Origin of the sequence: Polyangium jinanense, from assembly GCF_028435265.1 — a bacterium.
GTDB lineage: Bacteria > Myxococcota_A > Polyangia > Polyangiales > Polyangiaceae > Polyangium > Polyangium jinanense.
In genome coordinates this window covers 57,672-115,342 of sequence record NZ_JAGTJK010000033.1, presented here as the reverse complement: position 1 = coordinate 115,342, position 57,671 = coordinate 57,672, and the positions used below count along the sequence as shown (strand labels likewise).

Below are 57,671 nucleotides of genomic sequence, written 5' to 3'. Positions count from 1 at the left end.
ATGTTGCCATCGTCGCAGGCCTCGACGCCCGATTGCACGAAGCCGTCCCCGCAGCTCGCCGCCTTGCAGCCGACGAGGCACGCGTCCGTATCGTTCGCATTGCCATCGTCGCAAGGCTCGACGCCCATCTGGACGAACCCGTCGCCGCAGGTCGCCTGCACGCACTGATTCAGGCACGCGTCCGTGTTGCTCGCGTTGCCGTCGTCGCATTGCTCCACGCCGGCCTGCAAGAAGCCGTCGCCGCAGCTCGCCTGCACGCAGGTGCTCAGGCATGCGTCCGTGTTCGAAACGTTGCCGTCGTCGCATTGCTCGACGCCGGTCTGCGTTTGCCCGTCGCCGCACTTCGCGGTGACGCACGTGTTCAAGCACGCGTCGTTGCTGCTCTGGTTGCCGTCGTCGCACTGCTCGAAGCCCGCGCGGACGACGCCGTCGCCGCACTTCGCTTGCACGCAGGAGTTCAGACAGGCATCCGTGTTCACCATGTTGCCGTCGTCGCACTGCTCGACGCCCGTCTGCACGTACCCGTCGCCGCATTTCGCGGTCGTGCACGAGTTCAGGCAGCCGTCGTCGTTGTTCATGTTGCCGTCGTCGCACTGCTCGACGCCCATTTGCACGACGCCGTCGCCGCACTTCGAGGCCTGGCACGTGCTCAGGCAGGCATCATTGTCGTTCTGGTTGCCGTCGTCGCACGTCTCGACGCCGGCCTGCACGTAGCCGTCACCGCAACCGGCGTTCTTGCAGCCCATGACGCAGGCGTCGGTGTTCATCATGTTCCCGTCGTCGCACTGCTCGACGCCGGTCTGCACGTAGCCGTCGCCGCAGCTCGGATTCGTGCAGGCGTTCAGGCAAGCGTCGTTGTTCGACGTGTTCCCGTCGTCGCATTGCTCGCCTGCCTGCACGTAACCGTCGCCGCAGGCCGCGGGCTTGCAGGTGTTCGTGCACACGTCGATGTTCGACATGTTCCCGTCGTCGCATTGCTCGACGCCGGCCTGCACGTAGCCGTCGCCGCAGGCCGCGGTCTTGCAGCCCATGACGCAGCCGTCGGTGTTCGACGCGTTCCCGTCGTCGCATTGCTCGACGCCCGTTCGGACGAACCCATCGCCGCAGGCCGCCGCCATGCACGTCGCGAGACAGGCGTCGTTGTTCGACGCGTTTCCGTCGTCGCATTGCTCCGGCCCGTTCGTCAGGCCGTCGCCGCAATACGGTCCGGGGCCCGAGCAGTCGGCCTTGCACTTGCCGTATTGCCCGTTCGCCACCCCGTCGTCGCACATCTCGCCCGCGCCGAGCGCCCCGTCGCCGCAGACCGAGGCGGGCGCGTATTCGTAGGCGCCCATGTCGAACTCGGCGCCATTCAGGCCGTCACCGTTGAGCGGCCGGATCGTGCCCTCGATGTCCTTGTTCGGCGCGCCCATCGCCGTGCCCACGTCGATGCAGAAGCTCGACGGCTGGAGCTTCAGGTTCGTCGGCGCCCCGACATAGAGCGGGTTCGTGCTGATGCAGCCCGTCCCCGCCGTCACGCTCGAGTAATTCGTCGAGTTCCCCCACACGTTGGAATACGTGACGCCGGCGGTCGTCGTGCCCTGCCCCGTCTGCCGGTACACGCCCGTCGAATTGTTCGTCACGATCGAGTTCTTGACGTTCAACGTCGCGCTCGACCCCGTCGCCGCGTACACGCTGGCTGCGGTGCCGTTCCCGTTCATCGTCGCGTTTGTCACGTTCACCGTGACGGACGAGGAGTTCGACGTGTCCACCCGTACGCCGTCGTACGAGTTGTTCCGGACAATCGCATTCGTGAGCGAACCGCTGCCCTTCTGGACGAAGTAGGCGCCGTAATAGTTCGTGTGCAGCGTGATACCGTCGATCGCTTGCGTCCCATCCGGGATCCACAGGCCGTAAAACGCCTCCGTGATCACCGCGTTCGACAGCACGTTCCCCGTCGACGACGCGAACAGATGCACGCCCCACCATTGCGCCGTGCCCGTCGACGACGACTCCAGCAGCACCGGCTGCGCGGTCGTCCCGCCGGCCTTCAGCGTGCCCTTCACGAGCAGCTCGACCTCCGTCGTGTCGGTCCCCGCCCCCATCGCGTCCGTCGTCGCGAACCGCACCACGACGCCGGGCTCGATCGTCAACGTCACCCCGGGCGCCACCGTCAGATCGCCCGTCGCCGAATACGGCGAGCCCGCCAGGTTCAGCGTCGTATTCGTCCACAAGGTTCCGAGCAGCCCGCTCGTCGGGTCACTCGTGTACGGCAGCGCGCCGATGTCACCGCCCATCTCACCGGCGAAGCGGCACGGCGAGTTCGACGTGATCCGCAGGTTCGACGGCGCCGACGTATACAGCGGGTTGCTGCTGAACGCCCCCGTCCCCGCCGTCACGCTCGAATAATTCGTCGAGTTCCCCCACACGTTGGAATACGTGACCACGGCGTTCGTCGCGCCCTGCCCCGTCTGCCGGTACACGCCCGTCGAATTGTTCGTCACGATCGAGTTCTTGACGTTCAACGTCGCGCTCGACCCCGTCGCCGCGTACACGCTGGCTGCGGTGCCGTTCCCGTTCATCGTCGTGTTCGTCACGTTCACCGTGACGGTCGAGGAGTTCGACGTGTCCACTCGCACGCCGTCGTACGAGTTGTTCCGGACAATCGAATTCGTGAGCGAACCGCTGCCCTTCTGGACGAAGTAGGCGCCGTAATAGTTCGTGTGCAGCGTGATACCGTCGATCGCTTGCGTCCCGTCCGGGATCCACAGGCCGTAAAACGCCTCCGTGATCACCGCGTTCGACAGCACGTTCCCCGTCGACGACGCGAACAGATGCACGCCCCACCATTGCGCCGTGCCCGTCGACGACGACTCCAGCAGCACCGGCTGCGCGACCGTCCCGCCGGCCTTCAGCGTGCCCTTCACGAGCAGTTCCACTTCCGTCGTGTCGGCCCCCGCCCCCATCGCGTCCGTCGTCGCGAACCGCACCACGACGCCGGGCTCGATCGTCAACGTCACCCCGGGCGCCACCGTCAGATCGCCCGTCGCCGAATACGGCGACCCCGCCAGGTTCAGCGTCGTATTCGTCCACAAGGTTCCGAGCAGCCCGCTCGTCGGGTCACTCGTGTACGGCAGCGCGCCGATGTCACCGCCCATCTCACCGGCGAAGCGGCACGGCGAGTTCGACGTGATTCGCAGGTTCGACGGCGCCGACGTATACAGCGGGTTGCTGCTGAACGCCCCCGTCCCCGCCGTCACGCTCGAATAATTCGTCGAGTTCCCCCACACGTTGGAATACGTGACCACGGCGTTCGTCGTGCCCTGCCCCGTCTGCCGGTACACGCCCGTCGAATTGTTCGTCACGATCGAGTTCTTGACGTTCAACGTCGCGCTCGACCCCGTCGCCGCGTACACGCTGGCTGCGGTGCCGTTCCCGTTCATCGTCGTGTTCGTCACGTCCACCGTGACGGTCGAGGAGTTCGACGTGTCCACCCGCACGCCGTCGTACGAGTTGTTGCGGATGATGGCGTCGACCAGGCTCCCGCTGCCCTTGTTGAGGAAATAGACGCCGTAATAGTTCGTGTGCGCCGTGAGGCCGTTCAACGTGAGCGCGCCGTCGCTCACGCGGATGCCGTACGACGCGTTCTGCACGACGAGCCCCGTCGTCGTCAAGACGGCCCCGGCCGTGTCGACGACAACGCCGTACCACTGCGCCGTACCCGTCGTCGTGGACCGAAAGTTCACCGGGTTCGCCGCGGTCCCCTGCACCTCCAGCGTGCCGCGGATCGTCATCTCGACTTCGGTGGAGTCGATGCCCGTCATCAGGCCGTCGGTCGTGGCGAACTGCACTTCGACGCCGGCCTGGATCGTGAGCTTCGAGCTCGCAGGGACGATGATGTCTCCCTGCACGAGGTAGGGGCTTCCGGCCACGGTCCACGTCTGGTTGACGATGTTGCCGCCCGGGATCGTCGTCGCGGCCTGGGCGGCGCGTGGACACGCGAGCAAAATCACGGCCCATAAAAGGGCGATCAAGGGAAATACGAGCGCTATCGGGCGCTTCATGACTGGCTCCTCGCAGGAACGTTCGCGCGGGCGCGGGGCACTTTCCCCCTCCAGCCCGACGGTCCCGCGACGCTACCCCAAGCAGTTCTCCGACTCAACGACCTCCATCGATCCCCGACTTGCCTCCGGGCCGCTTCCGTGCCCCAATGATCTTGAAGCGATGCGCGCAGAAGACGACGAGGAGCCCGGGGAAGAGACGGGCACATTTGGTCCCCTTTTCGACAACCGCGGCACGATGGCCGTTCTCGCCGCGTCCGACGAAAACCTCCCCGCGCCGCCGCCCCGCGCCGCGTTCCTCGTCGCCTACGACCGGCTCGCCGAGCTCGCCTCCGCGGCGCGAAAGCCCTCGTTCGCCGTCGCGCTCGTCGACCCTCGCGCGCGCCTCGTCGGCGCCGTCCTCTGCGAGGCGGGCTCGCCGCTCACCATCGGCCGGCACACGAAATGCCGCTTGCAAGTGCCCTCGTCCGCGATCTCGCTGCGCCACATGGCCGGGCTCGTGCTCGCCGACGGCGGCGCGCCGAAGCTGCAGGTCTGGGACCTCAACACGAAGCTCCCGTTCCGCGCCGAAGACGGGCAGGAAAGCGGCGCGCTCTCCTCCGACGGCCCCACGTATCTCTCGATCGGCGCATACGCGCTCTGGTTCTTGCCATGCTCGCCGGCCGTCCCGTGGCCCGCGCGCGCGGGCGACGCGTGGACCTCGATGCCGCCGCGTACGTTCGTCGATCGACGCGCCCCGACCGCGGCCGACAAACGCGCCGGCGTCGACGCATTGCCCCCGCCGCGCCTCCGCGGCGGCCCGTATCGAGGCCTCGAGGAGCCCTCGCGTGTCACCACGCAGGCCTCGCCGCTCCTGCTCGGCGACGACGAGGAGCCCGAGATCGCCTGGGGCACGATCCGCCTGCAGGCCGGCATGGCGAAGGCGAAGCGGCGCGTCTCGGCGGAGCGGCTCGAACAAGGCCTGCTCATCGGCCGCTACGAGCGCTGTGGCCTCTCGCTCGGCGAGATCGACAGAAACGTCTCCCGCGTGCATTTTCTCCTCGTCCGCATCGGCGCCGACGTCTGGGCGATCGACACGGGCAGCACGAACGGCGTGCGCCGGAACGGCCGCGCGATCGAGGCCGAGGTGCTGGCCGACGTGGATCGCCTGGAGTTCGGCTCGCGCATGATCCTCGACTGGCAGCGGCTCGAGCATCCGGAGGCGTGATGACCGAAGGCATCTCCGCCGTCCCGATCGTGGACCTCGATCCGCTCGTGCGAGGTGGCCCAGACAAACTCATCGCGGCGCGGGCGATCGACCAGGCTTGCCGCGGCTCGGGGTTCTTTTACGTCGTGGGCCACGGCGTGGACGAGGCCCTCGCAGCGCGCCTCGACGCGCTCTGCCGGTCGTTTTTCGCGCAGGATCTCGATCGCAAGATGGAGATCCGCATGGAGAAGGCGGGCCGCGCGTGGCGGGGGTATTTCCCTGTCGGCGGCGAGCTCACCTCGGGCAAACCCGACCTCAAAGAGGGCATTTATTTCGGCGCCGAGCACGGAGGCGACCACCCGCGCGTCCGCGCCCGCGTCCCCCTGCACGGGACAAACCTCTTCCCCGACCTCCCCGGGTTCCGCGAGGCTGTGCTCGCGTGGATGGCCGAAATGACCCGCCTCGGGCACGTCATCCTCGAAGGAATGGCCCTCGGCCTCGGCCTGCCCGCTTCGTATTTCGCGGATCGTGTCGCGGCGGATCCCACGATCCTCTTCCGGGCCTTCCATTACCCGCCTCCGGAGGGCGACGCCGAGAGCTGGGGCGTCGGGGAGCATACCGATTACGGGCTCCTCACGATCCTGCGGCAGGACGACGCCGGGGGATTGCAGGTGAAATCGGGCGGCCGCTGGATCGAGGCGCCGCCCGTGCCCGGATCCTTCGTATGCAACATCGGCGACATGCTCGATCGAATGACGGGCGGGCTTTATCGATCCACGCCGCACCGGGTCCACAATCGCTCGGGGAGAAACCGGCTCAGCTTGCCGTTTTTCTTCGATCCAGGCTGGGACGCGGAGATCCAGGCGATCGATACGAGCCGTGCGGACGGCCGAGCGGACGAGCGGTGGGACCGGCAAAACGTGCACGAATTTCGAGGAACCTACGGGCAATGGCTCCTCGGCAAGGTCGCGAAGGTTTTCCCGGATCTCGGGCACGCGGCGGGTGTGACATGAAATTCTTCTCGCCTCGCCCCGATTTCCAGAGCTTCCCGGCCCCCCTCGCGGCGAACGCAGAATGCAAGCAAGAGGCCAGGACCGTAAAATTCCGCGTCCTCTCGCGATGTCCCAGCGTTCGTGCTATCCGGTAGGGCCTTCGAGAACCACGACCGCATGCGCGCCCGACGCCCTCACATCGCGGAACTCACGACCCAGACCCTGCAATCCCTGCTCACGGGTCCCACGCCGCCCGTCGTGCTCGTCCCGGTCGGCTCCGTCGAGCCGCACGGCCCGCACCTGCCTCTCGGGACGGACACGATGATCGGCGACGCAGTGGCCGATCGCGCCGTTTCTTTGCTCGAAGCGCGAGGGACGGTCGCCCTGATCGGGCCGAGTGTGCCTTATGGAGTCACGCGTTTCGCCGAGGGTTTCGCCGGCGCCGTCACGGTCACGGAGGAGGCGCTCCGTGCGTTTCTGCGCGCCGTGATCGAGGGATATCTGAAAGCCGGGTTTTGCCATGTTTGCCTGGTTTCCAATCACCTCGAGCCCGCGCACGACGCCGCGGTGAGGGCATCGATCGAAGGGCTGCCCGCGGGAAGCGCCTCCGTGGCCTCGCCGCTCTCGCGCCGCTGGGCGCGCACGCTGTCGGCGGAGTTCAAGAGCGGCGCCTGTCATGCGGGGCGGTACGAGACGTCCATCCTGCTCGCGGCTGCCCCGGACACGGTCGACGAGGCCCGCATGGCGGAGCTCCCTGCGCTCGGAATCAGCCTCTCGGACGGTATCCGTCAGGGCAAGACGAGCTTTCTCGCCATGGGGATCACGGACGCGTATACGGGCGCGCCTGCCGAGGCCACGGCCGAGGAGGGGCGCGATTCGATCGAGCGCCTGGCGACGATGGTCGTCGGCGAAGTGGAAGACGGTCTCGCCGCGAAGGCCCTCGGGGGCGAAGCTTCGCGGAGTCCATGAAGTACCAATAGGGGGGGAAATGACGAAAGCACAGGAGTCCGGCGGCGACGACCGCTGGCAGCGGACGCTCGTCCAGATGATGCAGGGGCAGGCTTACCGCGAGCTCGCCGCGGCGCACCTTTTCGGCCACGGCCTGCAATTCGTCCCGGAGATGCGCTGGCGCAAGCTCTTCACCTGGCACATCCGCGAGGAGCTCGAGCACTACGAGGCCGTGGCGCGCATGTACCAGGATTTCACGGGCGAGAGCGTCGAGCCCGTCGTGAATGCGCGCCTCGCCGAGCGCCCCGTGCCCCTCGCCGCGAGCTTCTACGAGCTCGCGATGGCGCAGTTCCTTTACGACCGCGGCGGCTTCTGGCAGCTCCGCGAGTACGAGGAATGCAGCTTCGAGCCATACCGCAAGGTGGTCCGCAAGATCGTCGAGGAGGAGCGTGGACACCAGGCGCTCGGCGAGCGGCTCGTCGTGGAATTGACGCGCACGGGGCGATACGACGCGGACAAACAGATGATTTTCGAGCGATGGCTCAGGCAGGGGCTCCTCTCGTTTGGCCGGCCGGGCAGCGAGGGGGCGCGATACGCCATCACGATGGGGCTGAAAAAGCGTGATCCCGCGGAGGTGATGCAGGACTTCCTCGACGACATCACCTCGGCGATGCGCCTGTGCGGCCTCGTGCTCCCGCCGCTCGCCACGCTCGGGATCGAGGGTCCGGAGAAGGTGCACGCGCCTCCGCCGTCGGGGCCCGTGAGCGCCATGCCGCGGACCGAACGCAGCGCGGGCCAGCCCCCGGTCTAGCCTCTCCGGCGACGACGGCGGCGCGAATCCGCTGCCATTCCCGATTTGCGCGATTCCGCGCACCGAATACCACAATACCATTCGCCCGCGGCATGCGAATGCCTCCACCGAGGACGGCGTGCGGCCGCGCAAAACCCGATTCTCTCGGCGTACCCGCGCGGGGCCGGGTTCCAGCGCAACGTCGGGCTCCTCCACCGCATCATCCTTTGCGTGCTCGGACCCGTCCTCTTGCCGTTCGAGATCGTCTCCGCTCTGGCGGCGATGGTGTTCGTCGGCCGTCCGGCATCGCGTGTCGTCGCATTCGTGGGTACGTCCACGCGCGTGGCCCCGAATGCGACGTCGAATGGAGAGGTGGTAACAAAAATCTCCAGTGCGGCTTGCTTGTCCGAGGTCGCTTGGTAACACTTAATGCATAGGAGCTGCTGACGAGAAGGCGCTCCTGAATGACGCAGTTCGCTTCGGATCGGAGCGCCCCGCGGAGATGCATTGCGCAGCTCCTCGAAGGCGAGCCAAGTAGCAATAGCTAACGACACACCTGCTTCGATACGGGGGAAAGAAACACACCATGAAGAAGCTGCTTTCGTTTGCGTTCGCCGCCGCGATGATCGCGCCCTCCAGCGCCGCCATGGCCCTCTCGGAGGGAGCCGCGTTCGAGGTCTACGTCAACGACGACTTCGCGGGGACGATTTATCCCTACCTTTACAAGGACGCGGGGAAGGCGTGCCTCTACGTGTCCGAGTGGTACAACCAGGGCTACCTCATCAGCGAAGAGTGCGACCTGCTCGAGCGCAAGACGAAGGGCTACCTGAGCTGCCTCGGCAACAGCTACATCAACTTCCCGACCACGGTCGCGAGCGACGTGTATTGCCGCGGCTTCAATGACTGGGGCCTCTCGCTCCAGATCGAGTACATGCACGTCGGCGAGCACTACGACGGGTTCGCGGGCGTCGTGAAGTACGCGGGTTACCCGTACGTCAACACGATCGAGGCCTGGGAGTACTGATATCGCGGTAGGGCCGGCATTCCGGCCTGACGTGGCGAACCACGGGCGCCGCCGCTCACCCCGGCGGCGCCCGTTTCTCTCGGCCATGACCTGAAATCATCCTTTTGCCCGACAGGCGATGTCGAGGAGCACGATGCACCTGCCCACGAACCAGAAAAAGCCTTTCTTTCGCTCCCCTGCCGGATGGGCCACGCTCGGGACCGTGCCGGTCCTCGCCCTCGGCGCTTTCCTTCTCTGGCCTTCCGCTTCGCAAAGCCACGCCGCCGACGCGCTCGACGCGTCGCCCGACGTTCGCGCGAAATACGTCAATCGTGGCCTCTTCCGCTCCGGGGACGAGGAGCCGGGTGATGTAGAGGCGAGGGCGATCACCGGCCGCGTCTATTCAATCGACGGACAGCCCCTCGCAGGCGTGCAGGTCTCGGCCACGAGCTTCGCCATCGCCGGCAACCTCCCGACGACCGCCGCCTCGCTCGAGACCGACGCCGAGGGCCGCTTCGAGATGCGCCTGCCCGACGGCAGCTACCAGCTCGTCGCGAACAAGAGCGGATACGGGCCCTCGTTCGTGCCCGCGCAGACCGGCGAGAGCGTGAGCCTCGTGATGACGAAGAGCGGTATCGTCCGGGGCCGCGTGCTCGACGCCGATCGGGCGCCGATGCAACGTTTCGTGGTCGACGTGCTCACCGCCGCACCCGATAGCTTCGCCGCACCCATGCCGCTCTGGTCCAAGCGATTCGAGGTGACCGACGGCACGTTCGAGGTCGACCAGCTCCCGGCCTGGCCCGTCGTCATTCGCGCGACCGCGGTCGACCACGCCCCGGCCTTCTCGAACGCCATCTACATCGAAAAGCCGGGCGACACGCGCGAGGTCGAGCTCGTCCTCGGCGAGGGCTGCGTCCTCGAAGGGACGGTGAAAGACGGCGCCGGGCGCCCGCTCGTGGACGTCTTCATCGACGCCGAGGCGCGCTTCGCCGGCGGCGTGAGCGAGGTCTCGATGGAGGCTGCGAGCCGCGCCGAGAGCGACGAGAATGGCCATTTCCGCATCGAGCACGCCCCCTCGGGCAAGGTCGTCATCCGCGGCTACGACGGCGAGCACGCGCCGAGCACGGTCGTCGTCGAAATGACCGATTGCAAGCTCGCCAAACCGCTCGAGCTCGTCATGTCGGACGGCGGCAGCATCACCGGCGTGGCGCGCAAGGGCGACGGCACCCCGCTCCCCGGCGCGCGCCTCACGCTCATGCAGCGCGCGATCGGCTTCGTCAACGTGATCGCCGACGAGGAGGGGCAATTCCGGTTCGATTCGATCCCGCCGGGCAATACGCGCCTCGAGCTCCTCCATGGCAATCAGCGCACGTCGACCTCGGTGCGCGTCGAGGAAGGGGGCGTCACGGAGCGCGACATCACGATTCACCCGACGGGCCAGGGCGAGATTCGCGGCCGGATCACGGCGGGCGGCACGCCCCTCGTGGGCGTCCAGGTCCTCGTCGCGGCGAACCGCGGTCGCGAGCAGGGGCTCGACATCCGGTATCCCGTGACGGACAAGGACGGCGTTTACAAGCTCGCGGGGCTCCCCGAAGGCCATTACGCCGTGAACGTGGTCACGTCCGCGAAGACCGAGGGTGTCCAGGTCGAGACGGGCCAGGTCGCCGTCCTGGACCTCGATATCGCCGAGCCGCAGAAGAGAAGCGCGCGCGAAGAAGTGGAATGAACGGAAAGGCGCAGCGCGGGCGAAGGCGGCTCGTCGTCGCTCTCGCCCGCTGCGCGTGTGCGATCCAGCCGGTCCGTGATAGGCTGCGTGCCTCGCCATGCCGGAACCCTTGAAAAACAGGTTTACCTTCGAGCTCGGCACGCCCGAGGGCACGCTGCGCGCAAACCTCGCCATCCCCGCCGAACCGATGCGACTGTCGGACCTCTCGCGGCTGGTGATGCCGCTCGACGAGCAGATCGTCGCCCTCGGCGTCAAGAAACACCTGCCGACCCTCGGGGCGGTCTCGTGCAAGAAGGGCTGTGATTCCTGCTGTTACCAGCTCGTGCCCATCTCGCCGCCCGAGGCGTTCATGATCCACGACCTCGTCGCGGCGATGCCCGAGGCGCGGCAGGAGGAGGTGCTCACGCGGGTCGTCGACGCCGAGGCGACGCTCGAATCATTCGGCCTCGACGAGGCTGCGTTCGCGGAGATGTCGAACGACAACGAGCTGCGCAAGCTCCTCATCGCGTGGCATCAGCAGGGCGTCGCTTGTCCGTTCCTCGAAAACGGGGCGTGCACGGCGTACGCCTCGCGCCCCTCGGGGTGCCGCGAGTATCTCGTGACGTCGCCGGCGGAGAACTGCTCGAAGCTCGGCGAGGCCACGGTGCGAAGGCTGCCGGTCTCGATTCGCATGTCGCTCGCGCTCTCGCGCGTGGCCGCCCGCCTGCTCGGCGGCGATCCCACGATCTTCCCGCTCACGCTGGCCATTGCCTGGGCCGAGGCGCACGAGGAAGAAAGTCAGCGCCGATTCGACGGCTTCATGCTGGTGAACATGCTGCTGGAGGAGCTATCCGGGGGCAAACCGGCGGACAAACCGTCCTGAACGAGGTTCGTCCGACGGCGGGGTGCAGGGAGATCAGGGCGTCACGAGCCCCGTGAACATCGTGGCGCCCGTGTTTCGCTGGGCGTTCTTGAACGGGGCCGCGAAATCGTCGTTGTCCCGCACGGTGGCCATGACCTGGATGAAATAGAATTTCCCGGCCTGCAGGATACCCTCCGGGAGGGTAACGTTCGGGCTCTTGACGTACACGTGCGCGACGTTGCGGCGGGTTGAAAGGACGCCGTCCGCGTCCGTGAGATCCGTCGTATCGACGACGGTGACGCGATATCGCGTGGGGGTGCCGAGCGACGGCGCGGTCCACGTGATTTCCGGCGTCGTCCCCACGCCCGTCGTCACCTGATCGTAGGGCGTATCCTTGCCGGCGACCTTGATGTTCTGCGGGAGGCCGAGGGTCGGCGTGAGCGGCTTGCCCGTGATCTCCTCCACCGGCGCGGAAACGGTAAAATTGCCGCGGAGTGACTCCGACGTGTTCTCGGGCAGGAGCGTTCGGACGCTCTTCGAGAACGTGATGGTCACACCGCCGAACGTTTGCCCGTCCGTGAACGGGTCCCCATACGAATAGGTATGCGCGTGGTCGCCGGCGAGAACCATGGTCCCCGCGTCGCAGCCGCTCGGGCATGCGGCTGGATCGCAGAGGTTGCCGTGGCAGGCCGGGTCCGGGTTCGAATAGACCGTCCCATGGATCACGCTGAGACCGAGCAGCGTGGCGAATGTGCCGATTGCGGGCTCGGGCACGCTGGGCTCGTGGTCGACGCTGAAGCCGACGGCATGGAGGGTGAGCGGGGTGTTCGGAAGCAGGGCGTTCCAGGCCGAGCCCTTGTAGTCCAGATCGAAGCTCTTCTGCGGGGCCGGCGAGAAGGTGCCTTTTGCAACGCTCGTGCCCCCGTTCGTCATGGTGAACGGCATGGCCTCCATGCTCTCCGCCGTGGCACCGTACGTGTAGCCGTTCCACGGATTGCCGTCCTCCGTCGGCGTACCGACCTGCTTCGTCACGTTGTGCAGGACCGTGACCTCGTCCCCTTTGCTCCCGTCGATGAGCGTTGGGTCGGTGAAGAACTGGACGAACGTGTCCTGCGCATTGATTTTCCAGGTGGAGAGCTGGGTGGCTCCATTCGCGGGGGGATTGTCCTCCGGGGGGCTCGCCGGGGCGGCAACATAGGCGAGGGCCGTGCCGTTTTGCGAATAGATCAGGATCTCGTCGTCGAGCCCCTGGATGTTGCCCATGTCGTCGACCGTGGACACCTGCAAGGGCACGCCGAGGGTCGCGTCGATCGAGATGTACGTCGGCTGCGACATCGGCGCGGGATCGGGCCGTCCGCTGTAGAGATAGCCGATATCGAGCGTCCGCGCGTCGGTCGCGACAAACCACCGAACCGGCGGCGCGTTCGGGAACTGGGACGAAGGCTTGCCCTCGAGGGCGAGGAGATACGTCCCCATGGGGACGCCGGGGATGCTGATGTTGCCCTGGGCGTCGATCGTGCCCGGGTAGGATTGCAGCGTCCCGCCTTGATCGACGAGGGCCTCGATTTTCGTCCAGGACTTGCTGGGCAGGGTGACGTCGCCGGTGGTCGGCCGGTAAAGGTCCACCGCGGTACCCGTCACGCCATCGCCGCCGGTGCCGCCATTGCCACCGCTTCCGCCATTGCCACCGCTTCCGCCATTACCGCCGTTTCCGCCACCGCCACCGCCGCAAGCCGCCGTCGCCGTGAGGGCCAAGAGGGTGCCGAGAGAGAATAAGCTGTAGGTTCGCATAAGTGCTCCTTGCGGTCGGTGATGGTAGCGACGCACCGGAGAATGTGGTAGGGATTTCGTGTCCGGGGCATGAATCGGACGGTCCGTCGACCGCGGACTCAGCGGCCGAGCACGAGCGCCTCATAAGGACGCAGCACGGCCTCGCCCTCACGAATTGGGAGCGGCTCGGGGTACGTGGAGGCCAGGGCGACGCCGCAATCCCCCGGGATCCGCACGCGACGCGTGGCATCGTCGAAATGCAGGAGGACGTCGACGACGTCGTCGCCGAACGACCGGCGATAGGCGAGGACCTCCGGCGGGAGCGCATGCGCGGGGTAGAGACCGAGCGCGCCGGCCTGGAGCGCCGGGCGGGTTTTCCGAAGCCGGAGCAGGCGCCTGTAGCAATGCAGGATCGAGGCGGGATCACGCTCCTCCGCCTCGACGTTGGTGGTCTCCGAAGCGGCGTGGATCGGCAGCCACGGCACGACGCCGGGTGCGGTAAAACCCGCGTTTGGAGAGGCGGACCATTGCATCGGCGTGCGACAGGCGTCGCGGTTCAAGAGGACACCGGCAGCGTGGAGCTTGCGCGCGACGACGTCCGGGAGGAACCGGTACATCCGCGCGAGCGGATCCTTCGCAGTGGCAAGCGGCAGATCGAGGTCCCGCATGCCGATCTCCTCGCCGTAATAGACGAAAGGAATGCCGCGGGCCGTGAGCTGCACGGCGGCGCTGAGCTTTTCGCGCTCGGGGTGGTATCCGAGCCGCTCGCCGCGCCGGGAGCGATCGTGGTTGCCGAAGACCCACGTAGGCACGAGCGGCGCCGGCATCTCGCGCTCGAATTCGAGGACGAGCTCACGGAATCCGGCGGCCGTGAACGGCGCGCGCATGGCCTTGAACAGAAAGACGCTGTGCAGGCCGTCGCCGCTGTCGACGGTCGGGGAGTCCGCTCCGGCGCAATAGCTGCGCAGCGTGCTCGGCTGCCCGAAGACCTCGCCGACCAGGAATCGCGGCGGATCCTGGAATTCATCGGCCACGCGCCGGAGCGTGCGCGCGAAGGCGATGGTCTCCGGATGGTGGAGCGTGCGCCGATAGGATTGCAAGAACCCGTCCGGATCGTCCTCGGTCGGGAGGAGGCGCGTCGAGAAGGGGTTGTCCTCGAAACTTTCGTCCTTGAAGAGCGCGTGGAAGATATCGAGCCGCAGGCCATCGAAGCCGAACGCGAGCCACCGCCGCACGACGCCCAGCATGGCCTCCTGGACTTCGGGGTTGCGATAATCGAGGTCGGGCTGGAACGGCAAGAAGCTCGCCCAGTACCATTCCTGCGTTCGTTCGTCCCAGTGCCAGCCGCGCGGCCCGACGAGGGAGCGCCAGTTGTTCGGGGGCGCCTTGCCGCCGGGCTTTTTGCCGGGCCGCCAGAGATACCAGTTTCGTTTCGGGTTCGTTCGGCTGGAACGGGATTCGCGGAACCAGGGGTGCTCGATCGAGGTATGGTTCAGGACCATGTCCGCAATGATACGCATCCCGCGCGCGTGCGCCTCGTCGAGCAAACGCCGCACGTCGTCTCGTGTGCCGTACTCGGGGGCGACGGCGTCGTAATCGGAGACGTCGTAGCCGAGGTCCTGCTGGGGGCTTCCATAAAACGGACAGATCCAGAGCGTCTCGACGCCGAGATCGCGGAGATAGTCGAGCTTCCGCACGATCCCCGGCAGATCCCCGATTCCGTCGCCATTCGTGTCGAGGAACGAGCGGGGATAAATCTGATAGACGGTGGTCCGCGCCCACCAGGGCGGAAGCTCGGCTCTTTGCATGTCGTTTTACATCCCGCAGGCGGGGAACTGCCCCTGTCCGGGCGAATCGCCGGCCTCGACGAAGGGGATCCCGCTGTCTTCGAGCACGCTGCCGTAGACGTCGGTCACGCGGACCGTGTACGGCCCCGGGCCCATGCCCTTGTCCTCGACGAAATAGTTGTAGTCGAGCCGCTGGACCTCGTGCCAGGCGCCGTCGTCGCCCTTCCACTCGAACTTGGCAATCGCGTTCCGGTGGTTGCGGATCTGCACCGCGGTCCACCACTGGTTCGAGCCTTCCTTGAAATGGTAGACGATCGGCCCGGGAGCGTCGCAGGGGACGAATTGCCAGGAGATCGCGATCCGGCCGTCTTCGAGCGGCGCGAGCATCGCAAACGCGTCGGGCGAGAGGTCGATGTCGCCGTGCACGCACTCGGGGCAAAGATCGACGATACGCACCGTGACCTCGCCGTTCGGCCCCTTCACCTGCGCGCACGCGCCGCAGACGCCCGAATTGGCGTAATCCTCGGCGTTCATGGCCCCGACGAGCAGCGGAGAATCCGAGGAGGCGTCGAAGCTGCACGCGCCGGAGCCGTTCGCGGCGTAATAGGTGCCTTCGCCCTCGAAGGTCGGCGCATTGTCACAGGCGCCGAACCCGGAGCCGGTGCTGCCCGCGCCCGAGCCGCCATTGCCGTTGCCGCTGCCGCTGCCGCCGCTCCCGCTGCCGCCGTTGCCGCTGCCGCCGCTGCCTCCGTCGCCGTCTCCGCCGCTGCTGCCGCCGCCGCATCCGACGACGAGCGCGAGGGCCGCCGCGAGGCCTACACCATAGGAAATGCCGAGCGATCGGATCGTTCGATAAGCCATGCCACGACGGTACCACTCCGGCGGCGCGCCTGTCCATCCGGCAGGAACTTGGCCCGCGCATCCGAGGCCTGTTAGCGGGCCGTTCATGCGGGCCTCATCGTTCCTCGCCACCGTGGCCATCGCGAGCCTCGCGACGGGTTGTCCGTTGCTGGAGCCGAGCGTGGGCCAGGAATTGGCCTCTCCCGCGCCGGATTCTCTCCCGAAACCCGCGCCGCTGCCCGCCCTCGCCGCACAGGCGCCCGCGCCCGCGCCGCCCCCTGCCCCGCCGCCGGCCGCGCCCGCGCCGGTACCCGCAGCGCCGACCGAGGCGACCGTGGATACGCCGGATCTGCCGCCGGATCCGGCCGCGCCCGCGGATCTCGCGCTCACCGAACCCGAAGCGCCCGCCGTGCCCGAGGAGCCGGAAGAGCCGATCGAACCGGTGAAAGAGCCGCCGAAGAAGCCCGCGGCTGAAGTCTTCGAGCTCGCGAGCATCGCGAAAGAAACCTGGATCTACGCCGAGCCCCGCTGGCGGAGCCGCCGCATCGGGTATCTGCGGGCCGGCGCGATCGTAGAACGCGACGAAAAACCCAAGAGCCGCGCGAATTGCGAAGGCGGCTGGTACCACATCAAACCGCGTGGCTACGTGTGTGTCGGGACGAACGCGACGCTCGACATTCATCACCCCGTGGTGGAAGCCGCCGCGGTGCGGCCGTCGCGCGACGGTTTGCCCTACACGTACGTGATGTCGCGAAACCCGGCACCGCATCTTTACGCGCGCCTGCCGACCGACGCCGAGCTGCGCGTCGTCGAGCCGGATCTCGCGGGCCATCTGCGCAAGGTCGCGCAGACGGCGCTCGATGCGCAATTCGTCCCGCCCCCGCCGCCCGATCCCACGCCGGGCGCCCTGCTCTACGGCCTCGCGGCGCCGCCGCTCGCCGGCGTGTCCCGCGGCGCCGATACACTCGTCGTGGGGCGCGCCAAGGCCCGGTCGGGGTTTGCCTTGCTGTCGACGTTCGATCACGAGGACCGTCGTTATGGCCTGACGACGGAGCTCGCCGTCCTTCCGCTCGATCGCACGCGGGTTGTCCGGACGTCCCCGTTCCAGGGTTTGCCCCTCGACGAGGTGACCCTGCCGGTGGCCTTCGTGAAGAGCCGGCACGCCATGCGATACACCTCGGCGATCGGCGGTCTCGGAGGCGCCACGAAGCTCGGCCATCGCGAAGCCGTGCCGCTCACGGGAAAATCGATGCGCTCGGGCGGCGCGACCTACCTCGAAGCACGCGACGGATCATGGGTGCGCGAGGATCAGGTGGTGCGGATCGATCCGATGACGCGACCGCCGGGCTGGGCGCTCGCGGGGCAGAAATGGATCGATGTTTCGATCCTGAAGCAAAGCCTCGTGGCCTACGAGGGGACGAAGCCAGTCTACGTGACGCTCGTGAGCACGGGCGCGGACGGGCTCGGCGATCCGAAAAAGACGCATTCGACGATCCAGGGCGTCTTCCGCATCCACACGAAGCACGTGAGCGTGACGATGGACGGCGACGAGGTGGGCGACGAGTTCGACCTGCGCGACGTGCCGTTCGTGCAGTACTTCAACGAGGGCTACGCGCTCCACGCGGCCTACTGGCACGACGATTTCGGGACGCCCCGGAGCCACGGCTGCGTGAACCTCGCGCCGAGGGACGCCGCGTGGCTGTTCGGCTGGACAACCCCGGAGGTGCCCGCGACGTGGCACGCGGGGCTCTCACTGCGGGGCGGGACGGTCGTGTATACCCATCCGTGACCGTTCGCGGCGGGACAGCCCGTTCGTAGACGAAAGCGGTTCGCGGCGACGCGCGGCCCGCGCTACCCTTCCGTACCCCACGCGATGCGGCTTCGTGCTCTTCTCGGCTCGTCGGGTCCGATCACGCTGGCGGTGCCTGACATCGCGCGCGGGTTTCGCGCGGCGCTCCTGGTGCTGCCCGCGTTTTATCTCGCGTCGACGTACGCGCACCCGGAGCTCACGTGGACGGCGCTGGGCGGCTGGCTCGGCACCCTGGCCGACCCGGGCGGCTCGCGCGCGACCCGCGCGAAGGCCCTCGTCGCATTCGCGATCGCCGGGGCCGCAGCCGTCTGGCTCACGGAGGCCTGCGCGGGCTCCCCCGTGCTGTCGACGCTCGCGCTCGCGGGAATCGCGTTCGCCGCGGGGCTCGTACGCGCCGCGGGGCCCACGGCCTCGCTCGCCGGGCTGATGGTCGCGCTCGCCGCGGCCATCGCAGCCGGGCACCTGTCGCCGGTGCCGCTGCGCGACGCCCTGTATTTCGGTCTGGGCGCGACGCTCGCCGTCCTGATCTCCTCGGTGGTATGGCCCATCTGGACGCACCTCCCCGTACGCCGCTCGCTCGCGCGTGTGTACGAGGAGCTCGCCGCCTACGCGTCCGCGGCCGGGAGCGCGGCGATGCTCGAAATCCCGCGCGACGATCCGTCCTGGGGCGCGCTCCTCCGGCGACACCACCGGCGCATCCGCGACGCGCTCGAAGCCGCGCGGGAAATGGCCCTCGCGATGCGCGCGCGGCGCGAGGGAGACACGCGGCTCGGCCGCAATACGAGCCTCTTGCTCGGAGCGGCGGAGGCGCAGTTCCCGCGGCTCACCACGCTCGTGGAAGAGCTCGAAGGCCTCCCGAAGGGGGCGCGCGCCGAGCCAGCCATGCGTCTCGGGGAGATCACGTCCGCCTATGCCGAGATCCATCGTATCCTCGGGGCACGCGCGCTCCGATCACGCCCGAAGGAGCGACCCGCCCCGCGGCCGCCTGCGGCCGACGCGACGACGTCAAGGGCAGGCGCGCTCGCCGCGCACCTCGCGTCCGAGGCGCGCGCCGCGCTCGAGCTGACGAAGCACATCGACGAGCCGCTCGGGACGCGCGCGCTCGAATACGCACCGCTGCCGCCACGCGCGGACGAGCGCGCGCCCCTGGGGGAGCTCCGCACGGGCCTCCGCGCGATACGCGATGCGCTCTGGCCGCAATCGGTCCTTTTGCATCACGCCCTTCGATCCGCGTGCGCCGTCGCCGTGGCGTCCCTCGCGGGCTCCCTCGCGCTCCCAAGCCATTCCAACTGGGTCACCCTGACGACCCTCGTCATCCTGCAACCTCATATCGGCGCCACGATCGAGCGCGCCCTCGAGCGTGTCGTGGGGACGGTGCTCGGCTGCATGCTCGCAGCCGCCATCACGCTCACCGTTCGATCGCCGATCGTCCTCACCACGCTCATGGTTCCGCTGCTCGTGGCCGCCGTCGCGACGCAGCCGCAGAGCCGCGGACTCTTCACGGTGTTCCTCACGCCTGTGTTCGTCCTGCTCGCGGAGCGGCACCTCGGCGATTGGGAGACCGCCGCGGAGCGCGTGGCCGCCGTGGCCCTCGGAGGCGTCATCGCGGTCGTGGCCGGCACGATCTTCTTGCCCTCGTCCGAGCGAAAACGTCTGCCAGACGCGCTCGCGTCGATGCTCCGCGCCGTCTCGACCTACGCGCACGAGGTGCTGACGTCAGCGACGAACCGAGGAGCGCCGGGCGCGGAAGAACGCGTGGCGGCGGCGCGGCGGTCGGCGGGCGTGGCGCTCGGCGAAGCGGAAGTCTCGCTGGAGCGCCTGCTCGCGGAGCCCCTGGGCGACAAGAAAGCCGCGGCGGACGCAATGCTCCTCGTGACGTACGCGCGGCGGCTCGGCTCGGCGCTCACGGCGACCGATATGTTGGTGAAGGAAGTGCCGCCCCAAGCGGACGAGCTCACGCGGGTCGACGCCTATGTCGCGGCGGTGCTGCGTGACGCCGCGGCGCACGTGCGCGGAGAGCGTCCCGAGCGCATGGCGACCGCACCCGAGATCGTGGATCACGACCCTCTCGAACGGGTGGTGCGCTCGGCCGGGCTCGTGGCGAGCTTGGCCAGGCACTGAGCATTGGTCTCATCGCGAGGCGTCGCGCCGGGGCGCTGCCCCGGGCCCCGCGGGGGCTGTTCGCCCCTCGACCCGAACCAGGGCAAGCCCTGGACCATTTGGGGAAGAACTGCGCGATGCGCAGTTCTTCCCACAGGCCGGTGGCAAGACCAGGAAGGTGCGTTGCACGCTGGCGACGGGCATGTTGCCCGTTGAACCGTCAGCGCTGCTGTCTTGGTTGGCAGGATCGTCGTTGGTCTTGACCCGGCTCGTTCGATGAACTGCGCCTCGCGCAGTTCATCGACCCCGAGTCCAGCGCTTGCGCAGGCCCCGGGTCCAGGGGCGGATAGCCCCGGTGGGGTCTGAGGCAAAGCCCCAGCGAAGCGGCTTCCAGATGAGACCAATGCTCAGGCCTCCGCGGGGCCCGGGGCAGCGCCCGGCGCGGCGGCTCGTGATCAGAGGCAGGCGGTGATGTCGAGCTCGCCGATGGCGAACGGCCGCTCGCTTTGATCGAAGACATTCGCTTCGGTGGTCGAGGTCACGCTCCAGCCGTAGGACAGGATTTCGCCCGTCGCCTCGTCCGAGTAAAGCCGCAGGTAGGCCGTGCCGACGATGCTCGGCGTGAAGACGCCGGCGACGCGGCGGCTGTCGGGGTACGCCGTATTCTGGCCGTGCTCGGTGCTCGTCGAGTCGACGATCGGCAGCGCCCACTGCTTCTGCCCCGTGCGGTACGGCGTGTAGAACCCGGCCGGCGGCGTGATGTCAATCGGCTCGCCGATGATCACGGCGGCATGGCCGGCGTACGACCCGGTGGCGTTGATCGCGAAGATGTGGCCCGCGTCGACGTCCGCGATGTTCGTGATTTCGACGAAGTTCGTGGGCGCGCTACCATCCACCGGGACGATTTGCTCGTACCACTGCGCGGCGCTCAGGGTCGAGACGTCGAAGCAGTACAGCCACTGGCTGCTCGTCCAGGCGAGAGCGTTCTTGACCGCCTTGGTGACGAAGCTGCCGCCGTTGCCCGTGCTCGTGCCGATGAGGGCCTGTGCATGGGCGTCGATGGAGGCGTTGAGCACGGGATCGGCCTGCGCGTCCGAGGGGAAGCAGAGAGCCGTCGCGACCGCAGCAGCACCCAAAAGACCGAGCTTATTCATGTTCACACCTCAGGAGGAACGACCGTGGTGGTCGTCAGGAAAGACGAACGATGGTCAACCGACGAGTGGGCATCAGGAAGTCGAAATATGCGCACTCGATAGACCTTCGTCTATACACCGATATCAACGCGAAGGCTATGGTGGTTGTGGGAGGGGCGTTCTATTTCATCCGCCATCGGAGCGAAAGCGCCTGCCGGACGCGCGCACGTCCCGCTCGCACGCGTGGTGCGCTTGGCAGGCTCGTGGCGAGCTTTGGCTGGATGGGATCGAATGAAAACGCTCCCAGGAGGGCGCGTCCTGCCGGGCGCGCCCTGGGAGCGTTGAGCCACGCGGCTGGGCGCGTGGATGGAATTCGTTCAGGGGCTGACCGTGAGCTCGCCGATGGCGAACGGACGCTCGCTCTGATCGTAGACGTTGAGGTCGTTCGTCGCGGTCACGCTCCAGCCGTAGGACAGGATCTCGCCCGTCGTGGCGTCCGAGTAGAGCCGAATGTAGGCCGTGCCGGGGACGTTGGCCGTGAAGCCGCTGGCGGACCGGCGGCTGTCGGGGTACGAGGCATTCTGGCCGTGCTCGCTGCCCGTGGAGTCGGCAATCGGCACGGCCCACTGCTTCGTCCCCGTGATGTACGGCGTGTAGAACGCGTTCGGCGGCGTGATGTCGATCGGCTCGCCGATGATCACGGCGGCGTGGCCGGTGTACGACCCGGTGGCGTTGATCGCGAAGATCTGGCCCGCGTCGACGTCGCCGATGTTGTCGACCTCGACGAAGTTCGTGGGCGCAGCACCGCCCGGCGGGACGATTTGCTCGTACCACTTCGCGGCGCTCAGGGTCGAGGTGCCGAAGTAGTACAGCCACTGGCTGCTCGTCCAGCCGAGTGCGTCCTTGACCGCCTTCGTGACGAAGCTGCCGCCGTTGCCCGTGGTGGTGCCATTGTTCACATACGCGGTCACCAGGTCCAACGCCGCGCCCGAAACGTCGCCGTCGCCCACGGCGCGCGCGTCAGAGGAGAAGCAGAAAGCCGTCGCGAGGGCAGCGGCACCGAAGAGACCGAGCTTATTCATGTGCACACCTCAGGAAGAACGACCCGACTGGTCGCCAGGAAAATGGAACGATGGACAACCGAGAGTGGGCATCTTCCAAATCATGGGATGCGCACTCGATAGGCGGCTCGTGTATACCTCAGTGTCAAGGTAAAGGTCAAGCGCCAATCTGGAAATCGATACGCGCTCAAACGACCCCTCACCCGGTGCGCCAGCAGCACGAAATCGACGCGATGCAGCACGCCGTTACCGCGGGCACACACGACGACGAGGCGCTGGGCGGAGCATGCTATAGATGAGACGTGGGGCGACGCCCGGAAGAGACGTCTCGCGCCCGCAACGTACATTACACGTGCGCCCGCGCACGAACCCGATGACGCGTAGACACCTACGCGTGCCGGTTCCACGGCCCGGACGCAGGCGACGAGGGCGCGCGGCTCAGCCTCCGCCCCCCGCTTCCGTCTTCTTCCGCGCATAGAGCAGCCGCAACGCATGCACGGCGCCGACATGGTACACGGTACCGTGCGCCTCCGCCGGAAACGGCACATAATGCCATATCAGCCCCGCAGGTGCATGCTGGCGTAGAATTCCCGCCATCCGCTCCGTTTCCTCGGTATTGTCCTCGACACCGCCGACCGTCAGGTACAGCGTCTTGCCCTGCGCCGATAGCACCTTCAAGCGCGGCTCGGCCCGCGCGAGCAGGAAACCATCGTTCCACCAAAGGCTCGGGCTCACCGCGAGGTACGTCCCGAACAACGCGGGATCCTCGAAAAACGTCTCCAGGACGAACAGCCCCGCCAGCGATTCCCCCATGAGCCCGCGCTCCCCGCTGCTCCGATAATCACGCTCGATCCGCGGCACGAGCTCGTTCTTCAGGAAGGCGCGAAACCTGGCCGAGCCGCCGACGCGCGGCGCAATCGTCTTGTCCTTCTCGTTCTCCGTGGGGCCCGTCAGGTCGCGCCTTCGCTCGGTATTTTCGATTCCGATGACGATCAACGGCCTCATGATCTCGTTCGCCACGGAGACCTGGACGATGCCGGTGATGTGATGAAAATCCTCCGCCGCGCCGCCGTCGAGCAGGTACATCACGGGATATCGCTCGCGGCTCTCCGCATAACCCGGCGGCAAGTACACCGTGATCCGCCGCTTTTCGCCGAGCGCGGCCGAGTCCATGACGAACGATTGACCAATGACGATGGCGTCGTCCTGCGGCACGGGCGCATGGCTCGGCTCGGGGCAGCGGGCGGCGCAGCCGAGGAGGGGCAGGCAGGAGGCGAGGGTCGCCGCAAAGAGGAGGTGGCGCATGGAGGCGCCACCATACCCTCGTCGCTCGCGCCACGAAAGCTCACGCTCGGGTCGCCGTCGTACACACGTCCACCGTGCCGGCAATGTTTCGCCTGGGCGAGACGGCCGCGCCAATGCTGCGCGAGCAAGATCCGCGCGAATTGGGCATTGGCTGCGCACGTGCTCGTTACGTCCAGCGTCCATACGGAAACGTACCGCGTGGCCTCCGTTTTGCCAGGCGCCGTGGCCCGTAACTTTCGGCACCAAGGAGCTTCTCGTGCCTACCCATTTTTCCATTCCCGACGCCATCGCCAATGACGTCCGCCGTATCATCGCCGACACCCTCCGCCTCCCCGTGGAGCAGGTGGCGCTCGACGCGCGGCTCGACGAGGCGCGCCTCGGCATCGATTCCCTCGGGCTCATCAAGCTGAACGTCGCGCTCGAAGAGGCGTTCGACATCACGCTGCCCGATTTCACCACGCCCGAGCAGCCGCACATCCGCTCCGTGGGCGACGTGGCCGCGCTCGTCGCCCAAAAGGTCTCCGCCCAGGCAAACAGAGGTGTCCGATGATCCCCGCCGCGCATACCCACCCCGAGCGCGAGGCGATGGAGCGTTCGCCCGCAGAGCAACGCGAGCACGAGCGCCGCGTCGTGGCCGAGCATTATCAACACGACGTCGAGATCTTCTCGATGGTGCTCGATAGCCGCCTCGCGTATGCGACCGGCGTCTTCGTGAGCCCCGACGAGGACCTCGAGACCGCCCAGGCGCGCAAATTCGCACGCATCCAGGCCAAGCTCGACATTCAGCCCGGCGAGCGTGTCCTCGACGTCGGCTGCGGATGGGGCAGCAATCTCCTCTACCTCGCCGAGCATACCCAGGGCGAATTCTTCGGGATCACGCTGAGTGAACGGCAACGCGAGGAGGCTCTCCGCCGCGCGCGCCTCGCCGGCGTCGCGGACCGCGTGCACATCGACGTCAAGCACATCGAAGATCTCGCCCTCGAGCCCGCCTCGTTCGACGTGGTGCTCTTCAGCGGCAGCATCGTCCACATGCACAACCGCGAGGAGATCCACCGCACGGTCGCACGGCTCCTCCGCCCCTCCGGACGCTTGCTCATCTCCGATTGTTATTATCCTGCCGAGCACCGCGGAGATCGCGAGAGCACGGCGACCGATTACATCTTCGTCGAGGCGCTCGGGTATTGCCGCCTGCTCCACCTGAGCGAGGAGCTCGCCTTCATCGAGCGCGCGGGGCTCGACATCTGCCACGTCGAGGACCTCACGAGCTCGTACGCGCTCACGCTGGAGCGCTGGATCGACAACGTGCGCAAGAACCGCCGCCGCATCGAGGCGATCTCCCCCGGTTTCTCGCGGCTCCTGCAGCAGTACATGACCGTCGCCAAGCTCTCGTTCGCGCGGCGGACGGCGCTCGAATACATGATCCTGGCGACACGAGGCCGGCCGCGGGTCGAGTCCGCGTGGTTCCCCATCGTCCCACCCGCGCATGAAAAGGGGGCGAGATGAACACGAGGACCATCGCCGGGCTGCTGCGCCATCGCGCCGGATCGAGGAGCGACGAGATCGCCATTCGATTCAAGGAGGATACGGGATTCGAGGCGTGGACCTGGCTCCGATTCTGGGAGGAAGCGGTGCGCGTCGCGGCCGGGCTCCGCGAGTCCGGCGTGCGGCCCGGCGACCGCGTGCTCGTGCTCGTGCCCGAGGTGAAGGCCGCGGTCACGACGCTCTTCGGGATCTGGTCACTCGGGGCGGTACCCATTCCCATCGGACTCCCGTTCCGGCTGACCCACATCGAAAGCTTCCTGGAGCAGCTCCGCAAGACCGCGGAAAAACTCTCCGCGCGGGCGCTCGTCACCTCGCGCGCACTCACGGCCTTCGCCGGCGCGCCGGGACCGGTCCGGGTCCTCTGCGCGGAGGAGCTGTCGATCACGCCGCACGGGTTTTCGCCCGATCCCGACGCAGCGCCCGGCCCCGCGTTGATCCAGCTCACGAGCGGGAGCACGGGACATCCGCGCGGCGTCGTCCTCGGGCATGAGCGCCTGATGCTGCACATGGCGTGCATGAGCGAGGCGCTGCCGAGCCACGCGGAATCGGTGGCCGTCTCGTGGCTGCCGCTGCACCACGACATGGGCCTCATCGGCGGGCTGCTCTTTCCGTTCTACAATGGGTTTGTCGCGAACATGCTGGCACCGCAGGATTTCCGGGCCCGGCCGCTCGCCTGGCTGGAGGCGATGTCCTCGCTGCGGGCGACGATCTGCGCGGCGCCTCCCTCGGCGTATGCGCTCGTCCTGCGGCTCGCGCGACGCGCGGCGGAGGCGGGGCTCGACCTTCGGCCCTGGGAATGCGCGATGATCGGCGCGGAGCCCATTTCACCGGGGCTCTTGCGGCGCTTCGCCGAGGCATTCGGCCCCGTGGGGTTCCGCGCGGAGGCGTTTTTCCCGGTGTATGGCCTCGCCGAGGCCACCGTCGCCGTGAGCTTTCCGAAGCTCCTTGCGCCGTCGCGCTTCGCGGTGGTGGATCGCGAAACGCTCGAGCGGACGGGACGCGCCGTCGCGATCGAGCCGGGCCCGCACGCGCTCGAGCTCGTCTGCGTGGGGAAACCGATTCCGCAGACGGACGTGCGTATCACGGGCGAAAACGGCGAGGCCTTGCCCGAGCGGCACGTGGGCGAGATCGAGGTCCGCGCGCCGACCTTGATGCACGAATACCTCGACGACCGGGCGGCGACCGCGGCGGTGTTCCGGGACGGTTATCTGCGCACGGGAGATCTCGGGTATGTCGACCGGGGCGAGCTCTTCGTCACGGGGCGGAAAAAGGACCTCATCATCAAGGGCGGGCACAACCTGCTCCCCTCGGTGATCGAGGAGATCGTCTCCGAGGTCGAGGACGTGCGAAACGGGTGCGTCGTGGCCGTCGGCGTACGCGCGGCGGCGGACGAGACCGAGCTCGTCTACGTGATCGCGGAGACGAAGCTCGATCCAACCGCCCACGACGCGCTCGGCGAGCGGGTGCGCGCCGCGCTGCTTTCGCGCGGAATCGGGGTCGATCGCGTGGTGTTCGTGCCCCCCGGGACCTTGCCGAAGACCACGAGCGGCAAGCTCAGGCGGCGCGCGGTCGCCGAGGCGCTCTCGCAAGGACGCTCGCTCGAATCAACCTGACGTGCGCGCGACGAGTTCGGAGATCCTCTCCATCATCGTCTCCAGGTGCTCCGCGAGGGAATGGTTTGCCCCCGGGATCACCTCGAGCGTGACCGGGCCGGGAAGCTCGCGCGCGAGCGTGCGGACCGCTTCGATGTCCCCCCATTCGTCACGATCGCCCTGGATCAGGAGCAGCGGCTTCCGTGTCTCGTGGAGATAGGAAAAATCGTAAACGTTGATGGGAATCCCGATGCCGATCAGCGCACGGGCCCGCGGATCCGCCGCGCCGGCGCGCAGGCCGACCCAGGCGCCGAAGGAGTAGCCCGCGACGAGGAGGCGGGGGTGCTCGGGGGCGAGGAAATCGATCGCCGCGCGGGTATCGTCCACCTCGCCCACGCCGTCGTCGAAATGGCCCTCGCTCGCCTCGACGCCCCGAAAATGGAAGCGCAGGACCGTGGCCCCCGCGGCGTGGAGGGCGCGCGTGGCCCGGGAAACGACCTTGTTGTAGAAGGTGCCGCCGGACTGCGGGTGAGGATGGCAAACCACGGCCGCCGCCCTCGCGCTCGGGTGGCGCTTGAGGACGGCCTCGATGCGGCCAGCCGGGCCAGGAAGGAAAAATGTGCCGTCGGGGGGGCGCATGCAGCATCCATAACATGCCGATTGTCGCGGGTCGTGAGGGCGCGCGCCGCGACGCCCCTTCCCCGCGCTCGCCATCCGGGCTACACACGCCCGAGACCATGACGCCCCAAGAGCCGCTCTCGCTCGACGCCCTCACCGCCATCGACGGCCTCCTCACGGACGAGGAGCGCATCATCCGCGACACCGTGCGCAGGTTCGTGCGCGAGCGGTATCTGCCGCGCGCCGCCGAGCTCTTCGCGAAGGAGCAGTTCCCAGAGGACCTCATCCCCGAGATCGCCGCGATGGGCCTGCTCGGCGCCTCCCTCCAGGGATACGGCTGTGCCGGCATGAATGCCGTCTCCTACGGGCTCGCGCTCGCCGAGCTCGAGTACGGCGACAGCGGGCTCCGGAGCTTCGTCAGCGTCCAGGGCTCGCTCGCGATGTACCCGATCTGGCGCTTCGGCTCCGAGGAACAGAAAAACAAATACCTGCCGAAAATGGCCGCCGCCGAGCTCATCGGCTGCTTCGGCCTCACCGAGCCGGATGCCGGCAGCGATCCCGGCTCGATGAAGACGCGCGCGCGGCTCGACGGCGATTCGTACGTGCTCACGGGGACGAAGATGTGGATCACGAGCGCGCCGATCTGCGATCTCGCCGTGGTATGGGCGAAGGTCGACGACGGCGACGCCTCGTCCATCCGCGGGTTCATCGTCGAACGCGGGACGAAGGGCTTCGAGACGCCCACGATCCACGGCAAGATGAGCTTGCGCGCGAGCCCGACGGGCGAGATCGTGCTGAACGAGGCGCGCGTGCCCAAGGAAAACGTGCTGCCCGGCGTGGTGGGGCTCAAGGGACCGCTCTCCTGCCTCACGCAAGCGCGCTTTGGCATCTCCTGGGGCGCGCTCGGCGCCGCGCGCGCCTGTTACGAGGCCGCGGTCGCGTACACGCGCGAGCGCGTGCAGTTCGGAAAACCCGTGGCGGCAAAGCAGCTCGTGCAGGAGCAAATCGTGGAGATGGCCATGGACATCGCGAAAGGCCAGATCCTCGCGCTGCATTACGGTCGCCTCAAGGACGCCGGCGCCATCACGCCCGTTCAGGTCTCCTTCTGCAAGAAGAACAACGTGGGCCTCGCACTGCGCGCCGCCCGCAAGGCGCGCGGCCTGCTCGGCGGAAACGGGATCCTGCTCGACTACCCCGTCATAAGGCACGCGCTGAACCTGGAGAGCGTCTACACCTACGAAGGCACCGACGAGGTGCACACGCTGATCCTGGGCAACGCGCTGACCGGCCATAACGCATTCTGAGCGAGCGCCGAGGGCCGCGATCCCGCCCAAAAAGAATGCGCTCGGCGGGCGACCTCTGGCATGATGGAATGCGAGGTCCTTGCCATGTCCACGCGCTCCCCTTCCCCGCCCCGGCGTAGCTTTTTCGGCCGGGCCGGCCGCGCCGCCCTGCTCGGCGCCGTCGCCTTCGCCGCCCTCCCCTCCGGAACGGCCCTCGCTGTCCCCAAGCTGCGAAAGCAGTTCGACGGCCACGGCGATTTCAAGCTGATCGGCAATACGCTCGGGTACGAGTGCGGAAACGTCGGGGTCGCGCCCCTCGTCGGCCAGGTGATCTGCAACGGCAGCGGCGACGGCGCGCCCGATATCCACTGGCGCGCGGACGAGCCCGCCGGCAGCGCCAGCGCGTCCGAGAGCGTCACCGTGGCCGATCAACGCTCGACCGCCGTGCTCACGCTGCCGCCCGGCGCGACCGTGACCTACGCCCGACTCTACTGGGGCGCGCGCTGGGACAACAATGGCACCGCCGACACGAGCGTGACGCTCGAGCGCCTCGGCTCGTTTTCCCAGGCGATCACCGCCGACGACAGCCTCGTGGGCACGAACGTCTCGGGCGGCGTGACCGAGTATTTCTACCAGTCGACCGCGGACGTGACCTCGCTCGTGGCGGCCCAGGGCGGAGGCGCATACCGGCTCTCCGGCGTCGACTCGATCAGCTTCGTCGGCCTCGTGCAGGACCGGCTCTTCGCCGGGTGGTGGCTCGTCGTGTTCTACGAGCTGCCCTCGGAGAAGCCGCGCCACCTCGCGCTGCACGACGGCTTCGATCGGATCGGCGTCACGCCGCAGACGCTCGCGCTCTCGGGCTTCACCGTCCCCGGCGCGGCCATCGACGGCAAGCTCGCCGTCATCGCCTACGAGGGCGACGTCGCGAGCTCCGCCGGCCAGAACGATTACCTGCGCTTCGGAACGGGCGTGCTCAGCGCCGCCAACGACATCATCGACGCGCAGAACCCGATGGGGAACTTCTTCAACGCCTCGCGATCGTGGCTCGGCGCGGCCGTCGCGACGGACGGCGATCTGCCGAAGCTCACGGGCGGGCCCGGCAGCATGAGCGGGATCGATCTCGACGTCGTCGACATCTCCACGAAGATCACGCCGGGCCAGAAGACCGCGAACGTGCAGGTCGGCAATGCTTCGGGCGCAAACGATATCTTCTGGATCGGCGGCTTCGTCTCGTCGATCACCACGCTCCTGCCCGATTTCTCGACGTCGACGAAGACCGCGTCGGACGTGAACGCCGGCAAGCTCGTCGTCGGCGACGAGCTCGAATACGCGATCGCCGTGACGAACAGCGGCAACGACACGTCGATCAACACGCGTCTCGACGACCAGTTGCCCCTCGGCGTGTCGTTTGTCCCGGGCTCGCTCGAGATCGTGCAAGGCGCGAACGCGGGGCTGAAGACGGAGCAGGCGGGCGACGATCAGGGCGAGTACACAGCCGCGACGCGCACGGTCACGGTGCGCCTCGGCGCAGGCGCGAACGCGATCTCGGGCGGCGAGATGGCCCCAGGCGAGACGGCGCTCGTGCGCTTCCGCGTGAAGGTCGAGCCGAACGCGCCCGCGACCCTCTCGAACCAGGCGACGCTCAGCGGCGAAGGCAAACAAGGCGCGCCGTACACGTCGTTCCCGACCGACGGCAACGGCGTGTCGCCGGGCAATCCGCCCACGGTCGTGGTGATCGAGGAGTGCACGACGAACGCCGATTGCGGCGGCGCAACGCCGATCTGCGACACGTCGGGCGATCCGAACGAGTGCGTGGGCTGCACCGAGGACAGCCAGTGCCCCGGCGACAAACCCGTTTGCCACCCGGCGCAGAAGGAATGCGTCTGCGTGCCCTCGGGCATGGAGACGTGCGACACGATCGACAACGACTGCGACGGGACGATCGACGAGGGCTGCAACGACACCGACGGCGACGGGCTACCCGACGACGTGGAGACGATGATCGGCACGGACCCGACCGATCCCGACACGGACAACGACGGCGTGCCCGACGGGCAAGAGCCGCTGCCCGGCGACGACACCGACGGCGACGGGCTCATCAACGCGCTCGATCCGGACAGCGACGGCGACGGGATCTTCGACGGCACGGAAATGGGCCACGACTGCAGCGGTTCCGGGACGAACCCCGCCGCAGGCAACTGCGTGCCCGACGCGGACATGGGCGCGACGACGACCGATCCGCTCGACCCCGACACGGACAACGGCGGCATCCCCGACGGCGAGGAGGACAAGGACAAGGACGGCGCCGTCGATCCGGGTGAAGGAGACCCGAACGATCCGAGCGACGACACGGTCAGTTCGGGCACCGGCGGCATGGGCGGCGCAGGTGGCGCAGGTGGCATGGGCGGCGCAGGTGGCGCAGGTGGTGCCGGTGGCGCAGGCGGCGCAGGCGGCGCAGGCGGCGCAGGCGGCTCCGCGGGCGCAGGCGGCGCAGGCGGAAGCGGCGGACAAGGCGGAGCCGCGGGCAGCGGCGGAGAAGCGCCCCCGAGCGGCTTCATAATCACCGGCGGCGCGTGCTCGACCGGCAAGGCGCCGTCGTCGACGGATCCGCTCGCCTGGGCCCTCGGCCTCGCAGGCGCGGCGCTCGCGCTGCGAAGGCGCCGGAGCCGTTAGCCCGACCCCCGTCCCCCTCTCCCCCATCGGAGGGGGGCGTGGGGCGCGATCGTGGCGAACCCACCACACGTGAAATCGACTTCGCGTCGTGCGCGCGAGCTTCCGCGGCGTCACGATCGCAGCGGAAATGCAGGGCCCAGGGCCCTACGCCCGCGTCGTTTTGATGGATGACCCCAAGAGTCTCACGATGCACAATGTCGGACCGAGCGTGGCAGTAGCTCGTGCTCGGTTTCCACGCACATGGAACAAGCTCCACACATGACGTCTCCGTCGCGGCTCGTTCTGCGCTTCATCTCGGGAAAGTACCAGGGTGGCGAGATCCCGCTGCAGGACGCGCAGGAGCTCGTCGTCGGACGCGCGAGCGACGCGGGCATCGTCCTCGTCGAGGAGATGGTCTCGCGAAGGCACGCGCGCTTCTTGCTCTCGAACACGGATCTCACGATCGAAGATCTCGGCTCGACGAACGGCACGTTCGTGAACGGCGAGAAGATCCAGAAGAGCACGCTCAAGGAAGGTGACCGCGTGCTCATCGGCACGAGCATCCTCAAGGTGGTCTCGGCCGACACCGCCGTCGCCGCCGCCGGCTCGCGCCGCAAGATGGAGCCGCCCCGCCCCTCCGTGGCGCCCCGCGGCCCCGCACGCTCGATGTCCGGCGCGATCGAGGAGATCCCGCTGCCCGACCTCCTGCAGCTGCTCGGCACCTCGAAGAAGAGCGGCGTCCTCGTGATCACCTCGGACGACGACGTCGGAAAGATCTTCCTGCACCGAGGCATCGTCACGTACGCCGAGATCAACGCCGACGACGTGCCGCCGCTCAAGGCGGCCATCCGCATCCTCGCGTGGACGCGCGGAACGTTCGACTTCGATCCGCCCGAGGAGCGCACGCTGCCGGTGACGATCAATCTGTCCGTGCAGGAGCTGCTCATGGAGGGCCTGCGGCAGATCGACGAGCTCAACGCGCTCCGGCACAAGCTGCCGGATCTCGATACGCGGCTCACCGTGCCGCACCCGCTCGGGCCCTCGCTGCGTGAGCTCTCGCCGACGGAGATCGAGGTCTTCCAGCTCGCGTACAACCACGGGCACCTCGCCCTCGTGCTGAACAAGAGCCAAGCGACGGATCTCGACACCACGCAAGCCATCATCAAGCTGATCAACGCCGGCTATCTGCGGAAGGGCTGACGCGCCCGGACAAACGCGCGTCCGGACAAACCGTTGTCGCCCCAAAGAAAAAGGCCACGGGAGCGAATCCCGTGGCCTTTTCGTTTCGAGTGATCTCCTCACCCCCGGCCCCTCTCCCGAAGGAGAGGGGTGGGGGGAAGGCGTCTTCGATCAGTCGTAGATGCCCTTCATCGTCGGGTCGGCAAGGCCGTACGCCGCGAGGGCCTGACGGATGAAGAACGGCACCTCGGCGTAACGCGAGAGCTTGACGCAAGCGCGGTTCGCCGTGCAGGTGCAGCCCGTGTTGTCGGCAGCGGTGCAACGATCGGCCGACGACTGGATCGTCGAGTCGAACTTGACGAGCGGCGCGCCGTAGTTCGGCGACGTCGCGTCACTGTTGGTCCGCGCCTTGTACCAGTCGACCGTGCCGTCGTTGTTGTAGTCGACCTCGTCGACCACGTACGCCTGCTGGAGCAGATCGTTCGCGTACTGGAGGACGCGCGCCGAGATGCCCTTCTGGACGGTCTTCTCGTACTTCGTGCCCGCGAAGAGGGTCTCGGTGCCGATGGTCTTGGCGACGTACACCTTGCCCGTCGGATCGTGGAACTCGATGCGAGCGTCGAACTCGGGATCGCCGTCCACGCCCTGCTCCCACAGGCGGAGCATGTTGATCCACCACTGCTGCTGGTTCTCGGGCAGATAGTTCATCGTCCAGGCGATCAGGAACTTCTGCTGCTCCCAGCCGATCTGACCGTCGATGGGCATGAGCGTGTCGACGTTGATCGACTCGCCCTCGAAGACGCCCGGATCCCAGCCGACCGCCGAGCAGACCGTCGAGCCGTCGCCGGGGAAGCAGACCTGCGGGCCCTCCGCCGGCCACCAGCTCGTCCAGCCGAGCGGCGTCGTCGGGAACTTCTGCGGATCGGTGATGGGCGTGTTGTTGTTCGCCTTGACCCACGCGCCCTTGAGCATGTCGTCGCCGGTCAGGTTGTTGCCCAGCCACCGGCGATAGCCATCGGGGAACACGTCCGCGAGCGAGACCGCGCGGTAACGAGCGTCGAGGAAGTCCTGACGCGAGGCGCTGATGAAGTTGTCGACCGACTCGGTGAACAACATCGAGGCCCACGCCTTGTCGTAATACGACCCGGCGTTGATCGTGTACTCGGAGTCGTAGTCGTTGCCCTTGTCGTCCGCGAGGGCGTTCTCGAGCGGCCTGCCGCCGATGCCGATCGCCGCGGGACCCGCGGGGCTGTTGTCCGAGCGATACCCCGTGGCGCCGTTCGGCACGACGAGGACCGTGGGACCCGGCTGCGAGTAGATGTCGTCCGTCGAGCGGAGGACGAGATCGTTCGCGACCTTGTGATGCTCGCCGTACTGCGGGCGAGCGACCTGGCGCGCGAAGTGATCGAACGCGAGGCCCGAGGCCAGGATGTTGTCCTGGTAGAACTGCTTCGCGATCGAGGGCCACTCCGAGTTGAAGTCGAAGCCGGACTCGAGCGCGAAGTCACGGTAGATGTTCACGAGCAGGCCGAGGCCCTTGGCCGCGTCGCGCATCTTCGTGTTGTACCGCTCGAGCGTGCGCATCGCCGAAGCGCGGACGCTGAAGCTCTGCCGGTTGCGGCGGTAGTTGTCGAAGATGTGCCCGACTTCCTGCTGCGTGATGAAGAAGTTGAAGAGCTCGTAGACGTCCGCGCCGTTGTCGTGGCGGTAGACGGCGACGTTGCCGAGGTCGGCCCAGCGGTCCGTGGCGAAGCCGTAGGGGACGCGCGTGCGCTTCGTCGCGTCGACGGAGCTCCAGCGACGGCTGAAGTCCGCGCCGTTGTCGCGCATCGACTGCCACGGCATGTAGTCGACCTTGCGCGTCTTGCACTTGGAGTACTCGCCGTTGACCTTGACGATCAGGCCGTCGAGCAGCGGGTCCCACTTGCCGAGGCGCCCCTCGTCCCAGTCGGCCGGCTTCAGGCGCTGAACCTGCTCCTCCGTGAGCGAGGTGCAGCTAGCCGCGTCGAGCATCTTCCACGTCCGCTGGAGCTGGGAGTAGTGGATGTTCGCGTTGCCGTTCGACGTGTACTGGTAGCCGATGATGCCGCCGAAGCCGTCCATCTTGTCGAGGGTGGCGCGGCCGAGCGGTTTGTCGGCGTTCATGTCCGGGTCGGCATGCACCGCGACCGTCTGGCCGTAGAACATGCGCGCCGCGGCGAAGTCGTACGCGGAGAGGCCGATGAAGTCCTGCGTGACCTCACCGCCGTACTCCATGATCGACTGGTGCATGAACATGGAGAGGAGCTGATCACGCTCGTTCGCCGTGACCTGGTCGAAGTAACGCGGCCCGACGCAGTTCTCGCTCTCGGCCTCGCTCTTGAGGTCGTTGCACGCCGCCGTGACCTTGCCGTTCTTCGTGCGGAGCTGCCAGTACTGCGGGCGGAAGCCCCAGGCGTCCGACGAGCTCACGAAGTTGTGGCGCAGGCCGATGGAGTGACCCATCTCGTGCGCGATGACCGAGTAGTGCGCCTTCTGCGCGATCCAGTTGCGGATCGCCTCGGCGCGGTCGAGCTGGTCCTGCCTCGAGTTCGTCATCGGATCCGCGAACGTGCCGTACGGCGCGCCCGTGCGCGGATTGATGGCGTCCTTGAACTTCGACTGGATCGCTTTGTCGAGCGAGGTGAGGCCGATCGGCGAGGGGAAGGTCGCCTGCATGATGCACATGCCACGCTCGGCGAGGGCGACCTCCTTCAGGCGCGCGATGTCACGCTGCACCTGCGGGTGATTGCCGCGCAGAGGCGAGGCGAAGTTCATCACGGCGTCGTTCACCGGGAGCTTGTCCGTGCCGGCGAGCTGCTGCATCGCCTTCGTCGTGAGCTCCGCCTCCATCGGCGAGCCCGCCGCGCGCTGGCGACGCGCCTCGTAGACCGGGCGGTTGGCCGAGGGCGCGAGCGCGTCGGCGCGCACGTCCTTGACCATCTGCTTCACGTTCTCGAGCGACTCGGCGAACTCGGGCTTCGTGACGATCGAGCCCTCGCCGCTCTCGACGGCCTTCATCTTGTCCGGCATGACGCCCGCGCCGCCGAGCACGCGACGCGAGAGGTCCGCCTGGCTCATCTGCGGGAGCACGCCCGTGCCGCCCGCCGCCTCGCTGGCGACCGCCCAGTCCTTGACGTACGTGCCCTCGGTAACCTGGTCGGTCGAGAGCTCGCCGTTCAGGTACCGCATCTGATCGACGAGGCCCTGGCTGAAGAGGTCCGTGACGTGCGACCAGACGTTCGCGCTCGCCGCGATCTTCTCGCCCGTGAGCGGATCGTCCGAGTCCGTCATGATGCCCCACGGCGAGGGCGTCTGCGGCGTCGGGATGACGTTGATCTGGTGGTAGCGCAGGTCGCCCATGCGCACCGAGCGCCCCGCCGGGCCGCAGGCCGGATCGTCGGTGTCGAGGACCGGGCTGTGGCAGAGCATGATCATCTGCTGCATCTTCGCGACAGCGATCACGCCCGGATCGATGCCGCGCTCGGCGCCGAGCTGATCCGCGATCGCCTCGCAGTTGCGACCGTCGTTCGTCTTGCCGGCACGGCAGGCGTCGACCTCGTGGGAGAGCTGGATCAGATCCCAGTTGTCGTCCATCTGGCCGTGGTACATCGGGAACTGGCCGTCGCACGCCCCGGGATCACCGCCCGTCGCCTTGCACTCGGCGTTGCGCGCGGACATGACCGCGGCGCGCATCGCGACGTCCCACTCGTGCGTCGCCCAGTCGGTCGACTCGTAGTACGACTGGTCCGACTCCGCGGTGTAGTACCAGGGCTGCGGGACCTCCTTGCGCAGGCGATACGGCAGCGTGCAGCGCTGCTTGAACTCGTCGCAACGCGAGCCCGCCACGCCCGTCCGCTGCGTGACCTCTTCGCACTCGTCCTCGGTGCCGTTGCCGTCCGCGTCGCGGTGCGGATCGTCGCCCGCGAGCGTCTTTTCGGGGACGAAGCACGCAATCTCGCCCGTCATCTTCTCGGGATCAGCGTAGTAGTGGCTGCGCTCCCAGATGTTGTAACGCGCGGCGAAGCGGTACCACTTGTCGTCGCTCATGCCGTAGTTGCGGGCGTAGCCCGAGCGATCGACGGTGAACGCGCCGTACGCGCTGAAGCGCTTGCCGTCCCAGTTGACCGGCTCGTAGTCGCGATCGACCACGCGGCGGAAGGACTGGCGAATCGTGAGCTCGACGGGGTTACAGGTACCGGAGGGCGCCGAGCCGCCGAAGAAGTCGTTGTCGAGGTAGCAGGCCGGGAACTTGTCGATGCCCCAGCCGAGGTGGCTGAGGTCGATCATCTTGGGCTTCGCGAACGCCTTGTTCGTGACGTCGAAGTAGCCCGTCTCGGGATCGAAGTGCGGCGCGTCGGGATCGTTCGGATCGCTGACGTAGTAGTCGAGCGGCTCGTAGTCGACGCCGCCGTAGACGCCGAGCATCGACAACGTGTCGTAATCGTACGAATCCACGTTGAGGTTCTTGCTCCAGTCGACGCGGAAGTACTCGCGCTCGTACCAGGGCCTGTCCGAGCCGTTCTCGACGAGGACGTTCAGCTCCTCACCCGTCGTCGGGTTGTACTCGTAACGAATGTCGAAGTGCGACTGGATGGGGTACGCGACCACGATCACGCCCTGATCCGTCGACGGGCCGACGCCCTTCTTGCCGTCGGTGTCCTGGATGCGCTCGTAGCTCAAGCGCCCGATCAGGAGGTCCTCCGTGATCTGCCACTTCAAGCGCGCGACGGGCTGCGCGTACGTGGACGTGAACAAACCGTCCTGCGCCGCGCCGTAGCCAACGTCGACCACCGTGCCCTGTGTCCAGAACTCGGGGTTGTCCGCGTCGCTGTGCAGGTCTTCACCGACGAAGAACGACTTCGCCAGCGCGTTCGCCTGCACGCGGTTGATGGGGTCTCGCTCTTCGGCGCACCCGAGCGCCCCACCAGCGAGGAGCCCGAGGGTGGCCACGAAGGCGACCCGTATCCTCATCCATCTCATCGAAGGTCCTCCTTGCACTGCCGATCCGAAGCCCGCCAAAAGCCCACGCGAGCGGGTCCCTACCCGATCAGCGGGACTGAAAGCACGTTTGATGCCACATCGAATTTCCGGGCGTTTTCAAGCACTTGCTTGTTGAAGCACGGGGCCCCGCCCGGATCCCCGTTAAAGCTCTGACACGACGATCGCTAACTCTCGCCCTCCCCCCGCCCCCCGAGGCGCGTGTGTTGCGACATCCGTAGCTCGACCGCGCGCGCATGCGCATCCAGGCCCTCCGCACGCGCGAAGTTCGCGATGTGGGGCCCATGACGGAGCAGCGCGGGCGCGCCGTAACGAATGATGCTCGCCCGCACGACGAAGTCGTACACGCCGAGCGGAGAGCCGAAGCGCGCAGCCCCGCCCGTGGGCAGGACGTGCGAAGGCCCCGCGAGGTAGTCACCAGCCGCGACCGGCGTCATGCCGCCGAGCAGCGCAGCACCTCCGCCTTCGACGGCGTCGAAGAGCGCCTCGGGATCAGCGACGTGATACGCGACGTGCTCGCCCGCGACGAGCGAGGCGATCTCCGCGAGGCGCGCAAGGCTCGGGACGACGAGCGCGACGCCACGCGTGCGCATCGCTTCACCCGCGATGGAGTCGCGCGAGAGCGCCGCGAGCTGCGGTCCGAGCTCGGCGACGACAGCTTCGGCGAGCGCGCGAGACGTCGTGACGAGGACACACCACGCAGCCTCGTCATGCTCGGCCTGCGAGAGGAGATCGGCCGCGACGATGGCGGGCTCGGCCGTGTCATCGGCGAGCGCGACGATCTCGCTCGGCCCCGCGATGCCGTCGATGTCGACGTCGCCGTAGACGAGCTTCTTCGCGCAAGCGACGTAGATGTTGCCGGGTCCGACGATCTTGTCGACGCGCGGCAAGCTCGCCGTGCCGTACGCGAGCGCGGCGATGGCCTGCGCGCCGCCCGCGTCGAGGATGCTCGTGACGCCAGAGAGGTGCGCGGCCGCGAGGAGGCGATCGTCGGGCGCGGGCGTGGCGAGGACGATGTCACGCACACCAGCCACGCGCGCGGGGATCGCCGACATGAGCACGCTCGACGGATACCGAGCCTTGCCGCCGGGCGCATACACGCCGACCCGCGCGAGCGGGCGCACGCGCATGCCGAGCTCGACGCCGTCTTCTTCGTAACGGAAGCCGGTCTCGCGCTGATGCTCGTGGTAGCGGCGGATGCGATCGGCCGCGAGCTCGAGCGCGGCGCGGAGGTCCGGCTCGAGGCGCGCGAGCGCGGCGGCGCCGTCGAACGTACGGATCAAAAGCGATTCGGGACGACGACGCTCGAACCGCTCGACGTAGCGGAGGACCGCTTCATCTCCCTCGGCGCGGACGGCCGACACGATCGCTCGAACATCTTGCTCGACCGCGCCGAGATCATCGGCGCCGCGCGCCACGAGTCGGCCGAGGCTCGCGGCGAACGCTTCCGTTCCGTCGATGTGAATGGGGATCATGCGGCAGCGAGCGCGCTGCGAATCAAGGGGATCGCAGCCGAAGCTCGTGCCGTACCACGTTCTTTTTTCGGCACATAGGCCCGATCGGGGCCTACGCCCGCGGCTTTTTCACCGGACGGAAGGGTCGTTCCCGGAAGAACGACCCCTCGCAGGCACCCAGGACATCGTTCGGAACGATGTTCTAGGTCCAGTGACCCGCGCGCAGCGCAGCCGAGTCGAGCGTCTTGATCTTCGGCGCGAGCGCCTCGCGGAAGATCGCCTCGTCCTCGTCGTCGAGCACTCCGCTCCCGAAGCCGGTCGCGACTTCCATGCTCGTCGCGAGGATCCGCAGGAACTGCTGAAAGCTCGACGCGCAGAGCACGGGCTTGATCGTGTCGGTCCCGAGCATGCACGTGAAGATGGGGCAGTCCCCCTCGGCGTCGAGCTTGCTCGTGTCCAGGAAGTACGGATCACCGAGCAGCGCGCTGCGGCCGATGATCACCCAGTTCTTGCGCCAGTTCGGGATCTCTGCCGCGGGTTTGCCCCCGAGCGTCTGCTCGTCGGCGAGCTTGTGCGACGGGAAGAGCCGCACACGCTCGACGGGGGTCACGCTCTCGACGTCCGTCGGATCGGCGGCCGCGAGGAAGGCGCGATACCGCGCAGGGATCCTGAAGGTCTTGCGTAGCTCATCGATCGCCGCCGGCTCCGCCTTGCCGAAGCTGACCGGGATACCCCGCTTGGCGAAGATTTCCTTGAGCGCCGCAACCGATTCGGCCAGGTCGCTGTCCACCGAACCCATCCTCCGTCTCGCGGGTCTCGTACACGTCCGAACGCCTGGGAAGACCAGAGCTACGTCCGCCGTGCCGAACCCATACGCCGGAACCACCGGCGCGCGTAGGAATACCCCGCACGGGGCCAGGTAGTGTAACAGAAAAATGATGGTCGACACCGCCTACGCCGAGAGCCGGTACCGGGCCGCCGAGATTCCCCACCGCTACGGGCCGGGAGTCCATCTGATCGACGACCCGTTCGCCTGGACCCTTTTGACCCGAGCTTGCTCGCCGGACACCGGACAGCCGGACATGGGACGCCTGGTCCGCATGCTCTATGAAGGGCTCGCCCGCATCGTCCTGGCCACGGAGTTCCCCCGCGCCCGCGTGGACGTCCCCACCCGCATGGCCGTCTCGCACCCGCAGGCCGTCTACCGAGGCACCGCCCTCGCCAGGACCACCAAAGCCGTGACGGTGGGCATCGCGCGGGCCGGGACGATGCCGTCGCAGGTGGTTTTCGACCTGATGAACGAGGTGCTCGACCCGAACCTCGTGCGGCAAGACCACCTGTTCATGAGCCGGCAGACGGACGCCCAGGGCAAGGTCATCGGCGCGACGTGGCACGACGCGAAGATCGGGCGTGACGTGGGCGATCGTTACGTGCTGTTCCCCGATCCGATGGGCGCGACGGGCTCGTCGATGGTCAGCGCGGTCTCGTTTTACAAGAACTCGCTGGAAGGGAAGCCGGCGAAGCTCATCGCGATGCACCTGATCGTGACGCCCGAGTACATCCGGCGCGTGCACGCGGAGCATCCGGATCTCGCGGTGTACGCGTACCGGCTCGATCGCGGGCTCTCGCCGCCGGCCGTGCTGCGCACGGAGCCCGGTACGAGCGAGGAAGAGCGCGGGCTCAACGAGGTGCAGTACATCGTCCCCGGCGCAGGCGGCGTGGGCGAGATCCTAAACAACGCCTGGGTTTGAAGCAGGAGCGCGCCTCGACTACCGCCGCGTCCTCGGGTTGTGGACGGCGACCATCGCGCGGTAGTCGAGCGCCTTCTCCGAACGCGAGACGGGCGGGCGCAGGTCGGGGAGCATGTGCTCGAGGCTCTGCACCATCGCGCCGAGCTCGCTCGCCGACGCAGCGCGGCCCTGCGTGAGCTCGCGGTAGGCCTCGGCGATCGCGGGGATGCCGCGGCCGGAGACGTGGCCGCGGCGCGAGAGGTCGAGGTAGCTCCGGCCGAGCGCAGCGCCGTCGAAGTTGTGAGACGCGACGAGGTCCTGCGCGACACGCAGCACGGCGCGATCCGGGATGCGGCCGTCCTCGTGCAGGACGAAGGCAGCCTGCAGGTAGTTGTAGAACGGGACGACGCGCGCGCCGTAGAGGCGGAAGTCCGACGGCGACGACTGCCGATCGAGGTGAATCAGGATGCGCTCGACGACAGGGCCCTTCTCGACGTAGCCGGCGAAGCGGACCGCATCGAGGATCGTGTCCTCGTACGCGCCGCCCGCGCGCATGATGTCGACGAGCTCGTCGGGCTTGACGTGGCCCTCGCACACGTCGGCATAGAGCGAGTAGACGAACGCGTCGGCCTCGGCGTCGTCGCCGAGCAGGACCTCGCGCACGAGATCACCGTCGTCGTCGCGCACGGAGCCGAGCTCGCAACGGCGACGGAGGAGCGCCGGCAGCTTGTAGCCGAGCTGGCCACGCAGCGCGCGGAAGCGCAGGCGCAGGATGTTCTGGAGGTTCGGCTTGAGCGTGAGCGAGGCCCAGCGCGCGCCGTCGAGGCGGAGCTTCTGCTCGATGCGCGTGCGGAGCTGCTCGGGGCTGCCGGAGAGGATGTGGATCTCCACGCCCGCGCGGCCGAGCTCGCGGAGGAGCGCCGCCGCGCCGGGGACCGTGCGCTTCTGATCGGGGCGCTCGATCGCGGTGCGGACGAGGTCGCGCACCGTGTCGAAGTCGGTACGTAGATAGGTCTTGTCGAGGTCCCAGCGCGCGACGAAGGGACGAGACGCGCCGCGCGGGGCGGAGGTTCCGGGCGCGGGGCCCTCGGGGACCACGCGTCGCTCGTTCACCCCGCGTTCCATTCGGCACGCATGCGCTCGAGGGAGCCCATGAGATCACTCGACCCGAGCGTTCGCGCGAGGTCGAGCGACTGATTCAGAAAAGCGAGCGATTCCTTCGCGCGCCCGCGCTCGTGCGCGACGAAGGCGAGCGCCGCGAGCAGGCGCGCGCGCTCGATGCCACCCGCGGCAAGATCGAGCGCTTCGCGCAAGACGCCGTCGGCGTCGGTCAGCGCGGAGGCGCGGGCGAGTGCCTCGCCGAGCTTGCGGCTGAAGATGATCACGGCCTTCTCGGGCTCGTCGAGCTCGCCGCGGAAGAGCTCGCGGCGCGCGAGGTCGAGGCCGCGGCGGAGCGCGAGGATGGCCCCCGCGCGGTCCCCACGCTCGCCCGCGCGATCGGCAACCTGCTCGAGGAGCATGAGCGCCTCGAAGGTGTCCTGCGCGTGGGAGGCGTGGAGCGCGCGGACCTCGAGCGGCAAGGGCAGCGGCTCGCCGTCGCGGCCCACGAGCGCGCGCGCGTGGAGGTCCCGGCGGACGGCGACGGGCGTCGTGGCGAGCGCGATCTCGCGGAGGAGCGGGTGCGCCGCGCGGAAGCCACCGAGCTCCTGCTCGATCATGCCCGACGCACGGAGGACGGCGAGCAGCGTGCCCGTGTTGCGATCCGAGGGCAAAAGCCGCTCGATGTCCTCCATCTGCGCGTCGTCGCCGAGCACGGAGACGGACTGGAGCACGCGGCGCGCTTCCGGCGGGAGGCGCTCGATGCGCTGGGCCACGAGATCGCCGAGGCGCGCGGGCGGGTTCGTGCCGCCCTCGGAGGAGAAGCGGAGAAACTGATCGAGGTAGAGCGGCGAGATCGAGCGCCCGCCGCCCTGGCCGAGGGTCGCCGCCATGGGCGGACTCACCATCTGCGAGACGAGGTCGAGCGGGAGACCTTCGAGCACACGCGTGGCGCCGGCCCAGCCCGGATCGAAGCCGGGCAGGTGCGTCGAGACGACGAGCAGCGGGTGGATCGGCGGCTCGGCGACGACGTCGGCGAAGGCGTTGCGGCTGGCGCCGTCGACGGCGTGCAGATCGTCGATCGCGAGCAGGACGAGGCGCCCCTCGTTGCTCTCGTGCGCGCGCATGATCGCCCAGCGCAGGGCCTCGGCCGCGGTGAAGCGGCGATCGTCCGGCTGCACGATGCCCGCGGGGGGCTTCGACCACATGTTCACGCTCGGCTGCGGCGCGCTGCGGTCCTTCTTGCCGAAGATGGCCATGAGGCCGGCGCGCGCCTCGGGCGTCGCGCCGCGCCACTCGTGCGGCTCTCCACCGCCGGGCGGCAGCGACGCGAGCGCCACGATCGACTCGCGCAGCACGTGGTAGCCGACGTCGGCGCCCCATGGATCGGGGCGCGTGAGCACGACGAAATCGCCCGCCACGGAGGCGAGGTGGATGAACTCCTGGAGCAGGCGCGTCTTGCCCGAGCCGCCCTCGCCGACGATACGCGCGGTCGCGAGCGTGCGATCGACGTCGAAGCGGAAGCTGTCGAGCCACTCGAGATCACGCTCGCGGCCGACGAACGGCAGCGGCAGCTCGGGCAAGCTCGACATGCGCACGCGCGGCGGCGGGCCCGCGGAGACGGGCGGCGCGATGCGTCGGGGCTGGCTCATGGGCGGCTGAAGCGAGATCCGCGCGCCGCACTCGCCGCAGAACTTCTGGTTGCGCGGCGCGATCGTGCCGCACGACCCGCAGGCAACGCCGGGCTCGTCGGCCGAGGGCGGCGCTCCACGATCGAGCATCGTCGCGGCGGCGCGCAGCGCGATCGTGAACTCGTCGGCCGTCTGGTAGCGGCGACAGACTTCTTTCTCCATCGCGCGAAGGGTCACGTCGACGAGCGAAAGCGGGATGTTGCGCGCCGGCGCGACGTCGAGCGGGTTCGGCGGGGGCACCGTGAGGTGCATCAGCACGACCTGCGTGGGCGACTCGGACTCGAACGGCAGTCGCCCCGTGAGGAGCTGAAAGAGCAGCACGCCGCACGTGTAGAGATCGCTGCGCCCGTCGATCGGATCGCCGCGCCCCTGCTCGGGCGACATGTAGTCGGGGGTGCCGCAGACGATGCCGGGGCTCGTGATGTGCGTGCTCGGCACCTCGCGCATCTTCGCGAGGCCGAAATCGACGACCTTCACGAAGTCGCCGCCCGTGCGCATCGGCTCGAGCACCACGTTCTCGGGCTTCAGATCGCGGTGGATGATCCCGAGGTGGTGCGCTTCCGCGAGGCCCGCGAGGACCTGGCACATGACGTCGACGATGCGGCGGAACGGCAGCGGCCCCTCTTCGTAATCGACCCGCGCGAGATCCCGGCCGCGCAGGAACTCCATCACGAGGTAGAGCTGGTTTCCGCTCTTTCCGAAGTCGAAGACGCTGACGATGTTCGGATGGTTCAGCCGACTCGCTGCGCGCGCCTCGGTGATGAAACGGACCGAAGCGCTCTCGTCGCCGAGCAGGTGCGGGTGGATGATCTTGACGGCCACCGTGCGGCCGAGCGCCTTCTGCTCGGCGCGATAGACGCGCCCCATGCCGCCCACGCCGATGAGCTCGAGGATGACGTAGCCGCCGGGCAGCGTCGTGCCGAGCAGCGGATCGTCGGCGCGTGTTTGCAGCTCCGAGATCGGAAAACCGCACACATGACAAAACCGGTGTGCCGGATCGCACGCAGTGGCGCACTGGGGGCAGAGGACATCCGACACGCGCCGCAAGGTACCACGGTCGGGGCCGAGATTGGGCCGGTTCTGTCAAGCGGACGCCGCCCCCCAACAACTGGTAGGTCCGCTCTGCGATCGGCTAACCTGCGGGCCGATGCCAACGCCGCGCCTCCGTCTCGGTCAGCTCCTCGTCGATGCAGGGCTGCTCTCGCAGCAAGACCTCGACGAGGTTCTCGCGCTCCAGAAAACCGACGGGCGACGCCTCGGCACATTGCTGGTGGAGCGAGGGTTCATCAACGAGACCCAGCTCACACAGATCCTCTCGCATCAACTGAGCGTCCCTTGGGTCTCGCTGCTGCACATCGAGTTCTCGCGGCAGCTCTTGAACCTCGTGCCGCACCACGTGGCCGAGCGCTTCTGCGTGGTGCCGATCTACGTGCGCCACGTGCGCGGGCAGGGGCAGACGCTCTACGTCGCGATGGACGATCCCTCGAACGAGGAGGGCCTGCGCGCGTGTGGCGAGCACTCGGGGCTGCCGGTGAAGGCGATGATCGCGCCGCCGAGCGACATCCGGAACGCGATCCGCGTCTACTACGACGTGCAGCCCAGCGCGCCGCCCGCGCCGCTCGCGCAGCTATCGCCCGCCGAGGGCGCGCCCATCGTGGAGCGCGACACGACCCCCGACGGCACGAGGCCCGAAGCCGCGGCCGAGTCGAGCCTCGCCATCGTGGAGACGCCGGCCGTGCCGTTCGCGGCGCCAGCGCCAGCGGAAGGGCCATCGGTCGAGGTCGCGGAAGTCACCGTGAGCTCGTTGGAGGTCCCAAATTCGGATCCCGATCGCTCGCCGGCAAAGCCGCAGCCGAGCGCAGCGCGCAGCGCGCCGAGGACGCCGCCTCCGCCGACCACGCAGGACGCCGTCACGCTCGCCGAGGCGGCCGCGCTCCCGCCGGCCCGCGGCAAGATGCCCTCGGCGCCCGATGTGCCGCCGCCGCCGACGCTGCCGGATCCGGGCGCGCAGTCGCCGCAGCTCGAAGAGGTCGCCGCGAAGACACGCGTGTCGATCGTGGAGGCGCGGCCCCTGCCGCCGCCGTCGGAGCGGCTGCGGCGGGTGCTCGAACTCACGGATGATTCGCAGCCTCCGACGCTCGACGAGGGCTCCCTGCCGCCGAGCTCGCAGCCGGTGGACACGATCCCCGAGCCGCGAGGCCGCGCACCGCGCATGATCGCGCTGACCTTGCTCGACGGCACGACGATCTCGCTGCCCGCGCCGCGCAAGCAGAAGCAACGCGTGCCGACGCTCGCGCAGCCGTCCGGAGGGCCGTCGGAGGAGGAGCTGCCGCCGTCGACGCTGGGGGCCGAGGACGAGCGCGCCGGGCTCACGGCGCGAGATCTCGTGGCGGCGCTGCGCGCGGTTTGTCACGGCGCGGACGCGAACCAGATCCTGGGGCCGAACCTGCGCTGGGAGGCCATCGCGGCCGCGCTCCTGTCGGTGCTGCTGCGCAAGGGGCTCGTCGCCGACTGGGAGTTCGTCGACGAGCTCAAGAAGATCTGAGGGGGTATTTTGCAGCGTTGCGCCGGGGTTTCACCCCGGGCCCGACCAGGGGCTGTTCGCCCCTGGACCCGAACCAGGGCGCAGCCCTGGACTTTTTATCGACCGCGGTGCGGTCGATGCAAGGTTAGCTGCTCTCGCCTTCGCGGAGGACGCCGGCGCGGGCGAGTTCGTCGATCTCCGCGTCGGAGAAGCCGGCCTCGCGGAAGACCACGCGCGTGTGCTCGCCGGAGCGCGGTGGCGGGGCGAAGGCGACGTCACGCGGCGTGACCGGGAGCCGGATCTGCGGGATGTCTCCACGCGAGCTCGGGATGTCGAAGAAGAGCTCGCGCGCCTTCATGAGCGGATCGTCACGGAGCTCGTTCGGACGCACCACCGGCTCGAGGCAGCAATCATGGCTCGCCGCGATCGCGATCCACTCGTCGCGGGTCTTCTGGGCGAAGGCATTGCGCACCGTGGCCTTGATCTCGGCCTGGTGCGGCCCCGGCAGAAGCGCCTCCATGCGCGGCTCGATCCCAGCCGCGGCGCAGAACGACATCCAGAACTTCGGCTCCAGCGCGCCGAGCGCAAAGGGGTGGCCGTCCTTCGAGACGTACGTGCCATAGGGCGCGATGCCGCCGACGAGCGCGTCGGTGCCGCGGGGCAGCGTCTCGCCCGCAAGCGCGGCGCCGATCGTGGCCGTGGCGAAGCCGAGGATGCCGTCGGTCATCGAGATGTCGAGCACACGCCCCTCACCCGTGCGATCCCGCTCGGCGAGCGCGGCGAGGATCGCGATGACGGACCACATGCCCCCGCTCACGTCGGCGAGCTGGAAGCCGGGCGGCTGCGGCGGGCCATCCTCGGGGCCTTGGGCGCCGAGCAGGCCGCCGCGCGCGAGGTAGTCGATGTCGTGCCCGGCGCGGTGCTTGAGCGGCCCGTCCTGGCCGTAGCCCGTGAGCGCGCAGATGACGAGCTTGGGGAACTTCGCACGGAGCACGTCGTGCCCGAGGCCGAGGCGATCGAGGACGCCGGGGCGGAACTGCTCGAAGAGCACGTCGTACGAGCCGACGAGCCGCTCGAACGCCGCGCGTCCTTCGGGCCGCTTGAGGTCGAGCAACGCGCTGCGTTTGCCGCGGTTCAAGAGCTGGAAGGCCGCGGACTCGCCGGCGACTGCGGGCGGCATGTGCCGGAGGTAATCGCCGCCGGCAAGGTCCTCGATCTTGTCCACGGTGGCGCCGAGATCGGCGAGCACGAGCGTCGCGAAGGGGCCGGGCAAGAGCCGCGAGAGATCCAGGATCCGTTTGCCGACGAGAGGGCGCATGCGTTTTCCTTATGAGGTCAAAAGAAATGAACGGCAGATGAAAAGAAGGCCGGCGGCCCTCGGATGGATCCGAGCACGCGCCGGCCTCTTCCCGGGCTCGGGATCGATCAGAGCTCGAAGAGCTTGTTCAGCTTCATCCCGAGCGCCGGGTTGCCGACCATCTTGAGCTTGCCGGCGAAGTAGAGCTGCATGCCGTTCGCCTGCGGGTTCTCGTAGAGCTTCTGGAAGTCGCTCGACGCGATGGTGACGACCAAGTCGGCGCCGCCGGGGTTGCCCGCCTGGGAGCTCGGGCCCGTGGCCGTCAGGTCGAGGAACCACTCGCCGCCGCCCTCGCCCGTGACGACGAACTGGTACTTGCCGCCGATCGCCTTCGCCCCGTCGGGGTTCTTGGCGATCTTCGCGGGGACTTCTTCGTTGAAGAGCTTCTGAATGTCGACGGCCATGGGTGCCTCCGGGCAGCGATGCGCCGATGTCGCCGGCGCGTTCTAGCGTTGGCCGGGTGTAGCCGCGAGCGACGTGCCGCGTCAAGCGGCGGCGAAGACAATGGTTTGGCGGCAAAATTGCGCTTCGACTACGCGCGCGCCCGAGACGGCTGCTGCGAAGCGCGCGGGGCCCTGTCGAGGGCCGATCGCACGGGCAAGACGAAGAGCCGATCGATCGCGACCCGCGCATCGCGAGGCGGCGGCTCCTCGGGCGGCGCCTGCATCAGGCGCAGATCACGCAGGAGGGTGCGATCGAGGTCGCTCTCCTCGCCGAACTCGTAAGGCAGGATGGAGGGCAAGAGCGCGACGAGCACAGCCTCGCTCCCGCCCTGCCGGATCGACGTTCCTTGGTACACGGCGACGGCCTGACCAAAGGCCTCCTGGAAAACGAAGGGTCGCCACTCGAGGGGCGCGGTGAGGTCGAAGCGGCGCTCGCCCACCACGAGCTCGCGGCCATCGAGCGTGAGCGGCGCGCCCCGCGCATCCGAGAGGACGAGGCGCTCGACGCACGAGGGATCGAGCTCCTCGACGGCGAACACGAGCGCCGCGAAGTCGGAGGGCAAGAGCTCGAGCGGCGCGCCGTCGGGGCCGAGAGCCTCGAGCGCGGCGTCGTCGCCGACCGCGGTGAACGCGCGATCGAAGAGCGCCCCGAGTCCGCGGCGTGCCGTGCCTTCGAACGTCGATCCCACGTAGAAGAGGCCTTCCGGCGAGCTCCACACGGCGACCATCCGATCCCGCTTCGCGCTGGTCACGAGCGTCATGCCGAAGGGTTCGCCGAGGGGCACGACGTTCTGCGGCGGCCCGCTCTCCGGCTGGAAGAAGAGCCCGTGGCCGTCGACGCAGATGCCACGCGACGCGGCCTTGTCGCTCGAACGCCTGCGTGATCCGCGCACGTAAAGCGCGATCGCCGCCGCCACGAGCACGAGCGGCACGGCCACGCGGAGCACGATGTTCTGCGCGACCGCGAGCACGACGAGCGCGACGAGCACGAGCGGCAAGGCTCCGTCCCGGGAGGCGGCCTTCGTCTCGCCTTCGCCCGGGGTGATCGCCGAGAACGAACGCGCGCTTTTTCCAGGTCCGCCCCACCTTCCGTCGGCGTGGTGCGACAAGGGCATCCCGCGCGTGCGCGGCGCACCCTCCCGCGGGGACACGCGCGTCCTCGTCGTATCCCTCGGGCTCGCGGCTCCGTTGCGATTGCGCTCGCTTGCCATCGAACCTCCCGGCGGCAGGCGCGTCGCCCCTCGCAGAGCGTAGCACTCCGATTGCCGTACGGGAGGGGGTTGGCGCAGCCCAAGCGGCGATGCAAGCGCACGCTCTTTCCAGGACGGCCTGGGCTTTCCCGGCTCGGGGCCTGGGAAGCGAGCGACCGACGCTTTGCGTCAGAGGCGCGTGGAGCGCAGACGGAGCGCGTTCGTGATGACCGAAACGCTGCTCAGGCTCATGGCGGCGCTCGCGATCATAGGGCTCAGGAGGAGGCCGAAGAAGGGGTAGAGGACCCCGGCCGCGAGCGGCACGCCGAGGCCGTTGTAGACGAAAGCGAAAAAGAGGTTCTGGCGGATGTTCTTCATCGTCGCCCGCGAGAGGCGCCGCGCCCGCACGATGCCGCGCAGATCGCCGCGCACGAGCGTGACGCCCGCGCTCTCCATCGCGACGTCGGTGCCCGTGCCCATCGCGATCCCGACGGCGGCCCGCGCGAGGGCCGGCGCGTCGTTCACGCCGTCGCCGGCCATGGCCACGACCTTGCCGTTCTTCGTGAGGCGCTCGACGACAGCGCTCTTCTGATCGGGAAGGACCTCGGCTTCGACTTCCGTGATGCCGAGCTCGCGCGCGACGGCCTCGGCCGTCGTGCGGCTGTCGCCCGTGAGCATGACGATCGTGAGGCCCTCTTCGCGCAGCGCGGCGAGCGCCTCTTTCGCCGAGCTCTTGATCGGATCGGCCACGCCCACGAGCCCGAGGACGCGCCCACCGCGCGCCACGAACACCACGGTTTGTCCACGCACGCGCAGTGCCTCGGCGCGCGCGAGAGCCGCGGCGCTCTCGATCGAGAGCTCCTCGAGCAGGCGCGCGTTTCCGAGCGCGGCCGGCTCGCCCTCGACGATGCCCGTCACACCGCGGCCCGTGAGCGATCGGAAGCTCGTGACGGCCGCGAGATCGAGGCCTCGTTCCTTTGCAGCCCCAAGGATCGCCGAGGCAAGCGGGTGCTCGCTGCCGCGCTCGAGGCTCGCCGCGACGCGGAGCACGGTCGCTTCGTCGGCGCCGTCGAGCGGCACGATCGAGGCCACGGCGGGTTTGCCCTCGGTGAGCGTGCCCGTCTTGTCCACGACGAGCGTGTCCACGCGCTCCAGCGCTTCGAGCGCCTCCGCGTTCTTGACGAGCACGCCCGCCGACGCGCCGCGCCCCGTGCCCACCATGATCGACATCGGCGTCGCGAGGCCGAGCGCACAGGGGCAAGCGATGATGAGCACCGCGACCGCGTTGAGCAGCGCGTACGCGAGGCGCGGCTCCGGGCCGACGAGCGCCCACACCACGAACGTGACGGCAGCCGTGAGCACGACGGCCGGAACGAACCACGCGCTCACGACGTCGGCGAGGCGCTGGATCGGCGCGCGCGTCCGCTGCGCCTCGCCCACCATCCGCACGATCTGCGCGAGCAAGGTCCCCTGCCCCACGCGCTCGGCGCGCATCACGAAGCCGCCCGCGCCGTTTACCGTCCCGCCCGTCACGCGATCGCCGACGTCTTTTTCCACCGGGATCGGCTCACCCGTGACCATCGACTCGTCGACGGAGCTCTTGCCTTCGAGCACGACGCCATCGACGGGGACACGTTCGCCCGGTCGCACGCGCAGCCGATCGCCCACGGCGACGACCTCGATCGGCACGTCCTCCTCGACGCCGTCGCCGACCCGCCGCGCGTTTCGCGGGGCGAGGCCGAGCAGCGCGCGGATCGCGCCCGAGGTGCGGCTGCGCGCGCGAAGCTCGAGGACCTGCCCGACCAGAACGAGCGTGACGATCACCGCCGCGGCCTCGAAGTAGACGGGCACCTCGCCGCCGTGCCCGCGGAACGACGCGGGGAACATCGAAGGCGCGATCGTGGCCGCGACGCTGTAGACGTAGGCCGTCCCCGTGCCGATCGCGATCAGCGTGAACATGTTGAAGCGGCGGGTCACGAGCGACGTCCACCCGCGCTCGAAGAACGGCCATCCGCCCCAGAGGACCACGGGCGTCGCGAGCACGAGCTCGATCCAGCGCTGATGCGGCAGCACGTGCGACCAGCGCCACCCGGGCATCAGCATCGGCGCCATCGCGAGGACGAGCAGCGGCAGCGAGAGCGCGGCCGAGATCCAGAGCCGCCGCGTCATGCTCTCGAGCTCGGGGTTCGGCGGCTCCTCTGCGGTCAGGATCGCCATCGGCTCGAGCGCCATGCCGCAGATCGGGCAGGATCCTGGTTTGTCCTGCCGGACCTCGGGATCCATCGGGCAGGTGTAGATCGTGCCCACGGGGAGCACGGCGGCCGGCGCCGGGACCCTTTCCACGACCTTCGGCGCGAGGAACTTCTCCGGATCTGCCGCGAATTTCTCCCGGCAACGCGGGTTGCAGAACCAGTACGTCGTGCCGGTGTGCTCGTGGTGACCGCCCTTGGCCGCCCCGGGCGTCACCATCATCCCGCACACCGGATCCTTCACCTTGGCGGGCGCAGAGGCCTGTTCTTCAACCTTCGGTGCGAGGAACTTCTCCGGATCTGCCGCGAACTTCTCCCGACAACGCGGGTTGCAGAACCAGTACGTCGTGCCGGCGTGCTCGTGCTGGCCGCCCTTGGCCGCCCCGGGCGTCACCATCATCCCGCACACCGGATCCTTCACCTTGGCCGGTGCTTCGTCGTTCACCCCACCCTCCATGTTCTCCCCGGCGGGGTTTGCCAACAAAAAACCTTTCCCTTTGGATCTTCCTGGGTAGACTCCCCGCCCCCCGACTCGCCTGGTGCTCGTTCACCCCGGTTTCTGCGCTTCGAACCGGCCTTCGCCAAGCAGGCGAAAGATGCGACGAGGGACTCGCGACTCTCGCGAACACAGCCGGACAAACCCCAGAAGAAGCGCGGATGGTGGCATCGAGATGAACACGAACCTTGGCATCCTCGGCAAGAAGATCGGGATGACTCAGATCTTCGACGAGAAGGGCGAGGTCCTTCGCTGCAGCGTGGTGCAGGCGGGCGGCGTCGTGATCGGCAAGCGGACGGTGGAGAAGGACGGCTACAGCGCCCTCATCGTCGGCCTCGGCGAGCGCAAGGAGAAGCACACGAAGAAGCCCTTGCTCGGCGCGTACCGCAAGAGCCAGCAGACGCCGAAGCGCATCGTGCGCGAGCTCCGCGTGACGGCCGAGGACGCCGCGAAGTTCGAGATCGGTCAGAAGATCGGCGTCGATCAGGTCTTCCAGGTCGGCCAGATCGTCGACGCGCAGGGCACGTCCCGCGGCCGCGGCTTCACCGGCGTCGTGCGCCGCTGGAACTTCGCCGGCGCCGTGCAGACGCACGGTACGCACGAGTATCGCCGTCACGGCGGCTCGATCGGTACGAACATGACCCCCGGCCGCACGCTGCCCGGCCTCAAGATGCCCGGCCACTACGGCGCGGAGACCGTGAGCGCGCTCAACCTGAAGATCGCGAAGCTCATCCCCGAGGAGGACCTCGTCCTCATCGAGGGCGCGGTCCCGGGCGCGCGGAACGGCATCGTCCTCGTCCGCGGCGCCGTGAAGAAGAAGAACGGCGGCAAGAAGGCCTGATCGCCATCTCCTCGTGAGCGCGAAGGGCAAAAACCCGTACCGGAAGCCTGACACCTTCACCAAAGCGGCGAAGGCGCAAGGGTTTCCGGCGCGGAGTGTCTTCAAGCTCGAGGAGATCGATCGCCGGGTACGTCTCCTGCGACCCGGGCAGCGGGTGCTCGATTTGGGCGCCGCTCCCGGGTCGTGGTCCATGTACGCCGCGCAGAAGATCGGCTCGAAAGGGCATCTGCTCGCCGTGGATCTCTCGGAGATCCGGCAAGCCTTCGGCCCCAACGTGACCGTCGTGCAAGGCGACGCGCTCTCGCTCACGAACGATGCCCTCGCGCAGTTCGCGCCGTACGACGTGGTGCTGAGCGACATGGCGCCCGCGACCACGGGCAGCAAGGCCGCGGACCAGTGGCGGAGCTACGAGCTCTTCGATCGCGCGGTCTCGGTGGCCGAGGCGCTCGGCGCGCCCGGCAGCGCCTTCGTCGGCAAGCTGTTCATGAGCGAAGAGTTCCAGAAGGCGCGCGAAAGGCTGCGCTCGCTCTACGACGAGGTGCGCGTGATCCGGCCCGAAGGCACGCGCAGCGTGAGCTCCGAGGTCTTCCTCGTGGGGCTCGGCCGGAAAAAAGCAGCGCCGTGAGCGTGTGGATCTTCGGCTACGGCTCGCTCCTCTGGCGGCCCGGATTTCCGTACGTCGAGGCGAAGGCCGCGCGGGTCGCAGGTTTGTCGCGACGACTCGAACAAGGCTCGCCCGATCATCGCGGCACGCCCGAACGGCTCGGCCGCGTGGCGACGCTCGTCCCCGCGCCCAACGCGCACGTGGGCGGACTCGTGTACGCGCTCGCGCCCGCGGAGGCGGACGCGATCCTCGCCGCACTCGATGAACGCGAGCAGGGCGGTTACGACCGCGTCGCGGTCCGCGCGGAGCTTCACGGGGAGGCTGCGGCGAACGAGGGAATGACGACGATCGAGGCGATCACCTGGATCGCGCGCCCCGGAAACCCGTGGCACCTCGGGCCTGCACCGTTCGAGACGATGGTCGCCGACGTGCTCGAAGCGCGCGGGCCGAGCGGGACGAACGTGGAGTACGTGCTGCGCCTCGCGGAGACGCTCACGGCGCTCGGCTTCGAGGACGATCACGTCTCCTCGCTGGCCGAGGCGGTGCGCGCCGCGCTCGTGGCTCCTCCGCGTTACTCGACGCGCACGTAACCGGACGAGATCAGCTTCAGGAGCGTGCGCCCCGTGTCGAGATCACTCGCGGGGCTCTTGTCCATGACCACGTGCATCTCCGCGTGGTTCCACACGGCCTGCAGCACGTCGAGCTCCATCGGCGAGAGATCGCGGATGAGCGGCTTCAGCGGGAGCGCGACCGAGAGCTGCGCGTTTTTCCCGGGCAGCTTGTGCTTGATGGCGTTGTGCTCGTCGAGCTGACGGAGCCCTTCCATCAGGAGCTCCTGCACGGACACGTCAACCTGATCCTTCGGCAAGACCTCGTCGGGCGGCTCGAAGTCGAACGTGCCGCTTCCCCACGAGAGGATGCGGTACGCGGCCTTGAGCGGCGGCAAATCCGCGCTGTCGTCGAGCGCCGCGTGGATGATCGTGCCCTTCGAGAGGTGGATCTTGCCGACCTCGTCGTCGGTGCGGATCACGAGCAGGCCCGTCTTCTTCGACGAACCGAGGAGCTGCAGAAGATCGGGCAGCGGGATCTCGTCGATCGCGCCGGACATGCTGCGCGTCGGCGAGCGGCCCGAGGGCGGCAGCTCGCTGCGCTTGGGCAGGCGGATCCCGGGCGACGAGACCTCGGCGACGACGACCTTCAGGATGTTCGTGCCGATGAGGACACGATCCCCTTCCTTGAGTGTCGCGCGCTTGATGCGCTCGCCGTTGACGAAGGTGCCGTTCGTCGAGCCGAGGTCCTCGATCGTGATCGGGTCGCCGACCGCGATGCGCGCGTGCTTGCGCGAGACCATGTCCTCCACGAGGACCATGTCGAGATCGCTCGAGCGCCCGACGATGATCTCCTTCTTGTCCTCCAGGAGGAACTCTCCGCCCTGGTATTTGCCGGAGATGAAGCGCAGCGCGAGCCTCCGCGGCGGCGACACCTTGGGCAGTTGGCTTTCCATGCTCGGCCGAAAGATTCGCGGAGGGCGCAGGATACGCCCGCTTCGTCCTTGAAACTTTAGGGTTTGAGGCCTGCGAGGGTCAAGCGTTCCTCGCGGGATCCCCCCCGCGCCTTCCGCCCGGCGAAAGGCGTGATAAGGGAGCGCTCGTGACAACGCTTGCCGGAGACCCCCTCGGGACCCACCGCGTGCTCGCGCCGAAAGGTGCGCTCCCCCAGCCAGCCGAGCGGCTCGACAACGATCTTTCCAAGGTCTACGCGACCGAGATCGTCGTCGACGTCCAGACGCTCAACGTCGACGCCGCGAGCTTCCGGCAGATGGAAGAGGCCTCCGGCGGAAATCCCGACGGCGTCGCCGCGCTCGTCCTGGAAACCGTAAAGCGACGCGGCAAGCAGCACAATCCGGTCACCGGCTCCGGCGGCATGCTGCTCGGCGTCGTGGAGCGCGTCGGCGATCTCGCGGCAGCGCGCGGCTTCGTCCCGGGCGACCGCGTCGCCACGCTCATCTCGCTCTCGCTCACGCCCCTCTGGCTCGATCGCGTGCTCGCGGTGCGCCCCGCCTCCGCGCAACTCGACGTCGTCGGCAAGGCCGCCGTCTTCCTCACGGCGCCGATCGCGCGCATCCCGACGGATATGCCCGAGCGGCTCGTCCTCGCCTTGCTCGACGTGGCCGGCGCCGCGCCGCAGGTCGCTCGCCTCTGCGGACCTGGCGACAGCGTCGTCGTGCTCGGCGCGGGCGGCAAATCGGGCCTGCTCTGCGCGGCCGAGGCGCGCCGCCGCGTCGGCGATACGGGCAAGGTGATCGGCATCGAGTCCTTCCCCGCGTACGCCGACGATCTGCGCGCGCTCGGGATCTGCGATCACGTCGCGACGCTCGACGCGCGCGATCCGCTCGCCGTACGAGACGCGGTCGCGCCTCTGACCGAAGGCCGCGGCGCGGACCTCGTGCTCTCGTGCGTGAACGTCCCTGGCGTCGAGCTCGCCGCGATCCTCGCGGCCCGCGATCGCGGCAAGGTCTACTACTTCGCGATGAGCACGAGCTTCACGGCCGCCGCCCTCGGCGCCGAGGGGATCGGCCGCGACGTGGACCTCTTCATCGGCAACGGCTACGCCCACGATCACGCCGAGCACACGCTCTCCCTCGTGCGCGGGAGCCGCCCGCTCCACGACCTCATGCAACGCCGTTACACCTGACGCCTGCGCTGCAGGCACCGAGGAGGCCCGTGACCCTTACGCAGAGCGCTTTGCCCATCGGACCCCAGGGGATCCTCGACGTCGCGCGCGAGCTCGGCGTGTCCGAGGATCACGTCGAGCCGTACGGCCGCAACAAGGCGAAGATCGATCTCGCCGCCCTCACGCGCCCCGCTGCGGGCGCAGGCCGCCTCGTGCTCGTCTCCGCCATCAACCCGACGCCCGCGGGCGAAGGCAAGACGACGACGTCGATCGGACTCGCGATGGGCATGCGGCGCCTCGCGAAACGCGCCGTGCTTTGCCTGCGCGAGCCCTCGCTCGGCCCGGTCTTCGGCGTGAAGGGTGGTGGGACGGGCGGCGGACGCGCGACGCTCGTGCCCGCCGACGACATCAACCTGCACTTCACGGGCGACATCCACGCGATCTCCACCGCGCACAACCTCCTGTCCGCGATGGTCGACAACGCGTGTCACTTCAACACGTCCTTCGGTGAAAAAGGCGCGATCGATCCGCGCCAGGTGACGTGGGGCCGCGCGCTCGACATGAACGACCGCGCGCTGCGCAACGTGATCGTCGGCCTCGGCCGCAAGGCCGATGGCGTGCCGCGGCAGGATCGCTTCGACATCACGGCCGCGAGCGAGGTCATGGCGATCGTGGCGCTCGCCGACGGGCCCGAAGATCTCGAGCGGCGTCTCGGTCGCATCGTCATCGGCCAGAGCACGAGCGGCGCGCCGATCACGGCGGACGACGTGGGCGCCGCCGCGGCGATGACCGCGCTCCTGCGCGACGCGATCAAGCCGAACCTCGTGCAAACCGACGAGGGCGGCCCAGCTCTCGTGCACGCCGGCCCCTTCGCGAACATCGCGCACGGATGTTCCTCGGTCCTCGCGACGCGCCTCGGCCTTCTCTCGGGCGACTACGTGATCACGGAGGCGGGCTTCGGCTTCGACCTCGGCGGCGAGAAGTTCCTCGACATCAAATGCCGGACGATGGGCGTCTTCCCGCGCGTGCTCGTCCTCGTGGCCACACTGCGCGCCCTCAAGATGCACGGCGGCGCGCCGGTGAAGCGCGCGGCGGAGCCCGACGCGAGGGCGCTCGAGCTCGGCCTCACGCACCTCGACAAACATCTCGACTCGGCCGCGTTCTTCGGCCTGCCCGTCGTCGTGTCGATCAACGTCTTCCCGAACGACACGCAAGAAGAGCTCGCCCTCGTCGAGGCGGCCATGCTGCGCCGCGGCGTCCGCGCGGTCCGCTGCGAAGGTTTTCTGCGAGGCGGCGAGGGCGCCCTGGAGCTTGCCGAGGCCGTCGCGAGCGCCGCCGACGCGACCGACGCCGCGCCGCCCGCGCCCCGCTTCGTCTACGACCTCGCCGAGCCCCTGCGGGACAAGATCACGAAGATCGCCCGCACGATCTACGGCGCGGACGGCGTCACCTTCACCGCGGCCGCCGAGCGCGACGCCCGCCGCATCGAAGAGCTCGGCCACGGCGGCGTGCCCGTCTGCATGGCAAAAACCCAGCTCTCGCTCTCCGACGATCCCGCGCTCGTTGGACGCCCAACGAACTTCCAGGTCACCGTACGCGAGATCCGCCTGAGCGCCGGCGCGGGCTTCGCCGTCGCGCTCACCGGCGACATGATGACCATGCCGGGCCTGCCACGTGAGCCCTCCGCCTTGCGGGTCAAACTCCTGCCCACCGGCAAGATTCGCGGCCTCATGCAGAACGACTGAGCGGCGTCGGCGTCGAGGACGGCGCCCCGAGCGCGTCCATCGCCGCCGGCAGGATCACCGCGAACGTCGACCCTTTGCCCTCATACGATCGCACCTCGATGCGCCCGCCCGCGCCCTGGGCGATACGCTGGCTGATCGCGAGCCCGAGCCCCGTGCCCTTCTCCTTCGTGGAGAAGAACGGGAGGAAGATGTTCTCCAGCACCTTCTGCGAGATGCCCGGCCCGTTGTCCGCGACCGTGAGCTCGACGAAGGGCTCGTCGGCCATCCCCGTCCCCGAACGTGTGGTCCCGCGGCCGAGCCGCACGCGCGTCGACACCGTGATCTTCCCCCGCCCCTTCATGGCCTGCGCCGCGTTCCGG

The 57,671-nt window shown here is 68.5% G+C and carries 41 protein-coding genes (2 of these 41 cut by a window edge); 22 read left to right on the top strand and 19 right to left on the bottom strand.

Annotated features, from left to right (window positions below; all coding sequences use genetic code 11):
• Positions 1-4,043 carry part of the coding region annotated (locus KEG38_RS38130; protein WP_272425357.1) for a DUF4215 domain-containing protein on the bottom strand (this coding region is incomplete at its 3' end). 639 nt of the annotated region lie to the left of the window's left edge, so 4,043 of the 4,682 annotated nt are shown.
• Between the two features lie 160 nt (positions 4,044-4,203).
• On the opposite strand from KEG38_RS38130, the gene KEG38_RS38125 reads away from it, so the two are divergent.
• The 7 genes from KEG38_RS38125 (at position 4,204) to KEG38_RS38095 (ending at position 11,547) form a co-directional block, all read left to right on the top strand.
• Positions 4,204-5,247 carry an FHA domain-containing protein gene (locus KEG38_RS38125; protein ID WP_272425356.1) on the top strand — a complete coding sequence of 348 codons (1,044 nt, stop codon included), beginning with the start codon at positions 4,204-4,206 and terminating at the stop codon, positions 5,245-5,247.
• On the top strand, positions 5,247-6,239 hold the full coding sequence (locus KEG38_RS38120) for an isopenicillin N synthase family dioxygenase (protein WP_272425355.1): 993 nt from the start codon (positions 5,247-5,249) through the stop codon (positions 6,237-6,239). Before KEG38_RS38125 ends, KEG38_RS38120 begins: the two co-directional genes overlap by 1 nt.
• Before the next feature lie 156 nt (positions 6,240-6,395).
• A complete protein-coding gene (locus KEG38_RS38115) occupies positions 6,396-7,187 on the top strand; it encodes a creatininase family protein (RefSeq protein WP_272425354.1) in 792 nt (263 codons plus the stop codon).
• 19 nt (positions 7,188-7,206) lie between these two features.
• Positions 7,207-7,977, top strand: coding sequence for a Phenylacetic acid catabolic protein (locus tag KEG38_RS38110; protein WP_272425353.1), 771 nt, complete (start codon positions 7,207-7,209; stop codon positions 7,975-7,977).
• A 565-nt stretch (positions 7,978-8,542) separates the two neighbouring features.
• Positions 8,543-8,980 (top strand): hypothetical protein, encoded by a 438-nt coding sequence (locus KEG38_RS38105; RefSeq protein WP_272425352.1) that lies wholly within the window; start codon positions 8,543-8,545, stop codon positions 8,978-8,980.
• A 133-nt stretch (positions 8,981-9,113) separates the two neighbouring features.
• Positions 9,114-10,685, top strand: coding sequence for a carboxypeptidase-like regulatory domain-containing protein (locus KEG38_RS38100; RefSeq protein ID WP_272425351.1), 1,572 nt, complete (start codon positions 9,114-9,116; stop codon positions 10,683-10,685).
• 97 nt (positions 10,686-10,782) lie between these two features.
• Positions 10,783-11,547: a YkgJ family cysteine cluster protein gene (locus tag KEG38_RS38095; protein WP_272425350.1), complete on the top strand. Its 765-nt coding sequence runs from the start codon at positions 10,783-10,785 to the stop codon at positions 11,545-11,547.
• A gap of 33 nt (positions 11,548-11,580) precedes the next feature.
• Here KEG38_RS38095 and KEG38_RS38090 read toward each other — a convergent pair whose 3' ends face one another.
• From KEG38_RS38090 to KEG38_RS38080, 3 genes are all read right to left on the bottom strand, one after another.
• Positions 11,581-13,317 (bottom strand): hypothetical protein, encoded by a 1,737-nt coding sequence (locus KEG38_RS38090; protein WP_272425349.1) that lies wholly within the window; start codon positions 13,315-13,317, stop codon positions 11,581-11,583.
• 98 nt (positions 13,318-13,415) lie between these two features.
• Complete coding sequence (locus KEG38_RS38085) at positions 13,416-15,104, bottom strand: alpha-amylase family glycosyl hydrolase (RefSeq protein ID WP_272425348.1); 1,689 nt, start codon at positions 15,102-15,104, stop codon at positions 13,416-13,418.
• 6 nt (positions 15,105-15,110) lie between these two features.
• On the bottom strand, positions 15,111-15,944 hold the full coding sequence (locus KEG38_RS38080; RefSeq protein WP_272425347.1) for an expansin EXLX1 family cellulose-binding protein: 834 nt from the start codon (positions 15,942-15,944) through the stop codon (positions 15,111-15,113).
• Positions 15,945-16,029: 85 nt separating this feature from the next.
• Here KEG38_RS38080 and KEG38_RS38075 point away from each other — a divergent pair, with 85 nt between their 5' ends.
• Positions 16,030-17,712, top strand: coding sequence for a L,D-transpeptidase (locus tag KEG38_RS38075; protein ID WP_272425346.1), 1,683 nt, complete (start codon positions 16,030-16,032; stop codon positions 17,710-17,712).
• Between the two features lie 84 nt (positions 17,713-17,796).
• Complete coding sequence (locus KEG38_RS38070) at positions 17,797-19,854, top strand: FUSC family protein (protein WP_272425345.1); 2,058 nt, start codon at positions 17,797-17,799, stop codon at positions 19,852-19,854.
• Between the two features lie 434 nt (positions 19,855-20,288).
• Here the strand turns inward: KEG38_RS38070 and KEG38_RS38065 are convergent, their stop codons facing one another.
• The 3 genes from KEG38_RS38065 to KEG38_RS38055 form a co-directional block, all read right to left on the bottom strand.
• On the bottom strand, positions 20,289-20,987 hold the full coding sequence (locus KEG38_RS38065; protein WP_272425344.1) for a hypothetical protein: 699 nt from the start codon (positions 20,985-20,987) through the stop codon (positions 20,289-20,291).
• A gap of 356 nt (positions 20,988-21,343) precedes the next feature.
• A complete protein-coding gene (locus KEG38_RS38060) occupies positions 21,344-22,048 on the bottom strand; it encodes a hypothetical protein (protein ID WP_272425343.1) in 705 nt (234 codons plus the stop codon).
• Between the two features lie 417 nt (positions 22,049-22,465).
• Complete coding sequence (locus tag KEG38_RS38055) at positions 22,466-23,332, bottom strand: alpha/beta hydrolase (protein ID WP_272425342.1); 867 nt, start codon at positions 23,330-23,332, stop codon at positions 22,466-22,468.
• 256 nt (positions 23,333-23,588) lie between these two features.
• Between KEG38_RS38055 and KEG38_RS55785 the strand changes: the two genes are divergently transcribed.
• The 3 genes from KEG38_RS55785 to KEG38_RS38040 are packed head-to-tail and all read left to right on the top strand — an operon-like array spanning position 23,589 to position 26,487.
• The gene (locus tag KEG38_RS55785; protein ID WP_272425341.1) at positions 23,589-23,882 is read left to right on the top strand and encodes an acyl carrier protein; all 294 of its coding nucleotides are present in this window, start codon (positions 23,589-23,591) and stop codon (positions 23,880-23,882) included.
• Positions 23,879-24,835 carry an SAM-dependent methyltransferase gene (locus KEG38_RS38045; RefSeq protein WP_272425340.1) on the top strand — a complete coding sequence of 319 codons (957 nt, stop codon included), beginning with the start codon at positions 23,879-23,881 and terminating at the stop codon, positions 24,833-24,835. The genes KEG38_RS55785 and KEG38_RS38045 overlap by 4 nt, the downstream gene beginning before the upstream one ends.
• Positions 24,832-26,487, top strand: coding sequence for an AMP-binding protein (locus KEG38_RS38040; protein WP_272425339.1), 1,656 nt, complete (start codon positions 24,832-24,834; stop codon positions 26,485-26,487). Before KEG38_RS38045 ends, KEG38_RS38040 begins: the two co-directional genes overlap by 4 nt.
• Here the strand turns inward: KEG38_RS38040 and KEG38_RS38035 are convergent.
• On the bottom strand, positions 26,479-27,105 hold the full coding sequence (locus tag KEG38_RS38035) for an alpha/beta hydrolase (RefSeq protein ID WP_272425338.1): 627 nt from the start codon (positions 27,103-27,105) through the stop codon (positions 26,479-26,481). The two genes, KEG38_RS38040 and KEG38_RS38035, sit on opposite strands and share 9 nt — an antisense overlap.
• A gap of 98 nt (positions 27,106-27,203) precedes the next feature.
• Between KEG38_RS38035 and KEG38_RS38030 the strand changes: the two genes are divergently transcribed.
• From KEG38_RS38030 to KEG38_RS38020, 3 genes are all read left to right on the top strand, one after another.
• Positions 27,204-28,388, top strand: a complete 1,185-nt coding sequence (locus KEG38_RS38030; protein ID WP_272425337.1) for an acyl-CoA dehydrogenase family protein — start codon at positions 27,204-27,206, stop codon at positions 28,386-28,388.
• An 84-nt stretch (positions 28,389-28,472) separates the two neighbouring features.
• Positions 28,473-31,040, top strand: coding sequence for a DUF3344 domain-containing protein (locus KEG38_RS38025; protein WP_272425336.1), 2,568 nt, complete (start codon positions 28,473-28,475; stop codon positions 31,038-31,040).
• 258 nt (positions 31,041-31,298) lie between these two features.
• Positions 31,299-32,219, top strand: coding sequence for a DUF4388 domain-containing protein (locus tag KEG38_RS38020; RefSeq protein WP_272425335.1), 921 nt, complete (start codon positions 31,299-31,301; stop codon positions 32,217-32,219).
• Positions 32,220-32,369: 150 nt separating this feature from the next.
• Here the strand turns inward: KEG38_RS38020 and KEG38_RS38015 are convergent, their stop codons facing one another.
• The 3 genes from KEG38_RS38015 to KEG38_RS38005 form a co-directional block, all read right to left on the bottom strand.
• Positions 32,370-37,199, bottom strand: coding sequence for a zinc metalloprotease (locus KEG38_RS38015; RefSeq protein ID WP_272425334.1), 4,830 nt, complete (start codon positions 37,197-37,199; stop codon positions 32,370-32,372).
• 185 nt (positions 37,200-37,384) lie between these two features.
• On the bottom strand, positions 37,385-38,692 hold the full coding sequence (gene hisD / locus KEG38_RS38010) for a histidinol dehydrogenase (RefSeq protein ID WP_272425333.1): 1,308 nt from the start codon (positions 38,690-38,692) through the stop codon (positions 37,385-37,387).
• A gap of 181 nt (positions 38,693-38,873) precedes the next feature.
• Positions 38,874-39,461 carry an SMI1/KNR4 family protein gene (locus KEG38_RS38005; RefSeq protein WP_272425332.1) on the bottom strand — a complete coding sequence of 196 codons (588 nt, stop codon included), beginning with the start codon at positions 39,459-39,461 and terminating at the stop codon, positions 38,874-38,876.
• 145 nt (positions 39,462-39,606) lie between these two features.
• Here KEG38_RS38005 and KEG38_RS38000 point away from each other — a divergent pair, with 145 nt between their 5' ends.
• Positions 39,607-40,422 carry a uracil phosphoribosyltransferase gene (locus KEG38_RS38000; protein ID WP_276074243.1) on the top strand — a complete coding sequence of 272 codons (816 nt, stop codon included), beginning with the start codon at positions 39,607-39,609 and terminating at the stop codon, positions 40,420-40,422.
• Between the two features lie 18 nt (positions 40,423-40,440).
• Here the strand turns inward: KEG38_RS38000 and KEG38_RS37995 are convergent, their stop codons facing one another.
• The gene (locus KEG38_RS37995) at positions 40,441-41,514 is read right to left on the bottom strand and encodes an HAD family hydrolase (RefSeq protein WP_272425331.1); all 1,074 of its coding nucleotides are present in this window, start codon (positions 41,512-41,514) and stop codon (positions 40,441-40,443) included.
• Positions 41,511-44,228, bottom strand: a complete 2,718-nt coding sequence (locus tag KEG38_RS37990) for a protein kinase domain-containing protein (RefSeq protein WP_272425330.1) — start codon at positions 44,226-44,228, stop codon at positions 41,511-41,513. Before KEG38_RS37990 ends, KEG38_RS37995 begins: the two co-directional genes overlap by 4 nt.
• Before the next feature lie 109 nt (positions 44,229-44,337).
• Between KEG38_RS37990 and KEG38_RS37985 the strand changes: the two genes are divergently transcribed.
• On the top strand, positions 44,338-45,735 hold the full coding sequence (locus tag KEG38_RS37985; protein WP_272425329.1) for a cyclic di-GMP-binding domain-containing protein, MshE-related: 1,398 nt from the start codon (positions 44,338-44,340) through the stop codon (positions 45,733-45,735).
• Between the two features lie 124 nt (positions 45,736-45,859).
• Here KEG38_RS37985 and KEG38_RS37980 read toward each other — a convergent pair whose 3' ends face one another.
• From KEG38_RS37980 to KEG38_RS37965, 4 genes are all read right to left on the bottom strand, one after another.
• The gene (locus tag KEG38_RS37980; protein WP_272425328.1) at positions 45,860-47,032 is read right to left on the bottom strand and encodes a CaiB/BaiF CoA transferase family protein; all 1,173 of its coding nucleotides are present in this window, start codon (positions 47,030-47,032) and stop codon (positions 45,860-45,862) included.
• Between the two features lie 107 nt (positions 47,033-47,139).
• Positions 47,140-47,475 carry an SCP2 sterol-binding domain-containing protein gene (locus KEG38_RS37975; RefSeq protein WP_272425327.1) on the bottom strand — a complete coding sequence of 112 codons (336 nt, stop codon included), beginning with the start codon at positions 47,473-47,475 and terminating at the stop codon, positions 47,140-47,142.
• A 128-nt stretch (positions 47,476-47,603) separates the two neighbouring features.
• Positions 47,604-48,665, bottom strand: a complete 1,062-nt coding sequence (locus KEG38_RS37970; protein WP_272425326.1) for an IMP dehydrogenase — start codon at positions 48,663-48,665, stop codon at positions 47,604-47,606.
• 228 nt (positions 48,666-48,893) lie between these two features.
• Positions 48,894-51,398, bottom strand: a complete 2,505-nt coding sequence (locus KEG38_RS37965; protein WP_272425325.1) for a heavy metal translocating P-type ATPase — start codon at positions 51,396-51,398, stop codon at positions 48,894-48,896.
• A gap of 226 nt (positions 51,399-51,624) precedes the next feature.
• Between KEG38_RS37965 and rplC the strand changes: the two genes are divergently transcribed.
• The 3 genes from rplC to KEG38_RS37950 are packed head-to-tail and all read left to right on the top strand — an operon-like array spanning position 51,625 to position 53,484.
• Complete coding sequence (rplC, locus tag KEG38_RS37960) at positions 51,625-52,290, top strand: 50S ribosomal protein L3 (RefSeq protein WP_272425324.1); 666 nt, start codon at positions 51,625-51,627, stop codon at positions 52,288-52,290.
• Between the two features lie 13 nt (positions 52,291-52,303).
• Positions 52,304-52,915, top strand: coding sequence for an SAM-dependent methyltransferase (locus tag KEG38_RS37955; protein WP_272425323.1), 612 nt, complete (start codon positions 52,304-52,306; stop codon positions 52,913-52,915).
• Entirely contained in the window at positions 52,912-53,484 is a 573-nt protein-coding gene (locus KEG38_RS37950) for a gamma-glutamylcyclotransferase (protein WP_272425322.1), read from the top strand. The genes KEG38_RS37955 and KEG38_RS37950 overlap by 4 nt, the downstream gene beginning before the upstream one ends.
• On the opposite strand, the gene KEG38_RS37945 is transcribed toward KEG38_RS37950, so the two are convergent.
• Positions 53,466-54,398 carry a DUF4388 domain-containing protein gene (locus KEG38_RS37945; RefSeq protein ID WP_272425321.1) on the bottom strand — a complete coding sequence of 311 codons (933 nt, stop codon included), beginning with the start codon at positions 54,396-54,398 and terminating at the stop codon, positions 53,466-53,468. The genes KEG38_RS37950 and KEG38_RS37945 overlap by 19 nt on opposite strands.
• 146 nt (positions 54,399-54,544) lie before the next feature.
• Here KEG38_RS37945 and kdd point away from each other — a divergent pair, with 146 nt between their 5' ends.
• Positions 54,545-55,588, top strand: a complete 1,044-nt coding sequence (kdd, locus tag KEG38_RS37940) for an L-erythro-3,5-diaminohexanoate dehydrogenase (RefSeq protein ID WP_272425320.1) — start codon at positions 54,545-54,547, stop codon at positions 55,586-55,588.
• Between the two features lie 29 nt (positions 55,589-55,617).
• Positions 55,618-57,312, top strand: a complete 1,695-nt coding sequence (locus KEG38_RS37935) for a formate--tetrahydrofolate ligase (protein WP_272425319.1) — start codon at positions 55,618-55,620, stop codon at positions 57,310-57,312.
• On the opposite strand, the gene KEG38_RS55780 is transcribed toward KEG38_RS37935, so the two are convergent.
• Positions 57,296-57,671: the 3' portion of an ATP-binding protein gene (locus tag KEG38_RS55780; protein ID WP_272425318.1), read on the bottom strand. The gene runs 1,763 nt beyond the window's last position; the window shows 376 of its 2,139 coding nt (coding positions 1,764-2,139); the start codon falls outside the window, past its right edge; its stop codon occupies positions 57,296-57,298. The two genes, KEG38_RS37935 and KEG38_RS55780, sit on opposite strands and share 17 nt — an antisense overlap.

What these genes read in the sequence shown, in the direction of transcription:
- KEG38_RS38125 (WP_272425356.1), top strand. Translation starts at nt 4,204, where the DNA reads ATGCGCGCAGAAGACGACGAGGAGCCCGGGGAAGAGACGGGCACATTT.
- KEG38_RS38120 (WP_272425355.1), top strand. Translation starts at nt 5,247, where the DNA reads ATGACCGAAGGCATCTCCGCCGTCCCGATCGTGGACCTCGATCCGCTC.
- KEG38_RS38115 (WP_272425354.1), top strand. Translation starts at nt 6,396, where the DNA reads ATGCGCGCCCGACGCCCTCACATCGCGGAACTCACGACCCAGACCCTG.
- KEG38_RS38110 (WP_272425353.1), top strand. Translation starts at nt 7,207, where the DNA reads ATGACGAAAGCACAGGAGTCCGGCGGCGACGACCGCTGGCAGCGGACG.
- KEG38_RS38105 (WP_272425352.1), top strand. Translation starts at nt 8,543, where the DNA reads ATGAAGAAGCTGCTTTCGTTTGCGTTCGCCGCCGCGATGATCGCGCCC.
- KEG38_RS38100 (WP_272425351.1), top strand. Translation starts at nt 9,114, where the DNA reads ATGCACCTGCCCACGAACCAGAAAAAGCCTTTCTTTCGCTCCCCTGCC.
- KEG38_RS38095 (WP_272425350.1), top strand. Translation starts at nt 10,783, where the DNA reads ATGCCGGAACCCTTGAAAAACAGGTTTACCTTCGAGCTCGGCACGCCC.
- KEG38_RS38090 (WP_272425349.1), bottom strand. Translation starts at nt 13,317, where the DNA reads ATGCGAACCTACAGCTTATTCTCTCTCGGCACCCTCTTGGCCCTCACG.
- KEG38_RS38085 (WP_272425348.1), bottom strand. Translation starts at nt 15,104, where the DNA reads ATGCAAAGAGCCGAGCTTCCGCCCTGGTGGGCGCGGACCACCGTCTAT.
- KEG38_RS38080 (WP_272425347.1), bottom strand. Translation starts at nt 15,944, where the DNA reads ATGGCTTATCGAACGATCCGATCGCTCGGCATTTCCTATGGTGTAGGC.
- KEG38_RS38075 (WP_272425346.1), top strand. Translation starts at nt 16,030, where the DNA reads ATGCGGGCCTCATCGTTCCTCGCCACCGTGGCCATCGCGAGCCTCGCG.
- KEG38_RS38070 (WP_272425345.1), top strand. Translation starts at nt 17,797, where the DNA reads ATGCGGCTTCGTGCTCTTCTCGGCTCGTCGGGTCCGATCACGCTGGCG.
- KEG38_RS38065 (WP_272425344.1), bottom strand. Translation starts at nt 20,987, where the DNA reads ATGAATAAGCTCGGTCTTTTGGGTGCTGCTGCGGTCGCGACGGCTCTC.
- KEG38_RS38060 (WP_272425343.1), bottom strand. Translation starts at nt 22,048, where the DNA reads ATGAATAAGCTCGGTCTCTTCGGTGCCGCTGCCCTCGCGACGGCTTTC.
- KEG38_RS38055 (WP_272425342.1), bottom strand. Translation starts at nt 23,332, where the DNA reads ATGCGCCACCTCCTCTTTGCGGCGACCCTCGCCTCCTGCCTGCCCCTC.
- KEG38_RS38045 (WP_272425340.1), top strand. Translation starts at nt 23,879, where the DNA reads ATGATCCCCGCCGCGCATACCCACCCCGAGCGCGAGGCGATGGAGCGT.
- KEG38_RS38040 (WP_272425339.1), top strand. Translation starts at nt 24,832, where the DNA reads ATGAACACGAGGACCATCGCCGGGCTGCTGCGCCATCGCGCCGGATCG.
- KEG38_RS38035 (WP_272425338.1), bottom strand. Translation starts at nt 27,105, where the DNA reads ATGCGCCCCCCCGACGGCACATTTTTCCTTCCTGGCCCGGCTGGCCGC.
- KEG38_RS38030 (WP_272425337.1), top strand. Translation starts at nt 27,204, where the DNA reads ATGACGCCCCAAGAGCCGCTCTCGCTCGACGCCCTCACCGCCATCGAC.
- KEG38_RS38025 (WP_272425336.1), top strand. Translation starts at nt 28,473, where the DNA reads ATGTCCACGCGCTCCCCTTCCCCGCCCCGGCGTAGCTTTTTCGGCCGG.
- KEG38_RS38020 (WP_272425335.1), top strand. Translation starts at nt 31,299, where the DNA reads ATGACGTCTCCGTCGCGGCTCGTTCTGCGCTTCATCTCGGGAAAGTAC.
- KEG38_RS38015 (WP_272425334.1), bottom strand. Translation starts at nt 37,199, where the DNA reads ATGAGATGGATGAGGATACGGGTCGCCTTCGTGGCCACCCTCGGGCTC.
- hisD (WP_272425333.1), bottom strand. Translation starts at nt 38,692, where the DNA reads ATGATCCCCATTCACATCGACGGAACGGAAGCGTTCGCCGCGAGCCTC.
- KEG38_RS38000 (WP_276074243.1), top strand. Translation starts at nt 39,607, where the DNA reads ATGATGGTCGACACCGCCTACGCCGAGAGCCGGTACCGGGCCGCCGAG.
- KEG38_RS37985 (WP_272425329.1), top strand. Translation starts at nt 44,338, where the DNA reads ATGCCAACGCCGCGCCTCCGTCTCGGTCAGCTCCTCGTCGATGCAGGG.
- KEG38_RS37980 (WP_272425328.1), bottom strand. Translation starts at nt 47,032, where the DNA reads ATGCGCCCTCTCGTCGGCAAACGGATCCTGGATCTCTCGCGGCTCTTG.
- KEG38_RS37975 (WP_272425327.1), bottom strand. Translation starts at nt 47,475, where the DNA reads ATGGCCGTCGACATTCAGAAGCTCTTCAACGAAGAAGTCCCCGCGAAG.
- rplC (WP_272425324.1), top strand. Translation starts at nt 51,625, where the DNA reads ATGAACACGAACCTTGGCATCCTCGGCAAGAAGATCGGGATGACTCAG.
- KEG38_RS37945 (WP_272425321.1), bottom strand. Translation starts at nt 54,398, where the DNA reads ATGGAAAGCCAACTGCCCAAGGTGTCGCCGCCGCGGAGGCTCGCGCTG.